Consider the following 51,923-nt stretch of genomic DNA (forward strand, 5'->3'; position numbering starts at 1 on the left):
GACGGCACAAGCGTCTTCGCCGTGCTGTGGCGAGACAGTGAAACAGGCAAACAAACCTCATATCCGGTAGGCAGCCCGGAGGAGGCCAGGAACTTCAAGCGGCTCGTGGAGTCCAACGGGAACTCACTTACGGCGGTAGGGACGCTGCTGGAGAAGGCCAACATGGGCGGGCCGACGCTGGCCGAAGCAATGGCGCGGCATATCGAGATGCTGACCCGTGCCGGCCCGGACCAACTCAGGCGCTACCGGCGGGCGATTGACAACCACTTCAGCGGCAGGCTGGGCAAGCTGCCCGTGGCGGCGGTCGAGCATGAGGACATCGTCATGTGGATCCGCGAGATGCAAGCGAAGGGCATGTCCGCGAAGACGATAGCCAACCATCACGGCACACTCTCAGCGACGATGGAAACTTCGATCCGCAAGAAGTGGCGCGGCGACAATCCGTGCAAGTGGATCGACCTGCCGGACGATAACGCCATTGAGGAGAAGATGAACTTCCTGACTGGGCCGGAATCGTTGCGGGTCGTCGGTGCCATGCCGGAGCGTTACCGCGCTTTCGTGCTGTTCCTATTCGGGACCGGGATGAGGTTTGGCGAGGCGACGGCATTGAAGGGTTCAGACTTCCAGTTGCGGGCGGATCCGCCAGTCGTGCGAGTGGAGAGGGCGTGGAAGCGGAACGACGACAACAGGTTCTACATCGGGCCGCCGAAAACTAAGAAGTCCAGGCGCTCGGTATCGCTTGCGGACTCGGTCGTCCGAACGATCTGGCCGCTGGTGGAGAAGGCCGGGCCGCATGGGTTGGTATTTGTCACGTCCTACGGTGGACCTATTCGCCACTCAACCTTCCATGAGTTCTGGGCCAAAGGGCTGGACAGTCTCGGCTACCCGAAAGGCCGGGGCAATCGGCCGCGGATCCACGACGCGAGACACACTCATGCATCGCTCATGTTGGCGCACGGGATGCAGATCAATGAGCTGTCCCGACGCTTGGGGCATGAGTCCATCACAACGACGGTTGACAGGTACTCGCATCTCATGCCGGACGCCCATTTCAGGGGCGCGGAGATTTCAGAGAAGGCACTGGAGATGCTGCCAGCCGTAGAAGTCGCCTGATTTCGGGCACAAAAATAGCGCCCCCGAACCGTGTTGGTTCGGGGGCGCTTGTGGGTCTAGCGTTCGGGTGTCCGTGCGGGTGGTTCGACGTTGGCGCGGGCGAGTGCGGCGGTGACGAGTACCGCGATGCCGGCGAGGATGCTAACCAGTCGCAGCGCCAGGTCGATGAATGACTGGACATCCTCGAGGGTGAGGAGCCCGAACGTGATGGCCGCGGCGAGAACGACGGCACCGACGACGATGGCGGCCGTGTAAATGTTCTTGCGGGTGACCCAGTCGGACAGTCCGGTTCCTTCGGCTTCGTACTTCCCTGCCATTAGTTGGCCTCGGCTTTCTCGTTGGGGGCGGGGGCGTCTTCTGTGGTGAGTGTGATGCTGAGGCCGGCCAGCGCGTCTCTAACGGACGTTTCCACAGTGTTGGTGATGGCGGCCGGGTCGATGCCTTTTGCTTCGGCCAGCGCGGTCACAGCGGCGGTGAGTCCGGCGTTCTGCGCTTTGATGTCGGCCACGTCTTTGCGTACAGCCTCGATGAGCTTCTTCGCGTCGGTGGCGTTGAGTCCGCCGTCGATGAGGAGCGCGTAGAGGGTGCGGTCGGAGCGTGTTGTGTTGTCGTAGTTGAGGAGGCGCTGGATGCCGGCGTCGATGCGGGTGTCCAGGATTTTGGTGAGGGTCTTCTCGTCCAAGGTGTCGAACCAATCTGTCTGGATTGGGGTGGGCTTGGTTGTGGATGCTGCGGTTGCGCTGGTTTTGCCGAGGAGTTCGGCGATGCGGTTGAGCAGCCGACCGTAGGGGAAGTTGGGGCCGGGGTCGGATCGGCTGCCGGGGTCGATCTGCCGGTGCGTGCAGAATCCTTTGATGTCCCGGTTGCCGGCCATGACCTTGGCAACCTCGGCGTCGGTGAGCCAGCGCAGCGGGATCTTGTTGCCGGCGGCTTCTTCGAGTTTCCAGTAGTAGACCCATTCGTGGGCTAGATTCTCGAGCTGCTTCACGCCCTCGGCGGTGAGCCACTGCGCGGCGGTGAAGTGTGCGTAGCCGGCGCACTCAAGGCCCACGGCGCGGTTGTTGGCGTAGCCCTGAGTCCATGCGCTATTCGGCCATGCAATCTGCCGGACGCGGGCGATGGGGTCCACGAATGAGGGCCAGGACGCCTGCCAGTTGGGGTCGGCGTTGTTGTTGCGGGTGAGTGATTCCGCATAGCCGCCGCGGAGGGGGGTTTCTCCGGAGTGTTGGCAGAACAACTGTGTGTCCAGCCCGGAGATGCCTGAGTGCTTGTCCGAGGGTAGGTTGACGACGGGTGCGACCATTTAGCTCAGCTCGCTTTCGTCGAAGTCCTGTTCCTCGTAGTCCGTTTCGGATTCGTCCGACTCGGCGCGGATGGCTTTGGCGTCGCGCAGCACCCGACCCCACTGTTCATCGGACAGGTAGTGGTCGTGGTGGTCGGGCTCGTCCGGCTCTTCGGGGATCGGCGCCGGTGTCATGCCGGGCAGTCGTGCCATGTTGGGCTCCTAGGGTGTTGGGAGGATGGGGTTGAGGCGGCAGGGTCCGTCACTGGTTTGGATCTGGTTGGTGGAGAAGGTGACAACCCAGTGGGACGAGTCGCCGTTGCCGACGCATTCGACTGAGACGATGCTGATGCCGTCTGCACCGTTGGCTCCGTCTTTGCCTGGTGGGCCGGGGACGGTGGAGTCGGCGCCGTCTTTGCCGGGTGCTCCGTCTTTGCCCGCGGGGCCGGGTGGTCCTTGTGCGCCGGTTGCCCCTGTTGCTCCGGCGGCGCCGTCCTTGCCGTTTGTGCCTGCCATGCCGGCCGCTCCGGTGGCTCCTGCGGCTCCTGCCGGGCCGGCTTGGCCGTCCGTCCCGTCTGTGCCGTCCATTCCGGCGGGTCCGGGGTCGCCGTCGCTGCCGTTGGATCCGTTGCTGCCGTCCGCTCCGTCTGCCCCGTTGACGCCGTCAGCTCCGTCTGTTCCTGCGGGCCCGGGTGGGCCTTGGGGTCCGGGTGGTCCGGCGACGGGTTGGGCTGGTTCAGCGGCTACCTGGTCGGCTTTGGCGCAGAGGTTGCGGTCGTCCACCACTAATTGCCCGGTGGCGCACGCCTGCTTGACCTGCTCGGCCAGCGTCTGCGCGTTGGATGCTGCCTGTTCGGCGCGTTGGGCAGCGAACATGCCCCAACCGAAGGAGCCGAAGATTAGGACTGCGACCGTGATGATGATGCCCACGGTCACGATGGCGCGTTTCCTGTCGAGGGAGATGGCGCGTTTCCTGCGTTCGGGCTCGTCAGTCATGGGTGCTCCTCGGTCGTGGCCTCGGTGAACTTGACGCCGGGGTATTTGCATTCCATGAGCTCGCTGTAGAGCCGCCGGTTTTCGGCCTGCAGTTCCTTGTTCTCCCGTTTGAGGTCGTCGCGCTCGTCGTGCAGCTCAGCAATCTCGGCGTTTTTCCGGTCGAGGTCGCGGGCTTTGCGTGCGATCGCCGTTTCGGTGTCTTGGCGGAGTTCTCGTGACCAGCGCATCCAGAGAAAGATGAGGAGGACGAGGAGCGCGAGGATGCCGCCGAAGACTCCCAGCGAGCCGAGGAGGGAGCCGAAGATTCCGGCCGCTGCTGTTTCCACACGTAGTACCTCCAAGGCGTGCGCGGGTCGGGTGTGTGGGTGTTGTTGGGCCGCGAAAAGTCACGGCACTAATCCGGGTGTTAGTTGCCCTAGAATTGGCCCTGTTGGGTTATTGCTTTCAAGGGGCGTCTTCGTTGGGTTGGTTTAGGCGGTACATGCGGCGGTTCAGTGTGAGCCGCCCGGTTCAGAACATTTGTCTCGCGGTTCTCGCGCTGCTTGTCGCGGGCGCTTTCGTGTATGCGTTCATGACGCAGTCCGATATGGGGATCATGTCCGGGTTGCCTGGAATCCTGTAGGATTCCCGCATGACTCTCGGGGGAAAGCTTTCATCACCTGTCCGCGCCCAAACTTCCCGGATGGGGTGGATGGACCTGCTGCGCGGCCTCGCCATCGTCCTTGTGGTGTTGTTCCACGCGGAAACCGTGATCCGAAACGACACGGTCCCGCCCGGATGGTTGAGCCTATGGAATGAGATCTTTTCCCCGCTGCGGATGCCGGCGATGGTGTTCCTGTCCGGGCTGCTGGTGCCCCGCTCACTGGGCAAGGGTGCGGGCCAGTACCTCACAGGGAAATTGCGTGGCGTTGGCTGGCCCTATCTTGTGTGGTCGATGCTGATGGTCGCCCTGTTCGTCGCGGCGTCACCGGTCACCGGGGACAACTGGAAACCCACAGACATCGTGCGGGCCGCCTATAATCCCATTGAGCATTTGTGGTTCCTGTATTACCTGCTGGGGTTCTACATGGTCGCACTGGTGACCCGGAAGGTTCCGGCGTGGCTGCCCGCGTCCGGTTACCTCGTGTTGGCGTCGGCCGCTTCCCTCGCGGGGTGGACGGACCTGCGGATTTTCGGGTTCCTGGGGTTGTTCTTCACGGCGGGCGTGTGGCTCGCCGATCACCCGCAGGTCCTTGAGGGGCTGCTGTCCTCCCGTGTCGCCCATGTCGCGGCCCTGTTCGGGTTCGCCGCCGTGGTGGTGCTTGCCTTCACGTTCGGACAAATCCGCTATGAGGTGCTGACCATCCCCGCTATCTGCTTGGCGCTGCTGGGTGCGATCACCTTGGCGCGGCGGGTTCCGCCGACACGGTTCAGCGCACCGCTGCGGTTCATTGGGGAGAACTCGCTGGTGTTCTACCTGATGCATTACCCGGTGCTGATCGTCTCCGCAGCCCTCGCGGAACGGTTCACAGACTCCGTGGCCGTTGTCCTGGCGGTCGAGATTGCGGCAGGTTTGGCGGCAGGCTGGGCCGTCGTCGTTGTGACGCAAGCCGTGCCTGCCACCAACCTGCTATTCCGTTTCCCGCGCCGCTAGGTCACCTTCCGCCAGCGGCTGCCGATCCACACAAGGTTCAACTGTGTGTCCGTGCCCAGCACAATATCGGTGAAGCCGGGGAAGTTCGTGCCATAGGTGGGGCCGTGCTTGACGGTCAGGGTTTGCCCGCCGACCGACGCCGTGTAGATCGTGAGCCGCTGCCCGTTGAACTTCCCGGGCGGCAACACTCCCAGCGTCTTAGGTGCGCCATCGTTGATCGTGACCATGAGAAACAACTGCGGGTCCGGGGACCGGAACAGTTCATGCAGTGAACCCTCCAGCGCCGCGTTCGCGTAATCCATGCTGTTGGAGCTGGCGTACGGTGCAGCCCCGGATGCCTCGGCGGTCCACTGCACAACGTTCCCCGGCAACTCCGCAATCGTGCCGGGCATCTTGTTCAGCGCCCGATCCGTGACGATGCGCCGCGCCTGGACATCGGTGAAGGCGTCGGTGACGATGGGGCCGGAACCGAGCCTGCCGCTGAAGTAGGCGTTCGACAGGATACGCAGCCCGTCCACGGTGAACCGGGACCGCTGAGTTGCATCCTTTCCGACCGAGTAGAGGACGCGCTGCTGGGTGGAAGTCGTGCTGGTGACCTTGGAAAAGTCGAGGGTGACATTCTCCAACGTCAGCCACGCATTCGACAGCTCCACAGGTGACTGCGGGGTAGTGGCGGCGAACTCCACAGTAGAGTTGCGGGCCACCACCGTACCGTTGACAGCGTAAACGAACTTCTCCGCGCCGGTCGCGTCCACGCCCTCCAGCACCAGCGACGTTTCCGTGTCCCGCTGATCCAGGTTCGGGTGCGTGCCCTTGCGAATGAACACGCTGGCAACGGTTTTCGTTCCCCGTGTGGTCAGGTCCGTGACGTGTATGCGGCGAGTCTCGCCCGGTGCAGTGTTCGTCGTCTCGGTGAACAGCTCCACGCCCACGTTGCCGCCGTACACCGTGCAGGACTTCACCGCATGCCCGCGCCCCCGCAAAGAGAAGCCGGGACGGTCAGCCGGCATCTGAGCGGTGCAGCCGATGAACTCGACACCCTCGGAGTCGTGGTGGGTGGAGAACCCCACGCCGGTAACATTCACAGCCCGAACACCAATCAGCTTCGTGTTGAACGTGCGCCCGTAGGATCGGGTCTGCACCGAGCCGGGATCAACCTGCCCGGTGCCGTCCGTGTACACGTCCACACTGTTGCGGAACGTGCCGCCGAAAATGATCCCGTAGTTACTGGACGAATCATGCACGCCGTAGCCCAGCGCGTTCGTGCCCGAATTGGACAGCGCCTGCAACACCTCAGGATGCAACACCACGTAGCCGTTGCAGGAGCGGAACTGGAACGCCGGGCCGACGTTCCGCAGCACGCGGGGCCGGTCGATGACCGGGCTAGTCAGGGACTCGAAGATGACGCCTTCGCCGCGAGTCCCAGCCGAGGCCACGCCCGCCGAGATGTCGAAAGTGGGGGCGATCAGCCGCGCCGTGCCAGGCTGCAAACGTGCCACCCTAATATTTGTCGCATAGGCTTCCCGCAGCGGCCCAGTGAGCGTGACCGTCGCCCCCGACACCGTCTTGACCTGAGCGAACTCACCCAACCGGGGAGCAATCGCACCATTGCCGGCGCGTCCGTCCGGGATCGGATCATCGGAAATGACCTTCACAATGTCCAGCGGTGCCAGCCCCACCGCGTCCCCCGTCAACGTGAGAACCGTCTTCGCGCCGTCCACCGATGCCACACTCTGCTGTGCGTCGAAGTTACCCTTGAAGAACAAGGAAGGGTCCGAACCGCCACGAACCAACGTCGCCGCACTGGCATCAATCGTCAGACTCTTGGAGCCGGGGACAACGACAGCGGAGTTGCACAGGTACCGGCCCTTGAGCACGATTACGTCACCCGTGCCCGCACCGTCCACAATGGCCTGCAACTTCGCCGTCGCATCAGTCGCGCCCGTGGTGTCAATCCCAGCCGCCGCACCGAAAGCGTTACGCACCTGCGCTGTCGTGGCATTTAGTGCCGCGGCCGTCTTGCTGTTGGCGCCCTTGATCGCGGCCTCAATGGCGAGGTCGGCGGGGGCGTCCACGAGCGCTGCGGCGTCGGCTGCGGCCTGAGCGGAAGCGGCCACAGCGGCGGCGGCTGCGTCCACGTCGGCCTTCGCGCCGGAGAGCACGGCATCGACGCCAGCCGTGGCGGCTGCCGCGGCTTCAGCCCCGGCGACTTCGGCGGCTTCCTGCGCGGTCATCGCAGCACCCTCCGCTGCCGACCGTGCAGCCACAGCCTCAGAGTGCATCGCCTCGTAGGAGGTGAAGTAGTTGGTCAGCCCGCCGCCTTCCCAGCCCACCCGGTACAGGGTTTCGTGCTGGAACGCCGGGCCCATGCCTCGGCCGTCCACACGGATCGGGTTAGGCAGCACCTGCCCGTCCACGCTCGTCAACGTGATCGGGGTCCCGGCAGGGTCGGCCGGATCGAAAATGGTGATCGTCGCGTTCTGGGCGATGTTGTTGGGGTTGCCCGGATCCTTCGCGAAAATCGGATCAAATGTAGGCATGGGGGAATCCCTTCAGGGTTAGCGGCTCAGGCGGCGGATAGTCCAGTAGGTCAGGTCAGGGTCGGCAGGAACGCGGAGAGTGCTGCCGGAATCCTGCCAGCCCTGCAGAGTGACCTGTGCGCCGGCGTTCAGGTAGAGAGTGCGGGAAATGTTCACGGACCCAGTGGCGCCGTTCAGTACCCCGCGGTAGCGTTGCCCGTCAGCGAAGAACGCGGCGAACTTGTCGGCGTTGATCCCGCCGATGTAACGCACGGATCCTTCGAGGTGGTAGAGCCCGGCGCGGGAGACGGTGACGGTGCCCGCGTTGTAGGAGAGCCCTGTGTCGTCGCCTTGGTCGCCGGGGCCGGTGGTGAAGCCGTGAAGGTTGGTGTACTGCCCACCGCTCTTGATGTCGGTCGCCGTGTATTTCTGGAAGTGCCTGAACGGCTGGTCGGCCTGATCGGTGTAAGCGATGGTCTGCCAGAGCGGGAACCCATTGGCGTCCCAACCGAGGCGCCGGAGCTTCCCGTTCACTTCGACAACGGTGCCGGGCCGGGTGAGGTACTGCTCGACGAGCTCGGACTTCGCCATCAGCCAGCCGTTGTCGCCGCGCCACAGCCGCAGGTCGACGATCGTGGAGACGTTCATCGCGTTCTGCGGGACCATGACGAGCGCGATGGGCCAGTCAGCGCGTTCCCCGGGCTTGCGTACGAAGTCCGGAGAGTTCAGCGGGAGCGCCATGCTCGAATTGGTGGACGGAATGGCGTGGAATGTGCGGGTGAGGGGATCCTGCCAGTCCACCCGGGAGCAGACCATGTGCCAGCGCGCCTGAGTGGACACGGGCAGGCCGAACGGCTGCGGGACGTTCGTGTCGTCGAACGTGGACAGGATCCCATCGGACCAGCCGGTGCCGGGCGCGATCTGGATGCCGCGGACAATGCTGGACTGTGGAGTGACTTTCCAGGCGTCTCCGATCACACCGAACCGGGCGGAAGCGTTCGCCATCCAGTCCGGCAGGTCGTTCGCGGGCACGGGCTGGAGTGGCGCCCCTACGTGGATCGGCTCAGTCGCCATTTATCTGCTCGCTTTCAGGTCGCGCACGCCGGCCGCAAGAGCGGTGATGGCTTGCATGAGGAGGCGGTCGGGGTCGTCCGACCGGCCAATTTGGGAGGTGATTTTCAGCCCGTCGCCGGGGGTGTGGTCGATCTTGACCTCTTGCAGCACGTCGGTGATTTCGACGCCGGGCCCGAAGCGGGCGGTGACGATGTCGCCGACGTTGACGCCTGCGGGGGTTCCGTAACGGAAGTTCCCCGTCTCGGCCAGTTCGATGGCCACGGTGCCTTTTGGTGCGCCCTCCGCGAGGGTGATGGCGGCCCGCTGCTGGTGCGTTTCGCCGTCAGCCGTATCGCGGGCGTCCACATGGGTTTCGATGGTGTCGCCGTAAATGGATTCAAGGACGGCGTCGGTCTGCGCGTAGTACTCGCGGGCTATCCCTTCACCCTGCCCGGCCACCACCACACGGGTAACCTCGGGGCCGGCGTCGTTGAAACTCCATGCGGTGATGACGCGGGAAGCTTCGGTGAGCGCGTTCGGGTACAGCCGCGGCTCGAACACGTCCAGCGTCAGCTTCCCGTCCCGCTGCACCACTTCGAAGCCGAGACCGGAGTTCACCCACGCCGGCAGGATCTGCTCAGCCAGGATGTGCATGCGCGTGTTCACGGTGATGCTGTTGCCGCGGTTCAGAATCGGCGCCATGCCGACCGGGAACACGGCGCGGGCCATCACGTTCCGCCGCCAGAACTCCTTCAGCACCCACTCGGCCGGGCCTTTGAGTTCCAGCCGTTCGCGCACGGCCTGCCCGGTTTTCGTCGCCGTGCCTTCGGGGTTCTGGTAGCCGAGGAAGTTCCACAGCACCCGCTCATCGGACTGCAGCGAGAACGTGAGTTCGCCCTGCCGGCCGGGCCCGGAACCTGAGCGGAGTCGGACGGGCCCGGACATGAGCGGGCGGTCCCGGAACGTCAGCACGAGCCGCGTCCCGGGTTCCGCCAGCTTGTGCGCGTCCTGGTGGGACGACTTCACCGTGACCGACGCTTCCCCGATGGCGTTGAACCGTTTCGTACATGAAAGGTTTTTCCATGCGCCGAGGGGCCGCTGCCACACCATGTTCTTGTCGTAGATGTCAGCCCGCAGCATCAGTTCACCCGGAAGTAGAGCGGGGTGAACTCGGCCTGCACGCTGCCCGTTCCACCCATCGCGAGGGACAACCGGATCGGGTCACCCGGCGGCAGGGCCATGTTCGTGTCGAACCGTTGGATCTGTGGGAACACGTCAACTCCATCCAAGGTCGCTTCGAAGTTCCGGGGGTCTGTGTTGATGACGAGCTTCGAACCGTCCGGAACCTGGAAGTTCGCGATGGCGATGCCGTCACCCACACCGACCTGCACGCTGGTGGTCGGCCCGGTCACTGTCCACTTCACGAACGATTCGACATCGCCCGGGTTCGCGACCGTCGCGTTGCCGATGGTCTGGTACGGGGACACCGTGATCGGCGGCCACACGTCCAGCGGGATCTGCTCGCCGTTGTTCCACGAACGGATGATCGGCGGGCCCTCCCAGAAGGGCTGCTCAACCATGAACTCGATCCCGTACGTCTGCCAGCCACGGAACGCCGGGTCGTTGCTGTTGCCGGGGGTGACGCCGACGAACCGCAGCCTGAGCGTCCGCTGCTCCCGGCTACCCGGCAGTTCCACAGTCCACGTGCCCACCGTGCCCGGGCGCAGCGTCCGCCAGAACGCCCGGTCACGGTTGATCCACGCCTCAGAGGATTCGTCGTGGTAGAGGTAGATCGGCCAGAACACCTTGCGGCCCGTGACCTGATACCCCTCCCACGACGAACCATGAACGACCGCGGACTCATGGGTGTGCTGCACCATGTCCGGCATGTCGATACCCTCGAGCCCCTCGGCCATCAGGAACACGCCGTCACGCGGCTTGGTGAGATCCCAGACAGTTCCGTCCCAGCCCGTCCACGTGTGCCGCATGCCCCGCCACGGCCTCGAGCGAGGCGGCGGCGGGGCCTTCGGTGTCGCGTACGCGAGATTGACCACTTAGAACCCCATTCCTGACGGGCGAAGATTCGCCATCGTCATCTCACGTCGGCGCTTCGTTTCGAGAACGTCCACGATCTGGTGGGCACTCGCACCGAGCACGTCACCCTGCACAACCAGCGACGGACCACCGGCGGCCGGCGTGTTCCTGGACAGGGCCAGCTTGTGGATGTCCGCCCACTGCCGACCGTTCAGGATCGCCTCGGGCTTCCGTGTCTTGTTGAGGATCATCGACAGTCCCGGACGCAGAACCCCGCCGTTGTCGTGCAAGTACGCCATCGGGTCCGTGGGGCGCCCGTTCTTTTCCGTCTGGAAGTGAACGTGGATGCCCGTCGCCAAACCCGTCATGCCCTGCTGGCCGATGGTCTGCCCGGCCTTCACCTGCTGCCCAACCTTGACCTTGGGGCCGCCTACCGGGTTGTGTCCGTAGTAGGTGGTGAAGCCCTTGCCGTGGTTGAGGCGGATGAAGATGCCGCCGACCGGGTCGTTCCCGATCTGCGACACGATGCCGTTCAGGGCTGCGAACGTGGGACCGCCGCCGGCAATGTCGACGCCGGTGTGGTAGTCCCCGAAGCCCGGACGCGGACCAAAGAACGACGTGTATGGTCCGCGGCTTGGGCGGTGGAAGCTGCCCAGCGGCCCATCGAACAAGGCCGCCGTCGAACCCGTGGGCATCGTTTCCTTGTCCTTGCCGCGGATCCAATCGAGCGCCCCGTCAATAACCTGAGACGAAGCACGCTTGGCGAGATCGCCCAGACCCGTGTCGGGCAGGAGTGCACCAAGGCCCTTCTTGATCGGGTTCAGTAGGAACTCCGCAGCGGACGCAAGCCCGCCACGCACCCATTCCGTGGCCTTCCTCGCGCCGGCCTTGATAGCGTCCCAGGCGTCAGCAGCCCAGCCGCCCATCGCAGGCAGACCCTTCGCCGGCCCGTGACCAGCACCGAGCGCCTTCTGCGTTTCGGTGGCCGTGTAGACGCGGCCGGGCTGGCTGAAGTTCACCAGCTCCGGGCCTTCTTCGCCGACGAGCGCCCAGCCAGGGGCAGCGAAACCACCCTTGGCGAAGGCACGCATCGGCCCCTTGGATCCGGAGCCGACAGCCTTCTGGCCCCACGTGACCTTGTCCAACTCGGGCAGCGGGTCACCGCCAACGATCTTCCGAACAGCGTTGATTGCCTTCCGCAGACCCTTGTTGTAAACCGTGTCAATCACGAAGTTGATCGGCTTGGCGGCGAGCTGCTGCAGGCCCGAGAAGATCTTGCCTGCCGCCTCAACGGCCTTCTCGAACGCGTTGGGAATCTTCTCCCGAACGAACGTGATGACCGCGTCGATAACCGGCTTGATCTTGTTGTTCCAGGTGTCACGGATGACGGAACGGATCCCGCCCCAGATGTCGGACACCTTCGACTTCACAGCGCCCCAGCCGAGCGACCAGATCGTCTTGACCCACTCGATCTTCGTGTTGATCCACGAGGCGACCGATGTGAAGACCTCGACGATCTTGGTCTTGATCCCGTTCCAAATCTCGGACACCTTGTTACGGATCAGCGCCCATCCAAGATTCCAGACGGCTTGAACCCAGAGCAGTCGCGCCTGAATCCACTTCGTCACATACGTGAACGCATCAGTCACTGATCTCTTGATGTTCGTCCACGTGTCGGAGAGGAACTTCGAGACCTTGCTGAAGATGTCCAGCGTGACCCGTTTGACCGTGTCCCAGTTGGCGATGATCAAGGCGACCAAGCCGATCACGGCGGCGATCACCCATCCGACCGGGCCGAGGGCGATGAACCATGCCGCCGCCATCTTCGCCGCATGCAACAGCGACTGAACTCCCATGAGGGCCCATCCGGCGACCACTCGGCCAACCTGCAGCCCGAACTGGACAGCGCCGACAACCGCGGACCTGACAACTGAGGCCGTCCAAACCGCGGCGGTCTTCGCCCCAGAAATACCCGCGGCGACCTGCATGGCAACCCAGCCGCCCACGACGCGAGCAGCCTGAGCCACATGCACCGCGGCGGACTTCAGCGCGTCGATCCTGTAGAGCGCCCACACGTAAGCGGTCTGCGCACCCGAGATCACTGCAGCAGCGGCAGTCCGCAACCACTGGGCGCGCAGCACTAACAGAGCACCCTTGACCAAGCCCGCGGCGAAAACCCAGGCGCCCATCATGATCCGCTGCACGTTGCCCGCGGCGGTCAGCGCCGCCGAAGCGGCAGCCGTCCCTGTGAAGCCGGCAATGAGCAGCCCCAGCAGAACCGGGGAACCGGCCAGCAACTCGAGCAGCGGCGAGAACACGCCTAGCACGAACCCGATGGCCTCACTGAAGCCAGTGAAAACCTCAATCAGCGACGGACCCAATCGCTCAACGATGGGGCCCAACTCGGCCAGCAGGTTTCCGAAGGCTCCGGTAAGCCCGGGCAGCAGCGGCGCGATCTTCTCGACGCCCGCCTGCAAGTGCTCCATGAACGTGTTGAGCCCGGCCCCGAAATTCGGATCGGACAACGCCGTGGCGATGCCACCGATGAAGGTGCCGGCGATCTCGCCACCGAGCCGCAGGAACTCCGCCAATGCGGGCGCCCCACGCTCGAAAGCCTTGCCAATCGGCTCCACAGCGGCAAGCAAGCCTTGTGCGCTTGCGGCTGCCCCGCCGAAGATCGTGCCCATGGTCTTCTGGAAGACCTCGCCCTGCATCACGGTCTCGACATTCCGCAGACCATCAGCCAAGGAGCCGAGCGTGATGACGATGCCACCGGCGGCGGCCGCGTCATTCAGGGCCGAGAAGATCCCGACCACCGAGGAGATGATGCTGCCGATGTCCTTGAGGCCCTGAATACCGGCCTCAATCCAAGCGTTCAGGCTCCCATCAGCCGACGCGCCCTGAATGAAGTTGTTGAACTGGGTTGCGAGTTCCGCGATCCACGTCGCCAGCCGCGGCATGTACTCCATGCCGACCACGCCCAGCGTCACAAACGCCTGCACGAGCGGATCAATGGCCTTGTTCAGGATCGTCACCGTCTCGGCGACACCCATCAGCAGGCCCTCAAGAACCCCGCCGGCAAAGGCAGTATTCAGTGAGTTCATGGTCTGCTGGAACCCGGAGCCGAACGCCGATGCGATAGCACCGGCACCCGTCGCCAGCTGCGGCATAACCGTCCCGGCCAGCGACATGAGCGGGCCCACGAACCCAGCAAAGAAGTTCTCCTGCACGATATGCCGGATCCGGCCGAGCTGGTCGTAAACACCCAACAGGGCACGGGTAGCGGCCTGCGCGTTCGGCGACAGTTTGCCCATCGCCTCAGACGACTTCTCCGACGCCTTCGCCGCGGCGTCCGCCTGCTGCAGCTGGACCCGCTCGAGGTTGCGGTGCGCCTGCTCCACCGAACGAGCGGCGTCCGTCTGCGCCTGCTCAGCGTCGCGGGCAGCATCCTTCACTGCCTGCTGTGCGTCCGCGATCTGCCGGGCGCCATCCTTCGCAGCCTTAGCCGTGTCCTGGTGCGCCCGCCGCTGCGCGTCAACCGCGTCCTTCACGTCGCGTTCAGCGTCAGCAACCCGGCGCGCACCATCACGGGCAGCCTTCGCCGCGTCCGCGTGCGCCTTCTTCTGATCCGCAATAGCGTCCGTGACGGCCTGCTGCGCCTTAGCGATCTGCTGAGCGCCCTCCTTCTGTCGGCGCACAGCCTCAGCCTCGGCCTGCTGGCGGTCATAAACACGATCCGCCGCGGTCTGCCTAGCCTTCGCCAGCTTCTCCTCAGCGGCCAGCACAGCAGCGTTGCCAGCCTTAGCCTCAGCCTGAGCAACCTTCTGCTCATCCCGAAGATTCAGGACAGCGGCCTTCGCCTGCTCATCAGCGGCAGCAGCCTTCGCCATGTTGTTCTGCAACTGGGCAAGCTGCATGGCGCCGGCCTTCGGGTCAGCCTTCGCCTTCGCGTAAGCTTCCTGCGCCCGCTGCAACGCCAGCGTCGAATCCGTGGCCTTGAGGTTCGCCGCATCGAGCTTCTTACCAACCTCGGCGACACGGGCGGCAGCCTTCTCGCGGGCCTCCACGAGCGCCTTCTGCGCGGCCACAACCTCCTTGGCGGCCTCCGCTTCCTTGCGCTCCGCAAGCTCCACGGACCGGGCGGCCTTCCGCTGCGCGTCCGCGACGTCGGCGATCGTGTCCTGCAGGGACTGCTTCGCTTCCTTGACGCGGCGGGCAGCCTCAACCTGCACCTGAGCGGCGGCCTTCTCTGCCTCAGCGACAGCCTCCACGGCGTCCTGCACGTTGCGCTTAGCGTCCTGCACGCGCCGGGCAGCCATCTCCTGGGCACGGGCTGCGTTCTCCTCAGCCTCCGCCACAGACTCGATCGTGTCCTGCAGGTTCCGCTTCGCATCGGACACGCGGCGGGCAGCGTTCTCGGTAGCCCGGGCAGCGTTCTCCTCAGCGGTACGGATCGCCGCAGCCGCATCTTCCACAGCCATGGCGGCGAGGCGCGGGTTAGCCGCGGCCTGCCCCGTCTCGTCAAGGAAGGCTTTCATCGCGTCGCCAACACCGTGGAAGGCGGTTGCCAGCACGCCGGCACCTGCGGCGGCGGCCATGAGCCCCGCCGGAGCCAGTGCGGCGAGCCCGCCCAGTTGTGAAAGCGAGGACGCCAGAGCGACCACGGCGCCGGCCGCAGCGACAGCCGAACCGGACAGCGCACCAATGGCGGGCGTGATCGCGGACAGCCCGCCGATGGACAGGATGAACCCCTGCGTGAACGCACGCCCGCCGCGGGTGCCCTGCTGGGATACGTCGTTGGCGAGCTTGTGCAGATCCAGGCGGATCTTGTCACCGTCGCGGCGCATCAGATCAGCGAGCCCGGACAGAGGGCTCGAATGGAACGCATTGGACAGGGTCGTGCCGAGTCGGCGAATCCCGCGATCAGACTTGGCGGACTCTTCCTCGACGCGCTTCATGTGCTTCTCAAGGTCAGCGGATGCCCTAGAAGCATCGGCCTGCGCCTTGCCGAGATTCCTTGTGGTGCCAGCGAGTGAAGCCTCAGCGGCTTCGCGGCGCTCAGTTGCGGCAACCGACCGCACCAGAACGGCTTCAACCTTCTCTTCCGCAGCAGCGATCTGAGACGCCTTCGCGGCCTTGTTGTCCCGAACCTCCTGCAGCTTCATCTCAGCTACACGGAGATCGCCCGTAGCCTTTGCCTCAGCGGCAGACGCAGCCGCAAGCTTCGCCTTCGACGCGGAAACATTCTTCTCCGCATCGGCTACAGACTTGGCGAGCTTGCCAACCTCAGCCTCGAGCCCGGCAGTCTCAGCAGAGAAGGCGTCAGCCATGCCCTTGCCGAGCTTCTGGCCGGCGGCGCGCCCGGCCTTCGGCATGGTCTTATCAAGTTCACGGGAGACCTTCTGCTGAACTCCCTTGAAGGAAGGCTGTACCAATAATTCTGCGATGCCGATTACTGGCACAACCGCCTCCTATGTAAATGTCAAAAATCGCTACGATTGAAACCGAACTTCTCGGCAACATCTGCCGCCCAGTCCTGTTCCATCCGCTCGATGGCCTTCTCGATCGCGGTGCGCGGGCCCGGGATCGGTTTCTCATTGCCGGGCTTCCCGCCGGCGGCAGAGATGGAAACCTGCTTGAGCGCCTTCACTTCATGGATGAGTTCGCGCAACAGATGCGCGGTCAGGTCAAACTCAGAGACACGCGGCGCCCACTCACCCTCCGGCTTCGGCAGGCTGGCAATGTACTCAGCGGTTTCCGGGTCGTTCGCTATAGCCTCGTTGAGCCTGCAAGCGTTGGGCAGCCCGTCAATGAGGTCGATGAGGGCCACCCAACGCCCGGCGGCATACCACTCCGCGAGATCCACGCCATAAACCTGTAACAGGTCGGCGCGGACCTCGCGGCGGTAACGGCCGACTAGCTCGCGGAGGCGCTGCCGTTTCCCGATTCGCCGTAGGCGTCCTCGTAGTACTTCACGGCAGCCTGCACGACCGTCGCCAGTTCGCGCACGGACAGCTTCTCAGCCTTCAGCGCGTTCGCGTCATCTTCCGGAAGCCAGCGGCGCAGGATCGTCCAGTTCGTTGAAGTCTGGTTCAGGCTGGCGAAGATCTCTTCCGCCTCAACGGACTCCATCGCGAACAGGTCCGGGAAGGTCACGATCTTCGAGTTGGACAGCCCGACGCCAAACGGCTCCGGCTTCTCAACTTCCTTGCGGACCTTGGCGAGGGACAGATGAACGGTCGGCTTATCAGCCATGGTGATACCTCCGGGTGTAGGTGTTGGTTGTTACTTGCTGGTCTCGGTGGAAGCCTTGGCCGGCTTGGCCTCAGCTTCGGCAGCCTTCACGGCCGCGGTCTTCGCCTTGGACTCCTTGAAGCCCTGCGAACGCAGTTCGGCGGCCTCGCGGGGAATGGCGGTCTCGACGGCGACGCCGTCCTTCTCGAAACGGGGCATGACGCTCCTAAGTCGTGCGGTCGGGTGTGATTTGTAAGGGTGCGCCGGCCACACCCGGAGGGCCGGCGCACCCAGTCAAAGGGGGCTAAGCGCCCGCGGCCTGAGTGAAGCCCAGGACGTCCGAGGACGCCTTAGCGCCGGTGCCGCCGAAGTAGTGGCGAACCGGGACGCCGATCTCGTCGTCGGTGAACACGTCGAAGGTGTACTGGGTGGACACGGCGCCTTCCTGGCCCCAGGTCTCCTCGCCCGTGCCGGACAGCTTCACGCTGCCGTAGCCCTTGCCGAGGATCCACTGGTTCGCGGCGGGGCCGTCAGCGCCCACCACGATCAGGCGGTACTCGGAACCCACCGGCAGGTCCGGCTCGTCAATGACGATCTCGCCATTGGTGGCCTGCGTGACAGCGGACAGGTCCGTGCCATAGGCCAGCTCCAGCATGTGCTTCTTGCCCTTCTCCAGCGCGGTGAAGGAAACGGTGCGGGGGACACGGGTGATGTCCGAGCGAACCGGGGAGGCGTAGCCGAGGGCATCCACGTCCTCCTTCTCGATCTCACGAGAGAAGGTGTAGCCGTCCGGGGACACGAGGCCCACGGGCAGGAAGCCGGCGGCCTTCAGATCGATGGGCTGCGAGTCCGGGCCGGTCAGCGCTTCGGGGAGCTCCACGCTGGTCGGCGCGATGAACGCAACGGCCTTCTGAATCTTGCGGACGAGGTTGCGGCTGTCGGACTCGGTCTGCAGAGTCTGGAAAGTTGGCATAGCAAATAACCCCTTTCAAGGGCTTCAAGATGGTTGATTCCCCGCGTGGGGCTAGAGGGGCCGCGACGTGACCAGGAGAGTCATCGTGGCCTTGTTCAACGTGTCGGACTGATAGGGGACATCCGAGGGGGTGACGTCGCAGTCGATCCGGTCAAGGTAGCCGCTCGGCGTATCCAAGTCCGTACCAACAATGCTGGCGCGGACGGATTCGAGCACCTGCACCGCCTGCTCGCCCGGGGCATACACTTCCACGACGATCCGCTCAACACGGTCCACGAAACCTTCCGTGCCGACCGGCGGGAAGATATGCGCCAGCGGGAACGGCGGCAACAGGGCGCCGTAGTTGTCGGCCGGCAGATGGTACGCAGCCCGAACATCGAGCAGCTTGCCCGCCGCCGCCGAGTAGTGCCGGCTGTTATGGATCAAGTCGAACACTGCCGAGCGCGTATCAGGGAAGACAAGAGCCTCAATCATCGGCGGCCCCTCACCTTCATCGCCTCAGCAGTGCGCAACAGCACCGCGTCCCGCCAGTCCCGCCAATGCGGTTCCTTCTCGCGAACCACAGCACCGGCACGCTTCTCGTTCGCCCACCCGGCAGTCACCGTCTGATTCGCGGCCTCATAGTCCGCGTCACCGACCGCCTGCGCGTTCCCGGCCAGCTTCCGGGCAACCTCAAGGCTGGCCTTCGCCATCCCCGCAGACTGCCCGATCTGCTTCAGACCAAGCGGTAAAGGCTCATACTTGCTCATGCCCTCACCAGCCCGACCTCGACACCATAAGGCCACTCACCGGGGCGGCCCTCAACGGACCACTCACCGGCCATATGCGCGCCCTGCGGCACCCGGATCCGGTCAGTGGACAGGAACGTGAAGCCGCCGCCGTGATACAGGACAGCCTTGCCGTCCACCACGTCCGAACGGTCCACCGGGTCAGCCGTCGCCCGCGGAGCCACCAGGCAGTTCGGGACCGGGATCTCATACGCCGGCAGCGGGTTTCCCTTCGGATCCCGGCCGCCTCCGCGGATAACCGTCACAGCGACCCGCCACTTACGCGGGAAGCGGGACAACAGGCCGGCCCCCTCGGGTGCGGCAGGAGCGCCGAACACCATGCTCATGGTCAGGCCCCCTCAAAGATGGGTTCCCCGGCGATGTCCACCCCGCAGGAGCAGTACGTCGCGCCGAAGTTCAGCGAACACCACGGCAAATGGTTCGCCGTCGCGGCGCCGCCAACCTGCACACTGTAGGCCTGCTGTGCTCCCGCCCCCAGCGCCTTCTTCTCCTGCTTCGTCAGGTAGAAGTCGGCGGAAGGGTTTGTGACCTTTCCGCCGTACTGGAACGGGCCCGCGCCGACCTGCATGGTGTCGAAGCCAGCAGTGTCCGCAGCGGCGGCCTCCATGGTGCGACGCACCACAGAGCACACGATGCGGCGCCGGGTCCTCGGGTCGGCATTCGCCGCCGTGGGCACCGTGTCCAGGATGAACTGGCTGGCGTCCTCGAGTTGAACCTCGGCGTGCGTGTCAGCGCCGGCGGGGAAGTCAGGCCACCGAGCTTTTAGCTCTGCCAGCGTGGCAAAAGGGAATGGCTCGGCGGCCATGACTTCCTCCTAGTCAGTCCTGCGCGTGCGGCGCGTAGTCTTCGCGTCGGAGTCAGCGGCCTTCGCGCCTCCGGCAGCCGGACCCCACTCGGGGCCCAACTGCTCGGCAGTCGCGTCATCCACGTTCACCACGACGCCCGTCAGGGAGTTCGTGAGACGCGGCATTATGCAGCAGCGTCCTCGACAACGGCGAAGCGGTCCTCGAAGGCGTACCAGCCGTACACGACCTCCAGACGGAGGGCGATCTGGTTGTGACGCTTCAGGTCGCCCTGTCCGTCCGGGTCGCCGAAGCGGATCAGCTCGACGGGCAGTTCACGCTGAACGCCCCAGCGGATGCCGTTCTGGAAGTCGCCCACGATGGCGCGGATCTTCGTGTCGGCGGCCTCCGGGGTGCCGGAAACGGTGTTGCCCTGCGCGGTGTTGACGCCGAGGAAGTTGGTGATCCCGGTGCCGAAACCGAGCTGCGGGTAACGCTGGGTACCCGAGGGGGAACCGTCAGCGTTCTTGGTCTGCAGGTTCGCCAGAGCCCAAGCCAGCTTCGGATCCAGCGCGATACCGTTCACGCCCCAGGACGGGGTGGCCTGCAGCAGCAGACCCACGGCGGCGCGGATGTCAGCGTCAGCCTCGGCGGTGCCGATCTCCACGCGCTTCGTGGTCTTGGTGACGTAGTTGTCCCAGCCGGCGATTGTGGTGCCCGTGAGCGGGTTGATGCGGTGGTACAGGCCCAGGTCCAGTGCGCGGGAAAGCGCGACCTGTCCGGCGCTAGCCAGATCAGACAGGATGCTGAGCTGGTAGTCGTCGGAAGCCCACTGGACTTCCTCGTTGAAGCGCATGGTGACCTGCGCCTTCTTCGGCGCGGACTTCACCGAGTCGTAGCCGCCCGTGGTGGACGACTTCTGCGCGCCTTCAGCAACGAACTCCGCCTTGGGGAAGTCGTTGAAGATGATGTATTCGGTCTCACCGAAGCGCTGCGGCTCGCGGCCGGACAGTGCGGCGACGGTGGACTGGGTGCGGGCTTCAGTGATCATGCCGTCCGCAATGTTGCGGGGCAGGAGAACCTTAGCCTCATTAGTGCCAAAAACGGCCATGATGATGCCTCTCGCTTAGTTGTTGCCGAACAGCTTCTTGACCGTCTGGCGGCCTTCGCTCTCCGGTACTTTGTCTGGGTGCCGTTCCTGCCCCGGAATGATGGGGCCGGAAGGTTTGATGAGCGGCTTCAGAACCTCGGCATGTGCCTCAAGGTCTTCCTTCGTCTCGCCTCGCAGCAGATCCGCGGGAACGCCTGTGGCCTTGGAAACCTCCGCCAGCAGTCCGGCGCGTGCTTCCTTGGCCTCGAAAGCCTGGACCTTCGCGGCAAGCTCGCCATGTTCCGACTCAACAGCCGTAAAACGGCCTGTCAGGTCATCCAGTGCGGTCTTGTTCTCCTTGGCGCGGGCTTCCCATTTGCGGGCTTCCGCTTTCCAGTCCGTCGTCGGCTCCTGTGCAGGAGGTTCCGGCGTAGGTGTCGGATCCGGCGTGGGCTCAGGTGTTGGTTCGCTCATCGTGTTTTCCTCCCGTGCGGGATATAAAGACAGCCCCGTGCGGGGCCGTTGGTCTTAGTGGGGGTGAACGCCGTCTTTGTACTGGTCCGGATAAAGCCGGCGCAGGGAGAAGGCGATAGCTTTCATGTCGCGGTTCTTGTCGTCCGGATCCAGCGAGTCAAGGAAGGCCAGCAAATCCGGGTCGTCCGAGTTCAGGTAGTGCTCGCGGGCCCTGCCATAGCGGTCATACATGGCGTCGGGGTCATAGCCGGCGATATGGTGTGCTTCCCGGTCGAACTCCGCGACCACTTGGCAGTCGCAGTCATCATGGAAGTCATCGCCTACGCCGGTGCCCTCACGGTCACCAGCGGACGCCTCCGTGAAGTAGGCGAACCCGCGGGAAGCCAGCATCTCGCACCAAGCGCACGTGGTCGGCCCCGTTGGGATGCGAGCGAACCGTGGCTGCGCCGGATCCAACCGGACGTTCCTGGCTACCGTCTCCCGGCTCGAATACAGCACATGCCGCTGCAGCGAACCGGACAGGAGCGCGAGAGCCTTGGCAGGATCGGCTGGCTTGTTGATCGTGACGAGCTCGCCCAACTCATCCACCGCCTCGAATGCGCGATCGAAGAGATGCCCGGCAGCGTACCGAACCGAGGAGATCGGCGCCGCTTCCGGAATCGTGCCGGCCAAACGCGCCGCATACGCACCCCCGACCTGCGCCGCCCGGATCTCCTCGTACCACTCGGCAGCCACTACAGCAGCCGCATCACCGTACTCCCGGACCAGAGCCGGCACAGCCTCCAACAGCGCGTCTCGCGCCCGCTCAGGGCGCGACAAGTCCAGACTGGCGAACAGCCGGCGGAGGTCGGCGCGGATCAGGTCAACAATGCGGCCCGTAGACGTGCGCAGGCGCTCAACATCAGCCCGCGTCGTCAACGCTCACCGCCGGAACCTCCGGAGCCTGCCTGAGCGCCGCCAACAGCGACGTCCCAGCCTGCGCCCGCCGCTGATCCTCCGTGATCCGCTCCACCTGGTCATCATCAAAGACCGTCTCGAGCAGCACCGGAGAGTTCTTCAGATCCTCGTTCGCGCCGGCCAGCTTCACGTAAGCGTCAGCGTTCGCCGATGTAGACCGGAATTCAGGATCAGCGAACCGCGCCGACAGCTTCCACGCCTCAGCCGGCGGCTCCGTCAGCCCATCCCGCACCATCACAGCCAGCGTCGCAATGTTCTTCACCGCGGACGCCAGCACAAACTTGTTCTGGTAAGTGACATCAATGAGCAAGTCGTGCTCAGCGGCCCGGATAGCCTCAGCAGACGACGGCTGATCGTGGATGATGCCCAGCGAGTGCGGCGGAATGCCCGTCTCACCAGAGAAAGCCATCGCGACTGTTCGCAGCATGTCACTGTGCGGGGTCATCGTCGCCTGCTGCATCTGCTTGATGGTCGGCTTATCGCCGTCCTCATCCTTCGTCAGCGCAATGAGGCGATCCATCGCCAGCTTGAACTTCTTCTGCTCCGAAGCGTTCTCGAACGCGTCCGGGTCGATGCCCTCAATGGCGATCTGCGGAGAGCTGTAGAACTCAGCGTTGCCCTCCATACGGACGTAACCGCGCACCGCCATGTCCGTCAACGCCATCACAGGCCCGGTGATCCGGGAGCGCCCAAACGCCTTCCCCAACTGGGGGTCGTACGTGATGGGCTCCACCAACGTCCGGCCAATCCGGTTCGGGATCCGCTCAGCAGCCCAACGCCCGCCGGCGTTCTTCGCGCACCACAGCACAACGTCCGGCAGATACACCACAAACTCGGACGGGTTACGGTCACCCATCGCGGAAATGGTCAGCGCCGCAGCGATACGCCGCCGACGCCGATCCCAAATGGCAGCCGAAGACTCCGCCGAATGAGGCTGAATCTGCACAGGGGCCTCACCAGCAGCGCCGGCAGCCACAGTCACGAACGAAACGCCATGCTTGTAAGCCGACGTGACGCCCTGCGACAGTTCCAGGCCGAAGTTGTTGGCCTCCAGCGTCTCGCCGAGCTCGAACGGATCCGGTGAACCCGGCAGACGCAGCCCCTCGAACTGGGACCGCACCGCAGCCTTACGCACAGCCATCGTCGCCCAGCCCAGGAAGAACTTCGCCTGCTTCAACTGCGGCGGAAGCATCAGGCCCAGATCCTTGAAGGCCTGTTCCCCGTCGTAATACAGGGTGCGCTTCAGGTTCTTATCGCGGCGATCCCGCCACACCTTCAGCAGCTTCTTGATCGTGTCAGCCTCGGCCTCCGTGACGTTCGCGAACCGCAGACCGTCAATATCGGCGGCAGACCATTCATTGATCGTCATATGAACGTCGCCTTCCTTCCCGGTCTACGTTTCGTTGTCTTCGCGCCCCAATAGGCCAATGTCGCAGCGTCCAGCAGCGCCACGCTGCCGCCCTCCGGCGCCTGCCAGCCGAAGCCTCCAGTAGTGCCGATCTTCCGCTTCTCAGCGGCCTTCACCTGATCGTCAAGCTCCGTCTGGGCCCGGTGCGACAGTTCGCCCTGATTGATAGCCGTCTCAAACATCGAGTGCGCGGCGATGACGTGTTCAGTCGTCGGCGTGAGTATGACTTTGGCCGGCACCTTCGCGTCCCGAAGCGCCTGCACTAGATACCCGACACCCGACTTGCCCTCGACCACGATCTGCGCGGCCCGCTCATGACGCTCCAGCAGCCAATCCAGCAGCCAGCCCGTGCCCTCAGACATCGGCGCGAACCGGATGCCCTCAACATGCACGCGGCTGCCCTCCTCCGGGCGAATGGCAGCAGCCAAAGCGACAGCCGAACCGTCCACAGCGAAACGCACCGCAAACACGCGGCGCCCATCCTCCGGAACATCAGCCGGCCCAACCTTGCGGGCATCCCACGCCTTCGCGTCAATGCCCTTCTTCGCCAAAGCCTCTTCGTCCCAGATGCCGTAAGCCTCACGCTTGTAGTTGTCATCCGAGCCAAGCAGTTTCCGCATACGCTGAATCGCCGAATCGCTCGTGCGGTGGGGGTACGACGGATTGGCCTTAGCAAGCTGCTTTCGGTCATCCAGGCTCGCATCCTCATCAGCAGAGAACTCCACATAGAGAGTGTCCGGGTCGCCATCGAGGGCAGCCCTGCGGACATTGGTGAACACCTCGCCCGGATCCTTCGGCCGGGGCGGGGTGCCCATCATGAACACCAGGCCATTCGGGGCCGCGTTCGTCGCCGGCACCATATCCGACATCGCATCTTCGGTGAGGATCTGCGCCTCATCCAGCACGAGGATGTCCACCTCATCGAAGCCACGGCCGAAACCAGACTCACGGGCGCCAAACAGGATCCGCGAACCGTTCGTAAAAGAGATCTCTTGCTCGCCGTTCGTCGCCCGAACGTTCGAAACGTACGGGGCGATCTTCGGCTTCCCGGCCATGCCCTGCATCTTCTTGAACGTCTCGTTATGCGTCCGCGTCCGGTGCGCCGTCCAAATCACCGTGAGATTCGGGAACAACGTGCAAAGAGCGAAAACTATCGCAGCGATCAGATATGTTTTGCCCACCTGGCGGGGAATCGACATGACGACTCCGCCGATACCGGCCGCATATAGTCCATTGGCGCGCTTAGCCAACGCCAACCGCCCGACGCCATCCTGCCAGCCATCAAAGGGCAAGCCCATCGCCCGCGCACGATCCCGCACGGGCGGGAAACCAGTCGAAACGATCCCCTCCGGCCGGCAAATATGCCGGGCTACGTCAGATAGCTTCCTCTGCCCACTCTTCGTCGCCTGAGATGGCATCCTGCTCGGCCTCCTCGGACTGCTGACGCTTCAGAGCATCAATCTCCTTGCTGATCTCAATCTGCCGCCGGGACAGCGCGGCAAGATCACGGGGGGAAGTGTTCTCGTTGTCCAGCGCACGGGCGATGATCCGCCTCATGGCCGCAAGCTCGGCAATGCGATCACCTGACTCCGACGCCTCAAGAACCGTCTTCGGCTCCTTCGGCCTCTCCGGGGCCGGCGGCTTCTCATCAGGCCCCACGGCGCGCAACGGCTTCCTGGCCATATCGCACCTCCTCTGGGGTGGTCGTGGAAAAAATGCGGGGAGAGATCGCTAATGCCGGAGGGAGCGCGGGGCCCAACACCCGACCGGATACCCCCTGGGGTCACCAGATCGGGCTGGATTCGAGCTCGGTGGGCTTGACGATGGGCCGTTCGCGCTTTGTGAGTGCGCCTCCCAATCGGCCGTTGCAGAGTCGGCAGATCACACGGGTGTTCTCAATGACGTCGAGGCCGCCTTTGGAGTGCGGCACCACGTGGTCTACCTCGGGGCTGTTGGGCTGCCTGCTCCTGGTCCAGTCGAGTCCGGTTCGGCAGAGCGGGCAGCGTGTGAGCCCGGCATCAAGTGCGTTGGCGAGTGCCTGGTCTCGCACCCGTTTCCACTTGGCTGTTCCGGTTCGACCCATGCACTCACACGTCCTTGTTTCGGTCCCTGCCGCGTTAGCCGGCAGCGGCAGGGACCGACGTTTATATTCCCGGGAACGTGACGTTTGCTCGCCGCTTCCCCGAAAGTATGTTGCTGACCTGAGTCCTGCTGCACTTGAACTTCTCAGCGAGAGCGGCCTGCGTGAAGCGACCCGTCGTATGCAGCGCCCGCATCTGGGCTACCTCGGAGTCTTTGAGTTTATGGTTCGCGGAGCGTTCGCCATTCACGATGCGCTTGCGCTTCAGGGCATCTTGCATGTTGTCCTTCTGCGTCCCTGGGATGAGGTGCTTCGGGTTGATGCATGGCGGATTGTCGCAGGTGTGCCGGAGTAGAAGGCCCTCGGGGATCTCAGCCACTAACTCTTGGTAGGCCACCCGGTGCGCTTGGTACATCTTTCCGCTGGACTTGAGTACGCCGTACCCGCCCTTGTCTCGTGAGCCGCTGTATTCCCAGCATCCGCCGCTAGGTTCGCTCCAGCCGTTGTGCTTCAGGATCTCGAATGGGGTTGCGCCGGGCTGTGTTCGCTTGAGCGCGTTTGGGTCACCCCACACTCGAAAGCGCCTGTAGTGCTTAGGGCAATACCCTCTGGCTCCACGCTTCCCGATGGGCGTATCGCAGTCGGCGATTGTGCATGTACGATCTTGCATAGCGAATCCTCCAGTGATTCGTTCGCAGCCCCGGATTGTTGACGCAATCGCGGGGCATCTTTTATTTGGTCGGGTGTCAGGTGTGGAGTAGGTGCCGTTCGTCTATGACTTCGGTGGCGTATGGCATGAGCGCTTCCTCGTTGGCCGCGTAGTCGTGGCCGCAGAAGTCGAGGGTTAGCCCGGCATCGAGGGTGACGTGGACGTATGCCAGCGCTCCGCATCGGTCACAGTGCATGGCCCCTCCTTGGGTGTGTGGCGTCTCGCTCGCCCAGCAAATCCGTGTGGTGTTTACCCTGGGGTCCGACGCTCGTGGGTCTGGCAGGAGTCGAACCTGCATCTGAACCCTTGTGGGGGTTCACGGCATACCTTTAGCCGCACAGACCCTTCGCACCCGCAACGCTGTGAGACGTGCGGGGCAAGGCAACATTCAGCTCAAGGCCGCCTGTCGCGATCCATCCGTTGGCGGGTAGCGTGCGCCGTGGTGGAAGTGTGGTGCCCCGACCCGCGGCTGCACCTGTTGCCTTGGGTCGGGGCGTCTTGTTGCCTGGCTCGTTGGGGGAGTGGTGGCAACAAGAAAGCCACTCGGAGCTGTGCTCAACGAGTGGCCGGATTAAATGGAAGGGTCGCCGGTGACGCCCTCTTGCCACACTTTACATGAAAGGTTCAACCTCTACAAGGCGGAGTCTGGCCAATCCGAAATGGCCCCACATGGGACGCATTGCGCTTTTACGGGTCCGCTGTCCGGCCACATCCCATAGCCAACACTGCGCTTCGACCCACAATAGGGGCACCGCCAGTCCGCGGCCTGCTGTTGGGTAAGCGTCATGAGGCTTCCTTTCTGTGCCAGGCGGCGATGACTTCGTGGGGGTGGTAGGTGGGTTGTGGGTCGCGTTCGACGGGGCGGAGGTGGCCGCGTCTTGCCCAGTCGCGAATGTGCTGGCTGGTTAGTACGATACCGGCCTTCTCGCGGAGGAACGGGAGTAGTTGGCGGGTGGGCATTGGTGGGGCGATGTTCTCGACTTTCTCGCGGATGGCGGCGTGGTCTACGCCTTCGGGTTCGGGTCCGGACACCATGCGTTCGGCGCGTCTCACGTTGTCTTGAATTTCCCATGCCCAGCCGGCGGCCATCTGGTCCGCGGCGTAGGTGGTGGAGTCATGCATGCGGGTGAGCCAGTCGCGGAGTTCGAGGGCTGCGAGGTCGATGGGTGGCTTGGATCCGGTCACGAGTCCGCCGCCTCCGCCTGTCGGCGCCTGTCTCACGTTGTCGAGGCGGTAGATGGTTGCTGTCATGTCGGGTATGAGCGCTCGGCCTTTGTCGATCCACTGCTGCAGGTCGCTGATGCACTGGCGGCAGAGGTACAAATCGGACTCGTTGCCGCAGTCGATGTTGGTGCACTCGGTCATGATGCCCTCTCTAAGCCGGAGCCATTCAGATCTGAGCGGCTTTCGTGGCTTCCGGGTGTGGTTGGGTGGGTAAAGGTTTCTCCGGCCCGCAAATCGGCTCCTACGGCCTCGCGTCGTGCGGCGTGGTATTCGCGGTGTTCGGCCCTGGTGAGCCCGTCCAGGTGGCCCAAATGCAGGTAGCCGCAGTGCTCGCACCTGAACGGCTTGGCATCGTCGTTGAACTGTTTGGCGACGCGCTTGGCTATGCGGCGGGTGGTGTACTGCGCTTTGCCGGTGGCATCGCAGCGGCCGTGACGGTAACCCGGCGCCGGCGTCATGCGAGGACCGCCGCGATAACACTCACGAGCGCCATCACTCCTCCGAAGATGAGGATGCCGATTGCCCACTTCCCGAGTCGGTTTGCCTTCGTGCGGAAGATCTCGGCTTGCGAGAGGTAGAAGTCCCTCTCGAAGTAGTGGCCGATAACTGTTCCGGGCGCGTAGGGGTTGTTGGCTTGTAGCCACTCCTCCTGTTTGCGTTCGGATAGGCCCTTGGTGGGGAAGGCGCTCATGCGGTCTCCTTGGTGGGTCTTGTGCCGCGCATGTAGGCGGCGTGTGCGGTCTTGCAGTCGGCGCAGGGGTCTTCTTTGTGGTTGTGGTGGGATTGGTAGCCGTTGTTTGTTCCGCAGGGTGGGCGTTGCTGGGGTTTGCGGACGGGGTCGGGGACGTGCGGGAACGGTTTGCCGCGCCAGGTGTAGGGCTTCCACTCGGGCGGCAGGACGAGTCGGGGCTCGAGCCGGCCAACATGGGAGCCGACCGGGTTCACGGGCTGGCGAATCTCAGGCATCGGTCGCTCCGTTCACGATGTGCAGGATCTGCATGAGGGTGGCGTCGCGCTTGTTGTGCAGGGCGCTGAACAGCCGGTAGGTTCCTGCGACTCGGGTGTGCCAGGTGGCGACGATGTGGTGCTTCTCGGTGCGGCCTTCGACGGTGGCAAAAGGCGAGCCGCCGGTGTCCGTGCCGTGCGTGACCGCGAATGCCCACTGGTTGTCGATCAGCGCTTCGATCAGGTCGCGCATCTTGGCGGGTGGCGTGAACTTAGGCATGGTCTACGTCTTCGATTTGCTTGGGTTTGGGCTTGATCTGGCCGCCGTCGATGAGGTCGGCTTCGTAGCGGTAGATCGCGTTCTTGATGGCTTCTCTCGGGGTTAGGCCGGTGGCGCGCATGATGGCGAGCAGCGCACGGTACGCGGGGCCTTTGAGGTTGAGGTGGTAGCCGGGTTTCTTCGGGTCGGGCACGGTTGCTCCTTGGGTATGCGAAAGGCCCGCACGTTTGGCGGGCCTCGATGGTCGGTGGTGCTACTTGGTGCGGGGTCTGGTGCATTCGACGCAGGTTTCGGCGTGGGGTTCGATGCCGCGTGCCCGGAGTTCGGCCCGGTACTGGTCTCTGCCCTGTGCGACGAGGGTGTCCCAGCGTTCGGGGTCGCGGGCTCGGAGGCTGTTCGGGTTCCTCGCTGGCGGGAGGGCTTTCTGTGCGTCGTTCTTGGCGGTGGCGCGTTCGGTTTCTTCGGCGATGATCTTGCGGATGTCAGCGGCGCCAACCGGGGGCCGTTCGCGTCCGGACGGGTGGGGGCGCTCGTAGTAGACGAGGATGGCCGCTTTCACTTCGGCGGCTTCCTTGTGGCCTACGGTGCGGCCCCACAGTTCCGCGTTCGGGTGCGTCATCTGCACCCTGGGGTCGATACCGTTCGCGTACGTGATCGCCGCACGCAGCTCCTCTGGGGTCATGCTCCGATTGCCTTTCTTGTCCAGGGGTCTTCTTCTGGGCCGTGGTAGGAGGCCATGGCGTCGTATCCGGCGCGCATACGGTCGGTTGCCCGGTTCGCGGATTTGGGTGCGTTCTCGCCGGCGCGTCTTATCCAGTTGCGGTACGTGGCGTCCCAGTCCGTTTTGCGGGCTTTGGAGTCGGGCTGTGACTGCCAGTAGTCCTTGAACTTCCTGAGCTCTGCGTGCTGGTCCACGGTTGGGCATTCCGCGTACATGGCATTGGCCAGATCGTCGGATGGCGTCCAGTCGTCCGGGATGCGTGTGGCGCGCTTGCGTGCCCCCACAGAAGCTTTAGCTTCTGTGGACGGGTCGGGACGGGACGGGGCATTGCGGTCGCATTCGTTTGCCATCTCGTTTGCCACGGTTTTGCCATGCGATTTGCTATGGCTATTGCCATGCGATTCGTCCGTTTTGCTATTCCAGCGGGCGGCTGCACCCTTCCTTCCCGCTTCAGACCGGGCTTTCCGCTTCTTTCTCTCCGCTTCGGCGTCCGGTTGGAAGTCGGCCCAGTCGTGGAACTGGTAGCCGCCGTCCACCTCGTCCCATAGCCCTGCCATGACAAGCGCATCGGCGTCGCATGGATTTGCCATAGCGTTTGCCATAGCAATTGCCATATGTGCGGGAATGAAGCCGTCCGTGAGTTGAGCGGAGGACCACGAGCCGGCACGGACCCAGAGGCCCATCGCGGAGTTGCCGGCGGCGACTACTTTGGCGTTGAATGCGAGTTGGTCATCGACCTTGAACCAGGGGATCGGACTCACCTTCTTTCGTTGTTTGGCGTCCAGGGTTCCCAGTCGGATGGGATGCCGTCGTGGACGATGGCGTATCTGATGCCGGTGCGGTCGGCTCTGGCGACGATGGGTAGGGCGCAGGTGATGTGGGCTGCGCGGAGGAATCGGGTGCGGTCGGCGGGTCCGAGGTTCTTGTTGGGGGTGCCGACTTGGATGAGTGCGGCGCCCCATTCCTCGTGCCCCATCAGCAGGTCCGCGGCGCCTTTACTGGCGGCCGCTCGCATCACGAACTCCCAGCCGTGCTTGATGAGGTGGTCGCGGACTCTGTACTCTCGCTGTCGGCCTTGAGTGGCGGTGCTCATGCAGCGTTCTCCTGTCTTTGGTGGGTGGTGAGCATGTGCCGTAGTGCGGCTGCTGCCTGCTGTGGGACGACGCCGTTTCCGGCGGCTTTGAGCATGTCGTTTCGTGATATGCCGGGTACGTCGGTGATCCAGCCGGGATCGACGCCCATCATCCATTCGGCGAATCGGGCGGACAGCCGGTGCTTGCCTTTGTCGGTTAGTTCGGTAGGGGCAGGTGCGGTTCCTCGCACGGCTTCCCATCGACGAATAGCCGGGGCATATGGTCCCCAGTCGACGCCGTGATCATGCGGGCGGCTATGGCCAGGGGCATCCCGAACCCGTTGCCATTCCCCGAAGATTCCTTCACTCGAGCTCGGCGCGCTTCCCACTCGTTGATTTCCTCCGAGTCGTTGAAGTTCCCGGCGGCCGGTGTCGGCAGTAAGGCGGGCGAAGCGCCCTCGGGCGTCCCTTGTCTTGCCGTCGTGTCCTCGCTTGGGTCCAGACCGCAGAGTGTGACGATCTGATTGGTCAGGAAGACCTGCCCGGTGGATTGCCGGCGCGCCACTCCCATGGTGTTGGACGGCTTGGTTCCCTCTGCTGCCACCGGGGTCAGGAGTAGTGCCTCGTCGGGTTGCGAGGAGGAAGACGCGGAATCGTCCGTGCGGGGCTCCCACGTCGGCAGCTCGTAGGCCACGCCATTGGCAGTCATACCCGAGGTCGGAAAGGTCTCCGAGAACACGTCCAAGTGCTCGCAGAAGAGTCCTTCCATCCCGGGGGTCTCCCACACATCCCGGGCAGGGTTCCAAGTCGCTATCGGCTCCGGCACTGTAGGCACCTCTCACGTTCTCCCAGACCACGTAGGTGGGCTTGATGGTTGCTATGGCTTCACGCATCTGAACCCAGAGGTTGGAGCGGGTGCCTTCGGTCATGCCGGCTCGATGTCCGGCGTGGGACAGGTCCTGGCAAGGAGTGCCGCCGGACAGGATGTCCACGGCCTTGACGGCGGACCAGTCGATCTTGGTCATGTCGCCATGGTTGGGTGCGTCGGGCCAGTGGTAAGCCATGATCTGGGACGGCGCCTTGTCGAACTCCGAGTACCAGGCGAGTTCTGCGCTGAAGACTTCTTCGACGGCGAGCCCGAGGCCGCCGTATCCAGCGCATAGCTCGGCGTATTTGAGTGTCACGGTTCCCCCTTTCGGGTATGAAAAAAGCCGCCTCGGTGGGCGGCTGGGGCTGGGTGCGTGGTTATGCGGCCCTGTTGGCCGCTGGTGCTGGTGCGGGTATGCCGTCGTAGATGGCGGCGGCGAGGAGGGTGTGGTTGCGGGAGTTGTCGGCCCAGGTGCGGGGCTCGAGTAGTTGGGCGACGGCTTGGACCTTGCCGGCGAGGCGGTCACGGTCGGCGCGCATCGTGGTCAGTTCGGCTTCGAGGATCTTGTTTCTGGCGTCGGCCGCGGCGAGCTGGGCGGCCTGCTCCGTGATGAACTGGGCCGCAGCGTAGAGCGGGTCCATGGATGAGAACTCGTGCGGGGTGTAGCGGCGCAGGTTGAACTCGTGCTGCTCGGCCGGCGTCTTCGTCAGTCGCATGTCGTCTCCTTGGTCCGGGATGTGCGGGCAAGCTTTCGGCGCAGAATCGCCGCTGCGTGCTCGACACCTTCAGCTAATTCGTCTTCGCCCACGCGTCGCATGGATTCGGCGGCGCGCCCTATCTGCTCGGCCGCGTCCATCAGCGCTTCGATCCGCGCATCCTGAAGTAACGCGTTGATGACGGGGCGGGCGCGGGTGGTGACGCTGATGTCGTCGCCGTTCAACGGGTACTCGATGACGTCGATCATGTGCGCGGCGAGGTGTTCCGGTTCGTCAGGGTGAAACGTCGCCGCCAGCTTCTCATTCGCGCCCATCGGAAGGCTCCCAAATCACGGTGTAGGGCCCGCGAGCAACTAGGTGGCTAGGCAGGAAGGGGATGTCACTGCCGATTGTCAGGAACTCGGCAGCACCCACACACTTGTAGGTTTCTTCTTCCCAGTCCGGGCCTTGCAAGACGGTGCCGGGTTCGAGCATGACTAGCTCGTCAAGGGTGCTTATTACGCGCTTGCTCATTAGATCCTCCAGAGGTGGGTGAAGTAGGCGTCGCGGAGCCGGGCTTTGGCGGGGTTGGGGGTGCGTTCCCATTCGGCGCGGGTCATGTTGTGGTATTCGCGGATGTCGCGGTCGTCCTCGGGCGCGAAGAACGGCGGCAGGGAGTCGGGTTCGGTGCCGTCGTGCCGTCCGACAGCCCACGAGATGACCAGCGCGCCGACAATCAGGGCCGGGATGCCGATAGCGACTAGAAGCTCGTTCACTTGCCGGCCTCCAGTTCGTCTGCACGGGCCCGCAACCACGCGGCGATGTCCACATACTCGGTTTCGGTCGATACATCAGTGAGGGTGCTATTCCCGTCCCACACAGCGACATGGTCCACGGCGTATGCTGCGGCGGCGCGGAGGGCAGCGGCTTGGATGGCCGGGGCTGCAGCCTCCAGCGCAATGCGCGCCATATCCCAGAGGCAGTCATACTCGTCTTCGCATTCGGTGCCGTTCGCCTCACATCCGGAACTGAATGCGTCGGGCAGGTGGCTATCGACGGCGGCGTCTAGTGCCTTTTGTGCCGCTTCGACAGCTTCGTCAGGGATGTTCACTTGGTCTCCTTGGTTTGTTTGGTGAAGCGGTCGCCGTCGCCCGGGACCGCGATGCCCAGCGAATGAATCCACATGATGTCTTTCAGGCTGTGGTCCGGGCGTGCCTGATACTCCTGCTGCGGGGTGTCGGGGGAGCTCATGCGATCCTCTTTCCGGTGCCGTACCGTTCCTGCAGGAGTTGGTTGTACAGCGGGTTTAGCGGGCGTTCCTGGGCGGGCTGGTGGTCGCGGGCGTACTTCCGTGCCGTCGACTTGATGTTCGCTGCGTGCCGGGTCGCCGCGGTCGTGATCTGTTCGGCCTGCTCGTTCGCGTTGGCGATGATCTGCTTAGCCTCGGCCCGCGCATTCGACACAATCGCGTCGGCTGCTTTGGCGCGCTGCTCGGCGTCCAGGATGATCTGCGCCGCACGAGCACGGGCCGCGTTGATGAGTTTCTGCGCGTCCTGTGAGGTTGCGCCGTGAACGTACGTCATGGCTGCGGCTCACGGAACAGCGGCACCACGTTCGCCGGGGCTTCGGTCGGGGTCGCCTTGGCTGCAAACATCTCGTCCAGCGCGAGGACATCATCGGGGCGATGGCAAGCGCAGGTCCGGTTACGTCCGCAGGTGTACGGGGTCCAACAGCACGACTTCTTGCAGCGGTCAGATTTTTCCAAGGTGGGCATGATGTTCTTCTTTCGGGTGCAAAAGGGAAGGTGCCCCGCCTGGTCAAGACGGGACACCTTCGTGGTAAGTGGGTGTTTAGAAAGCCGGGGCGGTGTCGTCGGCGCCGTTGCCCCAGGATGCGGCGGAATCACTGGAGGATCCCCAGTCGTTCCCGCCGCCCTTGGGTGACCAGCTCGAGGACTGCTGAGACTGGCCACCGAAGCCGCCGGCCTGCTGGTTGCGCTTGGGTGGGTAGATGTGAACGCCGTGGGCTTCCACGTCGAGCGAGATCCCGCGGCCGTTCTGGCCCTCGTATTCGCGGGCGTAGAACTCGCCGAAGACGCGGACGCGGGTGCCCTTCACGAGCAGCGGACCGTAGAACTCGGCTGCCTCGCCCCACAGCGAGACGTTCAGCCACTGTTCCTTCAGCTTTTCCCAGCCGCCGTTACCGTCCGGCTTGGACTTGGTATCGGCCACGCGGAAGTTCAGGACCGGGCGGCCCTGCTGCGTATGGCGGAGTTCAGCGTCCGCGCCAAGGTTCCCGGTGAAGTCGATCTGTGCCATTAGTTGTTCTCCTGGTGGTTGTCTTCTCGTACTGTTGCGAGGATCTTTTGCGCGTCCTCAGCACTGATCTGGTTGGGGTGGTCCCATGTGGAGCCGATGACCTGCCCGGCCGTGGCGAGCATGTGCGGCCCGTCGCCCTCATATCCGGCCGCGGTGAGTGCGTTCGTGATTGCCTGCCACTGCGCCCGCCATGGTTCGGTTGACGGTTCGGCCAGCACGTCAACGGTGTGCTGCTTGACCTTCTTCTGGCTGATCCGTACCGGGATGGTGAACGGTGCGGCGATGTGGGACATTGCGACCACTTCGACGCCGCCGACCTTCTCGCCCGCGTAGATAACTTCGGGGTTGTTGACCAGCTTCACGGATCGACCAACCCACGCATCGGACTCGACGCCCCAGCCGTGCGCGACTACCCGCAGCATCCCCTTTGAGGGCTTCCATGGCCGGCCGTCCATGCCGACGAGATCCACAACAACGGGTTTGACCGCATCGCCACGGCGCACGGCTTGGATGGTTGCGACGATGGGTGCCCCGGTCAGGTCCGAGGCGTTTAGCTGGTCTGACTTGGCCACTAGGGCCTTTGAGATGTCCATCAGAACTTGATCTCCAAATCTGCGTAGTGGTCGATACGTTCGGTTGCGGGCAGGCCTGCGGTGCGGGTGCGATAGTTGGCGATCATCTCGGCGGCGTTGTCTTCGAACATCTGCACGGCTTCCACGATTGCGGCCTGCCACTTCGCATCGGGCAGGACGCGCTTGACGAACAACGGCATACCGCCGCAGTAGCTCACGTAATCCAGCCATTCGCGGCCCGACACCAGCAGGCCGGTCTGGCATTGCGCCATGTTCTCCAGCGGCACCTCATCGGCAAGGATCGTCGCAAGGTGCTTCTTCTGCTTGCGGCTTTTGATCTCGATGAGTCCGTCATCGCCGACCAACCCATCAGGGCTGTAGCCAATGCGGAACCCGAAGTCATCGCGGACCATGAAGCCGACCTCAGTGGCCGGCGCAAAGTGCTCGCTGTACAGGTCGCGGGCGTAAGGCTCATCCAGGGTGCCGCGCTCCATGTCCGCGTTCACGTAGACGGGTTCCACATGTCCGGTGATGCGTTCGGCCGCGAGGTGCGCTGTGAGCGCCCGGGAGTAGTCGTTGCTGGCGGGCTTGACGGTCTTCGGGGTGATGAGCTGGCCGACAACCGACGCGGTCACGATGCCGCAGCGTGCAGCCAGCCACTCATCCGAACCCTGCTCGAGATCGTCAAAGGTGTGTAGCGTCATGGTTCCTCCATGGTTTCGGGCAATAAAAAAGACCCTTCGCGGGTCTGTCGGTGGTTTCGGTTGTTGTGGCGTTTGGCCCAGTCTTCGGCCCGCCGTTTGGTGGTGCCGCGGATCCCGTCTTGGCAGGTGTCGCACCAGGCGCCGTGGCTGGATGTGCCGGCGCGGGTCAGGATCGCCGTCATGCGTCGTCGCATCCGCAAGGCTTGGCGAGCCAACAGGCTTGGCAGATAGTCACCGGGCGCGGGTTCACGGTGCTGTCGTCGGCGCATTCGGCGTGCACGAGCTTGTGGTTTACGAACGTGACATCATCGCCGGGTTCGATGGGGTCGAGGCATCCCGCATGACAGTGTCCGTGGTACTTGGCTTCAAAGGTTGCGCTCATGCTGCTACTCCTTGCTGGTTGAGTCGTCGTCGTCGTTCGGTGAGCCAGCCGCGGACGGTCGCCGGGTAGCGTTCCCACAGTTCCGCGTCCGTGTACTCGATGCGCGGCGCGGGTGCGGGCTTCGGCTTCGGGTTCTCGGCGCGCTTCTGACGGGCAACACACGCCTTACAACGTCCGTGCGCCCCATGTACTCGGGTGCCCGGTGCTGTCTCCCGCTTCGTCGTATGCTTCCGCATCCGCCAGCCGCAGTCCTTGCACGTCACAGCCGGGCCCTCGCTTCGTCTTCCAGGTGTGCGGCGGCCGTGTAATCCTCGGCCTCACGTTTCAGGGCGGCCAGTGCGAGGAGGTTCGCCGTCCGGGCCTCGTACGCGACGGCCAGTGTTGCCTCCGTGAACCGCCAATCACCCGCATACTTCTCACTGACGGCGGCGTCGTAGTGTCGGTTGCTCATCGGTTCTCCTTGATCTGCTTGTAGTAGTAGAGGGCGAGGAAGATGGCGGCGGCCAAACCGAGCGCGGTCATGACTTGGCCTTCTCTCGGATCCAGTCGGCGGCCTCTGAAAGCGACTCAGCCCAGACGCCGTAACCGACGCCCCTGGAGTCTCGATAGTCGCCGGCCCAGCCATAACCGGGCATCTGCCACACCCTGCCGCGGCCCGGCTGCAGTGGCCTGTCTTTCAGTCGCTCGCTCACACCCGCACACCCAGCCGTTCCATGTGCGCCTCGTTGCTGGCCTTCGTGAGCCAGTTGGGGACGGTGCCGAGCTGCAACCCGAGGTCGACGGCCAATTCCTTCTCGAGCTGCGCGCCGCGGGACTCACGCCACCCCTGCAGCAGCGCGATACCGTCCGCCTGGACGAGTTGCGCGAGGGCGAGGCGCATCCAGTCCGACCACGACGGGTTCTCGTTCGGCGCCTCGTTCTCCGCCGGATTCAGAACCGTGAAACCAGCCCGGCGCAACTGGGCTGCGGCCACAAAAAATTGAGGGTAGTTCAGATCCGGCATCGAAGTCATAGGGCCCGCTATGTAGAGGGTCGTCATGCTGCTTGCTCCTTGTTGATCTTGAGCGTCCAGACTCTGACCACGCCGAGGCGGCGGGACTTCGATCTGGAGGCCATGTATCCGATGGGGGTGATGAGCCCGGCCTTCCGGGCCGTGCTGAACGCGGCGCCGACCATATTCGGGTGCGGGGCGGGGCGCATCCGGTCCCGCAGGTCATCGCTGCTAAAAGTCCACTGCTCATACGCGATGGACTCGATCACCTCCAGCGCATCCGACTGCCAATCCAAATCCTCAAGCGGCAGTGCTTGCATCGTTCGTCTCCTTCAGGTTGTCGATGTACTCGGTAAGCTCGGGGGCCTCCGTGAACCACTCGCCCGTGTGGCGAAGGTGCGCGAACTTGGCGTGCAGGGCGCGTTCCCGTGGGTAGCCGCCGGTTGCGCTGGTGATGAGTTCTGTTCGCTGGAGGTCGATGCCGTGGGGCGCCAAGACCCCGCCGGCCTTTCGGATCTGCTCGAGGCGATATCGCGGGCTGGTTGAGACGCCGATCTTTATGTAGGCATCGCAGCGCATGAAGTAGACCAAGGTGGCAGCCTTGCGGCGCTCGTTCCTCTGGATGTGCTGCTCCATCTCTTCTTCGATGTACTCCTGCACGGCGCGTTCGGCATCGCAGTGATGTCTTGCCGCCTTCTTGCGTTCCCGCTCCAGCTGTTCGGCAATGGGTTGGGCGATCTGTCGGAACGCGGCCTTGAAGTGCGCGTGGCATAGCGGGACGGTTGCGTCGTGTCGCTCGTTGCTGTCGCGGGTGCAGCGGCGGTAGGTGCCGTCGTACTCCTGGACCGAGGCGACGCATTGGCGGTTGTAGGTGCCGTTCATGCTGCCGCCTGTTCGTTGTGGTTGAAGTCCATCCAGCGTTTGGCGATGCCTTCGCCGACCGGGTCGGAGTAGAGGATGCGCTTGTACTCGTCAGGGTTGATGCAGTCCATGGCGCGGCCGGCAAGGTCTTTCGCTTTGCGGACGCTGAGTTTCTGGCCTGCTTCTTCTGCTTGTGCGAGGAGCCAGGTTTTGGCTCCGACGAATCCGAGGGCTTGGAGGTAGGGGAGAATTTCGGGCATGACAAATCGCTTTCACTCAGCCGGTGTGGCTTGCCGTCAGACAACGGACTTGGTTTTTGGGTGCGCGAAAGTAGGGCGCATGAGGGTAAAGGTTTGACCAGATGAGGTCGAGAGGTGATGCTTTAGGCGGAGCGGAGAAGGCGCTCGATGTTCTTGCGCTGGGCGCGGGGCTTTTGGGGCTTACTAGGGGGCGTAATGATTGCTTGGTATTGTTCCTCGGTGAACCTGTACAGTCTTCCGACTTTGACGGCTTCCCATTTGCCGGCCTTGCACATGCGGCGGACTGTGTCTGGTGTGACGTTTAGCCGGACCGCGATGTCGGCAGTTGTGAGGTTGGCTTCCATTGCTATGCCGCGTTCCCGGTCAGGTGCTTCGGTAGGAACTCAGAGAAGGGAATGCCTGTGGCTAGCGCGATTGCTGCCAGGTCGTTGACTGTCATGGCGGAGATGCCGTTTACCTTGCGGTGGAGTGATACGCCGGGGATGAGCGTGCGGCGGGAAACTTCGGCGACGCTCAGCTTTGCCCGGTGGATGTTTTGCAGGGTTAGGGCTGCTGTCTCCGCTGTGATGTTGGGGGGCGGTTTGCTTTCCATACGGAGAGTCTAGCATTCCAAACGGAAAGTATGCAACGGATAACCCAAACCTTTTCATAGGGTCTGGGTCTAGGCTGTTGTTATCACTGTGGACAGCACGAACAACCAAATGGAATGGCAGGATTCAGATGGCGTACACAGCCGAGGACTACACGCGAGCGATAGCGGCCCAGCTAAGGGCGGAACGTGCCGCGGCGCAGATGACGGTGCGGGAGCTGGCCGACGCTTCCGGCGTTACGGAGCAGTCCTTGCTTCGCTACTTAAATGAGAAACGGGACATCCCTGTCCCGGTTCTCTACCAAATCTGCGAAGGCTTGAAAGTGTCAGTGCATGAGGTTGTCCGCCGTGCTGAGCTTCGACTCGATGACTAGCTCGGACAGCGGCCGGCGCATGGCAATCGCCAGTGCGGCGGCATCCCTCACTGTCCAGGGCTTGAATCCCTCGAGGCGGTCGTAAACTTCCGGCGGCGTGAGGTTGAGGGCGCCGGCAAGGCAATGGGTGCCGTAGGTGCGGGCGGCCTGGTTGAGACAGTGGATCATCGGTACTTCCCCTAAAGCTTGATGCAACGTTTACAGAGTAAGCGGTGCGTCTGACAGTTTCGGACCATCCCCCCAGTTGCCCCCACCGTATAAAGCTTTAAGTGACGCGTCTATCAATTCGGCGGATCCGATGCGAAGTTTACTTCCATTTGGATAGACGGCCGGATCCGAAAATCAATGTTGACGCCGTCAACGCGTAGGCACTACTCAACGTTTATCCACGGGCATAGACGGGCATCAACTTCCGCTAGATTCCGGGGTTTACCGCGTAAATTCAGGGCCAACCTCGGGGGTTCAAATCCCCCATCCTCCGCCAGTGAAGGAGCCCCGCCAAATCGGCGGGGCTCCTTTCTTTTCGCGCTCGGCTCTTTGCGCCCGTTCCGGCCCAGGCGCCGCGTCCTGCACGAACTTCCCGGCATTAACCGCTTCTTTCCAGCTTTAGCCTTCAAGCAAGCCCCTGACCTGCGGTGATGCCGGCGGAGACTTTTAATGCTGGGAGGTTGAGCCGCGGGCGGCCACGCGCCAAGCGAGGGGTGGGGAAGAGGGCGGCGGGCGTGGAGCCGGCTTTTCGGCTGGTGCGCGTGCCGGGGCGGGGCCTCAGCTGGCGTTGCCGCGCGTGCCGGGGCGGGGCCTCAGTTGGCGTTGTCGCGCGTGCCGGGGTGGGGCCTCAGTTGGAGTAGCTGCGCCCGACGGCGTTCAGGGCCGTTTCGTAGGCGGCTTCCCAGTCGGTGCCGGGGAGCCCCGCGCCGGCGAGTTCGAGGCTGACGAGCCCGTGGACCTGGCCCCAGATGGCCGCGGCCACGAGGGGCACGGATTCATCGGACCCTGTGGCGGCGAGGGTGGCTCCGACTGCTTCGTAGAGAGGCTCGATTGCGGATCCGGCAACTTCCGGCGTGGGCTCGCAGGGCACGGGGGAGCCGAGCGGGCTGCTGAACATCAGGGCGTAGAAGGCGCGGTGCTCCAGGGCCCACCGCCGGTATGCCAGGCCGAGCCCGCGCAGGCCTTCGGGCGCGGCGGCCCGCTGGGAGTCGCCGAAGGAGCGGAAGGCATCGTCCAGCACCGCGGTCAACAGCTGGGGCTTGCCGCCGAAGAGCGAGTAGACGGCCGTCGTCGAGGTGCCGGCCGCGGCCGCAATGTCGCGCAGGGCCACTCTTGCCGGACCGTCCGCCGCGACGAGTTCGGCAGTGGTCTCGAGCAGTCGCCGGCGGAGATCGGAATCGTAGACGGGGGGTCTTGCCATAGATACCATCATTCCATAACGTTGTTTTGTAACAGTGTTATGGAATCGGTGGAACGGCAGGTCGGTGCCATTTCATTCGACGGGCCAGGCCCCGGTGCCGATGTCACGGGGCCGGGCAGGGTGCAGACGGACGTGTTGGCCCAAGCGGCGGAAGGAAAGCGGCGATGAGCGAGAAGGCGGCGATGGGACGGAAGGTGGAACCGGGGCGCTTTACGGCGGCTCCGGAGGAAGTGGTGACGGTGTTCTTGATCGGCATGCGGGCCAACCGGTGGTGGAAGGTGCCGGCTGTGATGCGGACGGCGTCGGCGATGCCGAAAATGCTGCGGTACCTGGCGGGGCATCCGGAGGCGGGACTGCTTGGGTTCCACTCGTGGTTCGGGCGGACCACGGTGATGCTGAGTTATTGGAAGAGCCCGGAGCATCTCCAGCAGTTCGCCGCGGATCGCGATGCTCCGCACCTCGAGCCGTGGCGGCGGTTCATGAAGGAGTCGGCCGGTTCGGGCGACGTCGGGGTCTGGCATGAGACCTACCAGGTGGCCGTGCGGGACCAGGAGTCTGTCTACAGCGACATGCCGGCCTTTGGGCTCGCTGCGGCGACCCGGCGGGTGCCGATCGGCCGCGGCAGCAATACCGCGCGGCAGCGGTTGGGTCGCCGCTCCTCGGAGGGAGCGGCTGAGGCTGCGGCCGGGGCCTGACCGGGCGGCAGCCCTGCGGCGCTGCCGGGAGCGGGACCGATGGATGCCCGCGCCCAGTCCTCCCGCACGCAGAGGCGGGACCGTCGTCGTTGGCGGAATTTCCCGCTCAAGTGATTGACAGCTCCTCTGGTGCTGGGCTGCAATGGTGCATGTGAGCCAATCGATCGATTGGCCCTCATGGCTTCGGCAGCGGGAAAGCGTGGTGAGCGTGAACCTCGGCAAGGTCCAGCAGGCGGCGGTGTCCCTCTTTGCCACGCGCGGTTTTGCCGCCACCGGGATCCGGGAGCTGGGGGCGGCGGCCGGCATCAACTCGGCGACGCTTTACCACTATGTGGGCAGCAAGGAAGAGCTGCTGGTCAGCATCATGCGAGACTGCCTCGACGAGATGATCCGTTCGGGTGCCGAGGCCCTGCGCCGCAGCGCGGAACCGGCCATTCAGCTGGCGGGCCTGATCTCCTCGCACGTTGGGTTCACGGCGACCAACCAGCTCACCGCGCGGGTGGCCGAGTACGAGATGCGGGCGCTTTCCGAGGCCCACCGGCCCGCCATGCAGGCACTCCGGGACGAGTACGAGTCGCTCTTCGCGCAGGTGCTGGAACGCGGCGCGCGCGTCGGCGCCTTCAGCACCGAGGACCTGACCATGACGCGCCTGGCCCTGATGGAGATGGGGACGGGTGTTGCGCACTGGTTCCGTGCGGACGGGCGGCTGCGGCTCGAAGAGGTGCAGCAGTATTTCGTGAGCATGGCCTGCCGGATCCTGGCGGTCGGGGACGGTGAGCTCGACGGCGTCGACTTCGTGGTGGCGCCGCGCCGGCTCGCGAGCGAGCCCGACCCTCCCCAGCCGCGTGCCAACGTTTCCTGACCTGAGCCACCGGCCCCGCACACCCGCGACGAAAAGGACAGCATGGACACTCTGACCAGCAGGGTCGACACGACGGACCCCGGTTTCCTCCAGAATGCGAAGCGGCAGTCTGAACTCGTCGACGAGCTGCGGGAGCGCCTGGCGCGGGCGGCGTTGGGCGGACCGGAGAAATCGCGCCAGCGCCACGTGGACCGCGGGAAGCTGCTGCCGCGCCAGCGCGTCGACATGCTGCTGGACGAGGGCTCTCCGTTCCTGGAGATCGCGCCGCTTGCCGCCGAGGACATGTACGGCGGGGAGAGCCCGGGCGCCGGGATCATCGCCGGGATCGGCCTGGTCCACGGGCGCCACGTGCTGGTCATTTCCAACGACGCGACGGTCAAGGGCGGCACCTACTTCCCGATGACGGTGAAGAAGCACCTGCGCGCCCAGGAGATCGCGTTGGAGAACGGGCTGCCCTGCGTCTACCTGGTGGACTCCGGCGGCGCGTTCCTGCCGATGCAGGACGAGGTCTTTCCGGACCGGGACCACTTCGGCCGGATCTTCTACAACCAGGCCAACCTGTCGGCGCGGAAGATCCCGCAGATCGCCGCCGTCCTGGGATCCTGCACGGCGGGCGGCGCCTACGTTCCGGCGATGAGCGACGAGACGGTCATTGTCCGCGAGCAGGGCACGATCTTCCTGGGCGGACCCCCGCTGGTGAAGGCGGCGATCGGGGAGATCGTCACGGCGGAGGAACTGGGCGGCGGCGAGCTGCACGCCAAGACCTCCGGCGTCGTCGACCATCTGGCGGAGAACGACGCGCACGCCCTGTCGATTGTCCGGAACATCATCGAAACGCTGCCGCCCGCCCCGCCGCCGGCGTGGGACATCGAGGCGCAGGTCGCGGAACCCGTGGCGGATCCCGGCGAGCTCTACGGGGCCGTGCCCACGGACGTCAACGCGTCCTACGACGTCCACGAGGTCATCGCCCGGATCACCGACGGCAGCCGCTTCCACGAGTTCAAGGCGGGCTACGGCAGCACGCTGGTCACCGGGTTCGCGCGCATCCACGGCCACAAGGTCGGCATCGTCGCCAACAACGGCGTGCTCTTCTCCGAGTCGGCGCTCAAGGGGGCACACTTCATCGAGCTCTGCGACCAGCGCGGCATCCCCCTGCTGTTCCTGCAGAACATCGCCGGCTTCATGGTGGGCCGCGACTACGAGGCCGACGGCATCGCCAAGCACGGCGCCAAGATGGTCACCGCCGTCGCCACGACCCGCGTGCCCAAGCTGACGGTGGTGATCGGCGGTTCCTTCGGCGCCGGTAACTACTCGATGTGCGGCCGCGCGTATTCGCCGCGTTTCCTCTGGATGTGGCCCGCCGCGCGGATCTCCGTGATGGGCGGCAACCAGGCGTCCTCGGTCCTGGCCACCGTGAAGCGGGACCAGCTCGAGGGTGCCGGGCAGGACTGGAGCGCGGCGGACGAGGAGGCCTTCAAGGCCCCCATCAGGCAGCAGTACGAGGCACAGGGCAACCCCTACTACTCGACGGCACGGCTCTGGGACGACGGCGTCATCGACCCGGCCGACACCCGCCGCGTGCTGGGCATGGCCCTGGACGTCTGCGCCCGCCAACCCCTGCCGGAGACCTCCTTCGGCGTCTTCCGGATGTAGCCGAGAGAACGGACCAATCGTGGACAACCCACTCTTCGACACGGTGCTCGTGGCCAACCGCGGGGAAATCGCCGTCCGCGTCATCCGCACGCTGAGGGCCCTCGGCATCCGCTCCGTCGCCGTGTACTCGGATGCGGACGCGGGCGCGCGCCACGTGGCCGAGGCGGATACCGCGGTGCGGATCGGGCCGGGCCCGGCCGCCGAGAGCTACCTCAGCATCGACGCGATCCTCGAGGCCTGCCGCCGCAGCGGCGCCCAGGCCGTGCACCCGGGCTACGGCTTCCTCTCCGAAAATGCGGACTTCGGCCGCGCGCTCGCCGACGCCGGCATCACGTTCATCGGGCCGGACGTCGCATCGCTCAACGCCATGGGGGACAAGATCCGGGCCAAGAACCATGTGGCCGGCTACGGGGTCCCCGTGGTGCCGGGGATCGCCAAACCTGGGCTGACCGACGCGGACCTGGCCGCCGCGGCGCCGGACGTCGGCTTCCCCTTGCTGATCAAGCCGTCGGCGGGCGGTGGCGGCAAGGGGATGTTCATCGTCGAATCCGCCGCCGAGCTGCCCGATGCCCTCGCCAGCGCCCGCCGCACCGCGCGCAGTGCCTTCGGCGACGACACCCTCTTCCTCGAGCGGCTGGTCCGCCGGCCCCGGCACATCGAGGTGCAGGTCCTGGCCGACCGCCACGGCAACACGGTGCACCTCGGCGAACGCGAGTGCTCGCTGCAGCGGCGGCACCAGAAGGTGATCGAAGAGGCGCCGTCGCCTTTGCTGGAGGGCAATGACGACGGCGAACGGATCCGTTCGGCGATCGGCGCGGCTGCCGTGGCGGCGGCCCGCTCCGTGGACTACGTGGGCGCCGGAACCGTCGAGTTCCTGGTCAGCGACGAGAGTCCGGGCGAGTTCTTCTTCATGGAGATGAACACCCGCCTGCAGGTGGAGCATCCGGTCACCGAGGAGGTAGTACGGGTCCGGGGCCGGCGCGTTGACCTGGTGGAATGGCAGGTCCGCATCGCTGCCGGGCAGGCCCTCGACTTTGCGCAGGAGGACGTGGCGCTGGAGGGGCACGCCGCCGAGGCCCGCGTGTACGCCGAGGACCCGGCCCGCGGCTTCGTGCCGTCCACTGGCACCGTCCTGGCGGTGGCCGAGCCGTCCGGCGGGCACGTCCGCGTGGACAGTTCGCTGCGGGACGGCCTGGAGGTGCCGGCCTTCTACGATCCCATGCTGGCCAAGGTCGTCGCCTGGGGCCGGGACCGGGCAGAGTCCCTGGCCCGCCTCGACCGGGCGCTCGCGGATACGGTCATCCTCGGCGTGCTGACCAACATCGAGTACCTGCGGCTGCTGATCAACGACCCCGAGGTGGCGGCCGGCCGGCTGGACACGGACCTCATCGGCCGCAAGATGCCGGAGATGGAGTTCCACACGCCGTCCCGCGCCGAACTGGCGGTGGCCGTGCACGTCGCCAATGCGGGAGGGGACGACGGCGGTGCCGAGGGGCGGGGGAGCGGGAACGACGGCGGTGCCTGGTGCCTCGACGGTTGGCGCCTCGGGGAGGCGGCCGGCACGCCGCAGCACTTCGAGGCGGGGCAGGATGTCCACGAGGTCACCTACCGCCGCCGTCCCGGAGGCTCGGCCGTGGTCATCGACGGGCAGGAGCTGGCGGTGACCCGGACGGGCGCCGGCCTGGCGGTCGATGGGCTGCGGCAGCGTCTGTACACCGCCGTGGCGGCCGACGGCGCGGTATGGCTGAGCCGCTGCGGCTGGACCGCGGGCATCAGGCGGCTGGACCGGGCGGAGATGCTGGCCCGCGAGCTGGCCGCCATTGACCGGGGCAGCGGGGCGCTTTCCCCCGAGGTCCGTTCCCCCATGCCGGGGACGGTGATCGCGGTGCAGGTCAGCGACGGAGAGCAGGTCGCCGCGGGCCAGGTGCTGGCCTCCGTCGAAGCCATGAAGATGGAGCACCCGCTGCTGTCGCCGGGGGACGGCGTGGTCCGCATGGGCAGCCTCAAGGTCGGGGACTTGGTCAAGGCCAACCAGCTGGTCGCCACGGTCCAGCTCGACCACATCGAGGCCGACGGCGGACATCGGGGAGCCGTCCCGACCGAGCTGGAGCCCAGCGCATGAGCCCCCGGGAGTTCACGATGGGCCCGTCCATCCTGTTCTGCCCGGCGGACCGGTCCGACCGCTACGCCAAGGCGCTGGAACGTGCGGACGCCGTCGTTATTGACCTGGAGGACGCCGTCGCGGCGGACAACCGCGAGGCCGCACGGCGGATGCTCATAGAGAACCCGATGGATCCGGCGCGCACGATCGTGCGGGTCAACCCGGCCGGCAGCGCGGACTTCGCCGCCGACCTGGCCGCGCTGCGGGACACGGACTACCGCACGGTCATGCTCGCGAAGACCGAAACGCCCGGCGACCTGGCCGCGGTGGCCGGCTACGCCGTCGTCGCCCTCTGCGAAACGGCGCTTGGGGTCCTGAACGCGCCGCAGATCGCGGCCGCGCAGAACGTGGTTGCCCTCATGTGGGGCGCCGAGGACCTGGTCGCGTCGCTCGGCGGTTCCTCGTCCCGAAACGGCTCGGGCGGCTACCGGGACGTCGCGCTGCACGCCCGGTCGCAGGTGCTGCTGGCGGCCGGCGCCTTCGGCAAGGTGGCCATCGATTCCGTCTATCTCGACATCGCGGACCACGCGGGCCTGCTGGCCGAGGCCGTCGACGCGCAGGCCTCCGGCTTTGGCGCCAAGGCCTCGATCCACCCGGGCCAGATGGACGTCATCCGGCAGGCCTTCACGCCCACGCCGGAGCAGGTGGAGCGGGCCCGGCAGGTGCTGGCGGCGGCCGAAACCGCCGGCGGGGTCTTCACCTTCGAGGGACAGATGGTGGACGAGCCGCTGCTGCGGCACGCGCGCGCCACGCTCGCGCGGGCTGCCGGGGCCTAGCCCGAAGCCGCGAGGCGGTCGAGCCGCCGGCGGGCGAAGGCTTCGCTCGTCGGCCGGCCGCCGAGCCCGTGCGCGGCGAGGCGCAGGACCAGCCGGGTGGCGGTGCGGACGGGCAGCGGGACTGGACCGAGCGAGGCCTTCCGCAGCCCGAGCAGTTCGCGGTAGCGCACGGGAAGCGTGTCCACCGTGCCGGCGAACAGGATCCGGTAGCCGAGGCGCTGCAGCCCGCGGAACGGCGGGTGCCGGATGAACTCGACGGAGGCCTCCAGCTTGGCGTCGTGCAGCAGTTCCGGGGTGAAGGCCGCGAGCTGCTTGTCCAGCTCGGCGCGGCTGCGCGGCGGATCCGGGACCCGCATCAGCTCACCGGCGATGGCCCATTCGGCGATGTACCGGTCCTCGCCGTCGGGAATCGGGCCGCCGTAGGCCGCGTGGGCGGACAGGAACGCCTCCATGAAGGCCAGATGCACCCACTTGAGCAGCTGCGGGTCGTTGGCCGAGTAGGGCTGCGTGTGGCCGTGGGCATCCGTATAGGTGCCGCGGACCCGCTCGTGCAGCCTGAGGATGCGCTCGCAGGCGGTCCGCGCGGTGGCCGTGTCACCGTAGGTCACGGTCATGATCCAGCGCCCGGTGGCCGCCAGCCTGACGAACGGCTGCGTCTTGAACATCGAGTAATCGTCCACGCCGGCCAGGGCCCCGGGATGCAGCGACTGGATCAGCAGGGCGCCGACGCCGCCGGCGAGGGTGGCGATATTGCCGTGCACGGCCCACACGGCCGAGTGCGGCGCGAAGAAGCCGGGATCCGTTCCCTCGGCCAGCTCCCGCGCCCACTGCGGCACGCCGGGAGAGCCGGAGACGGTCTTCCGGAGGTCCTGCCGGTGAGCTTCGAGGAGGCCCATGGGTTCATTATCGGTCGGCGGCCCCGCCCTGTCATGGGGTGCGGGCCGGACGGACCTGGTCTTGAAAGGGGGAGGGGAGGCCGCCCATGCTCGGGCGGCCTCCCCTCCAGCGGAGTTCCTGCTCAGCAGGGCATCTACTTGGCGAGGAGCTCCGGGTAGTACTTCTCGGTGACGTCCGGGTGCGCGCGGAGGCGGCCCTTGAGCATGTTGGCGCCGAAGCTGGCCAGCATGGGGTTGTTCGGATCGTCGGACAGCCCGCGGGACGCAGCCCTCAGCTCGGGGGAGAGCGGGACCGGATCGATCACGGCGTCGAGCCGGGGCGACCAGAAGAACGGCACGGAGTAGCGGTCCACGCCGGGCGGCGGGGCCTGGACGCGGTGGATGGTCGCGGTGACGTAGCCTTCGGTCGCAACCTCGAGCATCTCGCCGAGGTTGACCACCAGGGCGCCCTCGATCGGTTCGACCGGGAGCCACTCGGTGGTGCCGGGAGGCTGGACCTCGAGGCCGCCGACCATGTCCTGCAGGAGCAGGGTGACGAAGCCGTAGTCGGCGTGGATGCCGACGCCCTGGTCGCCGGCGGCCTCGACGACGCCGCCGACGTAGTGCACCAGCTTGCCCATCCAGTGCGGGGTGCCCTGGAACGGCTCGTCGAAGTAGTCCTCGGGCAGGCCGAGGCCGACGCCGATGCCGGAGAGCAGTTCCTGGCCGACCGTGGACATCAGGTCCGCCCAGGCCATGGCCTTCTCGCGCAGGTCAGGCTGGACCGCGTCGGGCCACTGGTTGGGTCCGCGCAGCAGCCAGTACGGCTGGTCCGCCGGGTAGTCCTCGACCGGCTCGCTCTCCGGCGAGTAGTCCAGCTGCTCGCGCGCGTCGGCGCGGCCCTGGGTACGCTCGGTGCCCATCCGGGTGTAGCCGCGGAAGTGCGGGGAGTTGCGGTTGTCCAGCCTGAGCCGCTCCTCCAGAGGCAGGTCGAAGAAGCGCTTGATGGCGTCGAAGAGCTCGGCAACCTGGTTCTCGCCGGCGCCGTAACCGGTGATCTGGAAGAAGCCGACGCGGTGCGCGGCGTCGCGCAGTTGGTCGATGAAGACGGGGTTGAAAGTGCCGTCTTCAAGCCGCGCGGTGCTGAGGTCTAGAACAGGTATGGTCCCCTGATTGTTTGACATGCAGGCACAGTAGCACCGGGGCAGCGTCACATGCGCGCGTCGATTACGCCCTGTTTCTTCCCCCGTGTTAGGGGCTTGCGCGGGCGGTCGGGAAAGGGCAGTGCAGGGGCCATTAGAGGGTCCGGGCGATGGCGGCCCAAGTCCGTAGGAAGGCGTTTCCGGACTCCTCGTGGATGGCCTTGGGCAGCCCGAGATGCGCGGCGGTGAGGACCGGGTAGGGCTTGAGCGGCACACCGTCGTCGGGCCTTACATCCACGTGCACGACGGCGTGCCCGCTGTGGTGGAGCTTGTCCGCCATTGCGTAGTCGGTGCGCGAGTCGCCCATGGTCCGCCAGGCGTGCGGGATGACGCCTTCGGCGGCGAGCATCTCCAGCGCGCGCTGGGCGCCGAGGTCCTTGCCCAGCCGGACCGATTCGATGTCGGTGGCGATGATGGTGGGGTCCAGCCGGTAGTCCACCCGGTCGTCGCTGTTGGGCACGTGGTGGTCCAGCCGGCTGACGCCCAGGTCGAAGCTGGCCATCAGCTTCAGCGCGTCCGCGTCGAAGGCCTCCCGCTCCTGCAGGTAGTCCGTGTTCTCCACCTCGATGAGCTGTTCCACGGAGACCATGGACCGCTTGGTCTCGTCGAAGAACATGTGGCTGGAGTAGCGCGACTGGACCAGCTTGCGGACCTCGGCCGCGTAGTCCTGCGGGACCGCGAGCGAGCGGTCCACGTGCAGGGTGCCCGGCCCGTCCGCGCCGAAGCTGAACCATACGGCGCCCTTTTCGCAGACGGCATGGAAACGGACGCCGCCCGGAATCCCGGCCGCCAGGAGGGGCTCCATGATCTCTTCGCGGATGAAGGTGTCGGAGCGGCCGGTGTTGAAGACCACCGGCCAGCCGTTGGCCGCCATGGTCAGCAGCGAGTGGATGATGCCGGCCGGCACGGTGCGGGTGACGGGACTGGCGATCGGGCCGTCCACATCCAGCAGGAGGCCGATGGGCGGCTGGACGCGCCGGTGCTCCGGCCCCGGGGTGAGAGTCATGACTCCATTATCACTACCAGCTGGTCCACCTCAGATCCGGGAGCCCCGAGTTTTTCCAAGGTGTTCAGACAAAGGTTGTCTGCACCACCATCCACACGTATTGGGGATACGACGATGATGACAGTAGTTGGGGAACAGACTGTCGCGTCGGACCCGGTTGAATCAGATGAGGTTCCAACCGGGCTCACGCGCAGGGTATTCGGGGTACTAATGGGCGCCGGCGTCGCCGGCATAGTCGGCGGCGGAAGCCTGATCGCGGCCGGACAGCAGGCCAATAACGACGGCGGGGTCTCCCGCGGCGAGGGAGTCTGGACTTCCTTTGGCAGCGTCCGGATCAGCGCGGCGGAACGGCAGGCCCGCAACCCGCAGGGGGCCGGGGCCGGAAGCTCCGCCGCCAATTCGCACGGCGGCCACGGCGGCCATGCGGTAGCCAGCACCACGGCGCAGCCCTTCAACCTGACCTGGGGCGACCACATGATGGTCGAGCTCGAAGTCCACAACGGGCTGGACCGCAAGGTGCTCTTCTCGCCGGGGCAGCTGCGGCTGAAGGTCGGCGCGGATGGACCGACGGTGACCAACCGGGACCCGGGCATCGGCAAGGGCGCGCTGGAGCCGGGCTCCACCTCGCACTTCTGGATCAGCTTCCTGGTCCCGTCCGACGCGCGGGACGTCTCCGCCGAGTTCACCGACCCGTGGTCGGACGGCGGTCCGCTGGCCTTGGCGCTGCCGGAAGTGCTGCAGCGGCCGGGCTGGCTGGAGGCCGACCATGGATGAGCGCAAGGGGAATCCGGACGATAACCTGAACCACGGCCAGAATGCGGGCGCTGCGGCGGATGAAGCGGCCGACGCCGCGGTCAGCCGCTGGGGCTTCGTCAAGTATGGCGCGGTAGCCGGCCTCGGGGCGCTCGCGTTCGCCGGCGGCCAGCAGTCGGCCCACGCCCAGTCTCCGGCGACGCCGGCTCCAGTGCCGGAGGCGGATACCGGGACCGAAACCGGTGATGCCGCCGGAGCCGCGCCGGAAACCGGGGACTCCTCGGGGAACGCGGCAGGGACGGCGACGGAGGCCGGCTCCGAGGCCGAAGCCGGCACGGAGCCCGAAGCCGAAACGGAAACCGAGGCCGAGGCCGAGTCCGAGTCGGAATCCGAGTCGGAATCCGTGTCGGAGCGCGAAGACGATTCGAAGGCCGCCCGCGAAAGTTCGGACGACGCCGTCCTCGACGTCTACATCAACGAGGGCTACCTGAAGATGGTGGACGATTCGCTCGTCTACCACCGCGGTTTCGGCGACCGTCCCACGGAAAAGAACGACGCCGATCCAAGCCTGGCCATCAAACCGCGCGTTTTCCTCAAGGACGGGGACCTGGTGGCGAGTCGGGTCTACCCCGTCGGAGCCCATGAGCCGCCGCACGGCACGCCCGAGCCGCTTCGGTCCGATCCGGCCAACCCCGGGCAGTACCTGATCCGCCGGGCCTACTGGGGCAGCTTCATGCCGGAGCGCGTGATCGTGGCGGAGAAGGGTTCCACCATCCGGCTGCGCGTGCACAACCGCCTGGCCAAGGAGCATGAGCTGGCCATCCACCGGGCCGGGGACGACGGCGAGGACGTCAGCACCGGGAAGATCGCGCCGGGCGAGAACGCGCTCCTGGAACTGGACGCACCGGACCCGGGCGTCTACATCTACAGCGATCCCGGGAACCAGCCGGTGGAACGGACCCTGGGGCTCTACGGCGCGCTGGTGGTCATGGACTCATCGGATCCCTGGTGCATCGCGCCGGGCCTGGCGGAGTTCGAGCGGCAGTGGGTCTGGCTCGCGCACGCGGTGGACCCGGTCTGGGCCAACATCGAGGCCAAGGGCGGCACCGTCAATCCCGCCACCCAGCGTGCCGTGCCGCGCTACTTCACGCTCAACGGGCGCAGCGGCTACGAGTCCATGGGCATGACCCGGGACGAGGCCCTGAACCGGGCATCGGAGGAGGAGACGACCATCTCCGGCTACCCGCGGCAGTTCGAGGTCCGCGAGTTCGGCGAGGGCTCCGAGGCCGGGTCGCTGCGCGGCGGGCAGCTGGTGCGGATGGTCAACTGCGGGATCGTCTTCCACCAGATGCACTTCCACGGCAACCACCTCTGGACGGTCCGCTGCGACAACGCGGACTGGAAGCGCAGCGAAGGCTTCGTCGACGAGAACGGCTACCTCTGCTTCCAGCACTGGGAGGACGTGATCCGGCTCAAGGGCATGGAAGTCAAGGAATCCATCATCCCGATCAAGCGCCCGCCGGACGCCATCGACCAGGTCTGGAACGCGCG

At 65.3% G+C, this 51,923-nt stretch carries 73 protein-coding genes and 1 tRNA gene (2 of these 74 cut by a window edge); 10 read left to right on the forward strand and 64 right to left on the reverse strand.

Translation table 11 applies throughout. The features are described from left to right. A protein-coding gene (locus WFH44_RS17220) for a tyrosine-type recombinase/integrase (RefSeq protein WP_336715309.1) crosses the window boundary here: on the forward strand, window positions 1-1,113 show its 3' portion. It extends 30 nt beyond the left edge of the window; 1,113 of the gene's 1,143 nt are visible here — the last part of the coding sequence; the start codon falls outside the window, past its left edge; it ends in the stop codon at window positions 1,111-1,113. A gap of 56 nt (window positions 1,114-1,169) precedes the next feature. Here WFH44_RS17220 and WFH44_RS17225 read toward each other — a convergent pair whose 3' ends face one another. Genes WFH44_RS17225 through WFH44_RS17245 form a run of 5 tightly spaced genes read right to left on the reverse strand, consistent with a single transcriptional unit; the run spans window position 1,170 to window position 3,717 of the window. Then, window positions 1,170-1,430 (reverse strand): hypothetical protein, encoded by a 261-nt coding sequence (locus WFH44_RS17225; RefSeq protein WP_336715311.1) that lies wholly within the window; start codon window positions 1,428-1,430, stop codon window positions 1,170-1,172. After that, on the reverse strand, window positions 1,430-2,416 hold the full coding sequence (locus WFH44_RS17230; RefSeq protein ID WP_336715313.1) for an N-acetylmuramoyl-L-alanine amidase: 987 nt from the start codon (window positions 2,414-2,416) through the stop codon (window positions 1,430-1,432). The genes WFH44_RS17225 and WFH44_RS17230 overlap by 1 nt, the downstream gene beginning before the upstream one ends. Beyond that, window positions 2,417-2,608: a hypothetical protein gene (locus WFH44_RS17235; protein ID WP_336715315.1), complete on the reverse strand. Its 192-nt coding sequence runs from the start codon at window positions 2,606-2,608 to the stop codon at window positions 2,417-2,419. A 9-nt stretch (window positions 2,609-2,617) separates the two neighbouring features. Next, on the reverse strand, window positions 2,618-3,391 hold the full coding sequence (locus WFH44_RS17240) for a hypothetical protein (RefSeq protein ID WP_336715317.1): 774 nt from the start codon (window positions 3,389-3,391) through the stop codon (window positions 2,618-2,620). Beyond that, complete coding sequence (locus WFH44_RS17245; RefSeq protein ID WP_336715319.1) at window positions 3,388-3,717, reverse strand: bZIP transcription factor; 330 nt, start codon at window positions 3,715-3,717, stop codon at window positions 3,388-3,390. Before WFH44_RS17245 ends, WFH44_RS17240 begins: the two co-directional genes overlap by 4 nt. A 365-nt stretch (window positions 3,718-4,082) precedes the next feature. Here WFH44_RS17245 and WFH44_RS17250 point away from each other — a divergent pair, with 365 nt between their 5' ends. Continuing rightward, window positions 4,083-5,024, forward strand: coding sequence for an acyltransferase (locus WFH44_RS17250; protein WP_336715320.1), 942 nt, complete (start codon window positions 4,083-4,085; stop codon window positions 5,022-5,024). Here the strand turns inward: WFH44_RS17250 and WFH44_RS17255 are convergent. From WFH44_RS17255 to WFH44_RS17510, 54 genes are all read right to left on the reverse strand, one after another. Then, a complete protein-coding gene (locus WFH44_RS17255; protein ID WP_336715322.1) occupies window positions 5,021-7,564 on the reverse strand; it encodes a hypothetical protein in 2,544 nt (847 codons plus the stop codon). The genes WFH44_RS17250 and WFH44_RS17255 overlap by 4 nt on opposite strands. An 18-nt stretch (window positions 7,565-7,582) precedes the next feature. Continuing rightward, window positions 7,583-8,617 (reverse strand): hypothetical protein, encoded by a 1,035-nt coding sequence (locus tag WFH44_RS17260; protein ID WP_336715324.1) that lies wholly within the window; start codon window positions 8,615-8,617, stop codon window positions 7,583-7,585. Continuing rightward, on the reverse strand, window positions 8,618-9,736 hold the full coding sequence (locus WFH44_RS17265) for a Gp37-like protein (RefSeq protein ID WP_336715326.1): 1,119 nt from the start codon (window positions 9,734-9,736) through the stop codon (window positions 8,618-8,620). Then, a complete protein-coding gene (locus tag WFH44_RS17270; RefSeq protein ID WP_336715327.1) occupies window positions 9,736-10,584 on the reverse strand; it encodes a hypothetical protein in 849 nt (282 codons plus the stop codon). The genes WFH44_RS17265 and WFH44_RS17270 overlap by 1 nt, the downstream gene beginning before the upstream one ends. 66 nt (window positions 10,585-10,650) lie before the next feature. Continuing rightward, on the reverse strand, window positions 10,651-16,092 hold the full coding sequence (locus tag WFH44_RS17275) for a peptidoglycan DD-metalloendopeptidase family protein (protein ID WP_336715328.1): 5,442 nt from the start codon (window positions 16,090-16,092) through the stop codon (window positions 10,651-10,653). Between the two features lie 20 nt (window positions 16,093-16,112). Continuing rightward, a complete protein-coding gene (locus WFH44_RS17280) occupies window positions 16,113-16,496 on the reverse strand; it encodes a hypothetical protein (protein WP_336715330.1) in 384 nt (127 codons plus the stop codon). 50 nt (window positions 16,497-16,546) lie between these two features. After that, window positions 16,547-16,885, reverse strand: a complete 339-nt coding sequence (locus WFH44_RS17285; RefSeq protein WP_336715332.1) for a hypothetical protein — start codon at window positions 16,883-16,885, stop codon at window positions 16,547-16,549. 30 nt (window positions 16,886-16,915) lie between these two features. Next, window positions 16,916-17,083 carry a hypothetical protein gene (locus tag WFH44_RS17290; protein ID WP_336715333.1) on the reverse strand — a complete coding sequence of 56 codons (168 nt, stop codon included), beginning with the start codon at window positions 17,081-17,083 and terminating at the stop codon, window positions 16,916-16,918. Window positions 17,084-17,168: 85 nt separating this feature from the next. Next, entirely contained in the window at window positions 17,169-17,837 is a 669-nt protein-coding gene (locus WFH44_RS17295; RefSeq protein WP_336715335.1) for a hypothetical protein, read from the reverse strand. Window positions 17,838-17,888: 51 nt separating this feature from the next. Further along, window positions 17,889-18,311, reverse strand: a complete 423-nt coding sequence (locus tag WFH44_RS17300) for a hypothetical protein (protein WP_336715336.1) — start codon at window positions 18,309-18,311, stop codon at window positions 17,889-17,891. Then, a complete protein-coding gene (locus WFH44_RS17305) occupies window positions 18,308-18,586 on the reverse strand; it encodes a hypothetical protein (protein WP_336715337.1) in 279 nt (92 codons plus the stop codon). The genes WFH44_RS17300 and WFH44_RS17305 overlap by 4 nt, the downstream gene beginning before the upstream one ends. Beyond that, window positions 18,583-18,951 (reverse strand): hypothetical protein, encoded by a 369-nt coding sequence (locus WFH44_RS17310; RefSeq protein WP_336715338.1) that lies wholly within the window; start codon window positions 18,949-18,951, stop codon window positions 18,583-18,585. Before WFH44_RS17310 ends, WFH44_RS17305 begins: the two co-directional genes overlap by 4 nt. Window positions 18,952-18,953: 2 nt before the next feature. Continuing rightward, a complete protein-coding gene (locus WFH44_RS17315) occupies window positions 18,954-19,430 on the reverse strand; it encodes a hypothetical protein (protein ID WP_336715339.1) in 477 nt (158 codons plus the stop codon). 9 nt (window positions 19,431-19,439) lie between these two features. Next, a complete protein-coding gene (locus WFH44_RS17320) occupies window positions 19,440-19,595 on the reverse strand; it encodes a DUF7302 family protein (RefSeq protein ID WP_336715341.1) in 156 nt (51 codons plus the stop codon). Further along, entirely contained in the window at window positions 19,595-20,518 is a 924-nt protein-coding gene (locus tag WFH44_RS17325) for a hypothetical protein (RefSeq protein WP_336715343.1), read from the reverse strand. Before WFH44_RS17325 ends, WFH44_RS17320 begins: the two co-directional genes overlap by 1 nt. A 15-nt stretch (window positions 20,519-20,533) precedes the next feature. Continuing rightward, window positions 20,534-20,971 (reverse strand): hypothetical protein, encoded by a 438-nt coding sequence (locus WFH44_RS17330; RefSeq protein WP_336715344.1) that lies wholly within the window; start codon window positions 20,969-20,971, stop codon window positions 20,534-20,536. A gap of 54 nt (window positions 20,972-21,025) precedes the next feature. Then, complete coding sequence (locus WFH44_RS17335) at window positions 21,026-21,889, reverse strand: VG15 protein (protein ID WP_336715346.1); 864 nt, start codon at window positions 21,887-21,889, stop codon at window positions 21,026-21,028. Continuing rightward, the gene (locus tag WFH44_RS17340) at window positions 21,873-23,297 is read right to left on the reverse strand and encodes a phage portal protein (protein ID WP_336715348.1); all 1,425 of its coding nucleotides are present in this window, start codon (window positions 23,295-23,297) and stop codon (window positions 21,873-21,875) included. The genes WFH44_RS17335 and WFH44_RS17340 overlap by 17 nt, the downstream gene beginning before the upstream one ends. Beyond that, window positions 23,294-24,655: a terminase large subunit domain-containing protein gene (locus WFH44_RS17345; protein WP_336715350.1), complete on the reverse strand. Its 1,362-nt coding sequence runs from the start codon at window positions 24,653-24,655 to the stop codon at window positions 23,294-23,296. Before WFH44_RS17345 ends, WFH44_RS17340 begins: the two co-directional genes overlap by 4 nt. A gap of 55 nt (window positions 24,656-24,710) precedes the next feature. Continuing rightward, window positions 24,711-25,019 carry a hypothetical protein gene (locus WFH44_RS17350; protein ID WP_336715351.1) on the reverse strand — a complete coding sequence of 103 codons (309 nt, stop codon included), beginning with the start codon at window positions 25,017-25,019 and terminating at the stop codon, window positions 24,711-24,713. Between the two features lie 100 nt (window positions 25,020-25,119). After that, window positions 25,120-25,419, reverse strand: coding sequence for an HNH endonuclease (locus WFH44_RS21450; RefSeq protein ID WP_442892929.1), 300 nt, complete (start codon window positions 25,417-25,419; stop codon window positions 25,120-25,122). Between the two features lie 61 nt (window positions 25,420-25,480). Beyond that, on the reverse strand, window positions 25,481-26,086 hold the full coding sequence (locus tag WFH44_RS17355) for an HNH endonuclease (protein ID WP_336715353.1): 606 nt from the start codon (window positions 26,084-26,086) through the stop codon (window positions 25,481-25,483). A gap of 76 nt (window positions 26,087-26,162) precedes the next feature. Next, on the reverse strand, window positions 26,163-26,321 hold the full coding sequence (locus WFH44_RS17360; RefSeq protein ID WP_336715354.1) for a DUF7455 domain-containing protein: 159 nt from the start codon (window positions 26,319-26,321) through the stop codon (window positions 26,163-26,165). 75 nt (window positions 26,322-26,396) lie between these two features. Beyond that, window positions 26,397-26,470: transfer RNA gene (locus tag WFH44_RS17365), tRNA-Val, on the reverse strand. 438 nt (window positions 26,471-26,908) lie between these two features. Next, window positions 26,909-27,490 (reverse strand): hypothetical protein, encoded by a 582-nt coding sequence (locus WFH44_RS17370; RefSeq protein WP_336715356.1) that lies wholly within the window; start codon window positions 27,488-27,490, stop codon window positions 26,909-26,911. After that, the gene (locus WFH44_RS17375) at window positions 27,487-27,807 is read right to left on the reverse strand and encodes a hypothetical protein (RefSeq protein ID WP_336715358.1); all 321 of its coding nucleotides are present in this window, start codon (window positions 27,805-27,807) and stop codon (window positions 27,487-27,489) included. Before WFH44_RS17375 ends, WFH44_RS17370 begins: the two co-directional genes overlap by 4 nt. Then, window positions 27,804-28,040: a hypothetical protein gene (locus WFH44_RS17380; protein WP_336715360.1), complete on the reverse strand. Its 237-nt coding sequence runs from the start codon at window positions 28,038-28,040 to the stop codon at window positions 27,804-27,806. The genes WFH44_RS17375 and WFH44_RS17380 overlap by 4 nt, the downstream gene beginning before the upstream one ends. Continuing rightward, window positions 28,037-28,315 carry a hypothetical protein gene (locus tag WFH44_RS17385; protein WP_336715361.1) on the reverse strand — a complete coding sequence of 93 codons (279 nt, stop codon included), beginning with the start codon at window positions 28,313-28,315 and terminating at the stop codon, window positions 28,037-28,039. The genes WFH44_RS17380 and WFH44_RS17385 overlap by 4 nt, the downstream gene beginning before the upstream one ends. Continuing rightward, window positions 28,308-28,574 carry a hypothetical protein gene (locus tag WFH44_RS17390; RefSeq protein ID WP_336715362.1) on the reverse strand — a complete coding sequence of 89 codons (267 nt, stop codon included), beginning with the start codon at window positions 28,572-28,574 and terminating at the stop codon, window positions 28,308-28,310. The genes WFH44_RS17385 and WFH44_RS17390 overlap by 8 nt, the downstream gene beginning before the upstream one ends. Then, window positions 28,567-28,767 (reverse strand): hypothetical protein, encoded by a 201-nt coding sequence (locus WFH44_RS17395; RefSeq protein ID WP_336715364.1) that lies wholly within the window; start codon window positions 28,765-28,767, stop codon window positions 28,567-28,569. Before WFH44_RS17395 ends, WFH44_RS17390 begins: the two co-directional genes overlap by 8 nt. A gap of 60 nt (window positions 28,768-28,827) precedes the next feature. Further along, complete coding sequence (locus WFH44_RS17400) at window positions 28,828-29,256, reverse strand: hypothetical protein (protein ID WP_336715366.1); 429 nt, start codon at window positions 29,254-29,256, stop codon at window positions 28,828-28,830. After that, window positions 29,253-30,056: a hypothetical protein gene (locus tag WFH44_RS17405; RefSeq protein ID WP_336715368.1), complete on the reverse strand. Its 804-nt coding sequence runs from the start codon at window positions 30,054-30,056 to the stop codon at window positions 29,253-29,255. Before WFH44_RS17405 ends, WFH44_RS17400 begins: the two co-directional genes overlap by 4 nt. Continuing rightward, window positions 30,053-30,388, reverse strand: coding sequence for a hypothetical protein (locus tag WFH44_RS17410; protein ID WP_336715369.1), 336 nt, complete (start codon window positions 30,386-30,388; stop codon window positions 30,053-30,055). Before WFH44_RS17410 ends, WFH44_RS17405 begins: the two co-directional genes overlap by 4 nt. Beyond that, on the reverse strand, window positions 30,385-31,551 hold the full coding sequence (locus WFH44_RS21455; RefSeq protein ID WP_442892930.1) for a DNA cytosine methyltransferase: 1,167 nt from the start codon (window positions 31,549-31,551) through the stop codon (window positions 30,385-30,387). Before WFH44_RS21455 ends, WFH44_RS17410 begins: the two co-directional genes overlap by 4 nt. A 61-nt stretch (window positions 31,552-31,612) precedes the next feature. Next, window positions 31,613-31,951: a hypothetical protein gene (locus tag WFH44_RS17420; RefSeq protein WP_336715373.1), complete on the reverse strand. Its 339-nt coding sequence runs from the start codon at window positions 31,949-31,951 to the stop codon at window positions 31,613-31,615. Continuing rightward, window positions 31,942-32,265, reverse strand: coding sequence for a hypothetical protein (locus WFH44_RS17425; RefSeq protein WP_336715375.1), 324 nt, complete (start codon window positions 32,263-32,265; stop codon window positions 31,942-31,944). The genes WFH44_RS17420 and WFH44_RS17425 overlap by 10 nt, the downstream gene beginning before the upstream one ends. After that, on the reverse strand, window positions 32,252-32,464 hold the full coding sequence (locus WFH44_RS17430) for a hypothetical protein (RefSeq protein WP_336715376.1): 213 nt from the start codon (window positions 32,462-32,464) through the stop codon (window positions 32,252-32,254). Before WFH44_RS17430 ends, WFH44_RS17425 begins: the two co-directional genes overlap by 14 nt. Beyond that, on the reverse strand, window positions 32,464-32,706 hold the full coding sequence (locus tag WFH44_RS17435) for a hypothetical protein (protein ID WP_336715377.1): 243 nt from the start codon (window positions 32,704-32,706) through the stop codon (window positions 32,464-32,466). Before WFH44_RS17435 ends, WFH44_RS17430 begins: the two co-directional genes overlap by 1 nt. Further along, the gene (locus tag WFH44_RS17440; RefSeq protein ID WP_336715378.1) at window positions 32,703-33,041 is read right to left on the reverse strand and encodes a hypothetical protein; all 339 of its coding nucleotides are present in this window, start codon (window positions 33,039-33,041) and stop codon (window positions 32,703-32,705) included. Before WFH44_RS17440 ends, WFH44_RS17435 begins: the two co-directional genes overlap by 4 nt. Beyond that, window positions 33,038-33,181 carry a hypothetical protein gene (locus WFH44_RS17445; protein WP_336715379.1) on the reverse strand — a complete coding sequence of 48 codons (144 nt, stop codon included), beginning with the start codon at window positions 33,179-33,181 and terminating at the stop codon, window positions 33,038-33,040. Before WFH44_RS17445 ends, WFH44_RS17440 begins: the two co-directional genes overlap by 4 nt. Next, a complete protein-coding gene (locus WFH44_RS17450) occupies window positions 33,178-33,513 on the reverse strand; it encodes a hypothetical protein (RefSeq protein WP_336715380.1) in 336 nt (111 codons plus the stop codon). The genes WFH44_RS17445 and WFH44_RS17450 overlap by 4 nt, the downstream gene beginning before the upstream one ends. Continuing rightward, complete coding sequence (locus WFH44_RS17455) at window positions 33,510-33,704, reverse strand: hypothetical protein (RefSeq protein WP_336715381.1); 195 nt, start codon at window positions 33,702-33,704, stop codon at window positions 33,510-33,512. Before WFH44_RS17455 ends, WFH44_RS17450 begins: the two co-directional genes overlap by 4 nt. Before the next feature lie 76 nt (window positions 33,705-33,780). Then, the gene (locus WFH44_RS17460) at window positions 33,781-34,248 is read right to left on the reverse strand and encodes a single-stranded DNA-binding protein (protein ID WP_336715383.1); all 468 of its coding nucleotides are present in this window, start codon (window positions 34,246-34,248) and stop codon (window positions 33,781-33,783) included. Next, window positions 34,248-34,841, reverse strand: coding sequence for a hypothetical protein (locus WFH44_RS17465; RefSeq protein ID WP_336715385.1), 594 nt, complete (start codon window positions 34,839-34,841; stop codon window positions 34,248-34,250). Before WFH44_RS17465 ends, WFH44_RS17460 begins: the two co-directional genes overlap by 1 nt. Next, entirely contained in the window at window positions 34,841-35,524 is a 684-nt protein-coding gene (locus tag WFH44_RS17470; protein WP_336715386.1) for a lambda exonuclease family protein, read from the reverse strand. Before WFH44_RS17470 ends, WFH44_RS17465 begins: the two co-directional genes overlap by 1 nt. Further along, window positions 35,521-35,706, reverse strand: coding sequence for a hypothetical protein (locus WFH44_RS17475; protein WP_336715387.1), 186 nt, complete (start codon window positions 35,704-35,706; stop codon window positions 35,521-35,523). The genes WFH44_RS17470 and WFH44_RS17475 overlap by 4 nt, the downstream gene beginning before the upstream one ends. Then, window positions 35,703-35,906: a hypothetical protein gene (locus WFH44_RS17480; RefSeq protein WP_336715388.1), complete on the reverse strand. Its 204-nt coding sequence runs from the start codon at window positions 35,904-35,906 to the stop codon at window positions 35,703-35,705. The genes WFH44_RS17475 and WFH44_RS17480 overlap by 4 nt, the downstream gene beginning before the upstream one ends. A gap of 259 nt (window positions 35,907-36,165) precedes the next feature. Next, window positions 36,166-36,357, reverse strand: coding sequence for a hypothetical protein (locus WFH44_RS17485; RefSeq protein WP_336715390.1), 192 nt, complete (start codon window positions 36,355-36,357; stop codon window positions 36,166-36,168). A gap of 237 nt (window positions 36,358-36,594) precedes the next feature. Beyond that, on the reverse strand, window positions 36,595-36,945 hold the full coding sequence (locus WFH44_RS17490) for a DUF4406 domain-containing protein (protein WP_336715392.1): 351 nt from the start codon (window positions 36,943-36,945) through the stop codon (window positions 36,595-36,597). Next, entirely contained in the window at window positions 36,942-37,217 is a 276-nt protein-coding gene (locus WFH44_RS17495) for a hypothetical protein (RefSeq protein WP_336715394.1), read from the reverse strand. Before WFH44_RS17495 ends, WFH44_RS17490 begins: the two co-directional genes overlap by 4 nt. Then, window positions 37,198-37,779, reverse strand: a complete 582-nt coding sequence (locus WFH44_RS17500) for a GIY-YIG nuclease family protein (protein ID WP_336715396.1) — start codon at window positions 37,777-37,779, stop codon at window positions 37,198-37,200. Before WFH44_RS17500 ends, WFH44_RS17495 begins: the two co-directional genes overlap by 20 nt. Then, the gene (locus tag WFH44_RS17505; RefSeq protein ID WP_336715398.1) at window positions 37,776-38,018 is read right to left on the reverse strand and encodes a hypothetical protein; all 243 of its coding nucleotides are present in this window, start codon (window positions 38,016-38,018) and stop codon (window positions 37,776-37,778) included. Before WFH44_RS17505 ends, WFH44_RS17500 begins: the two co-directional genes overlap by 4 nt. A 122-nt stretch (window positions 38,019-38,140) precedes the next feature. Beyond that, window positions 38,141-38,362, reverse strand: a complete 222-nt coding sequence (locus WFH44_RS21460) for a helix-turn-helix domain-containing protein (protein WP_442892931.1) — start codon at window positions 38,360-38,362, stop codon at window positions 38,141-38,143. Window positions 38,363-38,364: 2 nt separating this feature from the next. Continuing rightward, complete coding sequence (locus WFH44_RS17510; protein ID WP_336715399.1) at window positions 38,365-38,610, reverse strand: hypothetical protein; 246 nt, start codon at window positions 38,608-38,610, stop codon at window positions 38,365-38,367. Between the two features lie 200 nt (window positions 38,611-38,810). On the opposite strand from WFH44_RS17510, the gene WFH44_RS21465 reads away from it, so the two are divergent. Beyond that, entirely contained in the window at window positions 38,811-38,981 is a 171-nt protein-coding gene (locus WFH44_RS21465; RefSeq protein ID WP_442892934.1) for a helix-turn-helix domain-containing protein, read from the forward strand. On the opposite strand, the gene WFH44_RS17515 is transcribed toward WFH44_RS21465, so the two are convergent. Both WFH44_RS17515 and WFH44_RS17520 read right to left on the reverse strand, forming a co-directional pair. Next, window positions 38,934-39,149, reverse strand: coding sequence for a hypothetical protein (locus WFH44_RS17515; protein WP_336715401.1), 216 nt, complete (start codon window positions 39,147-39,149; stop codon window positions 38,934-38,936). The two genes, WFH44_RS21465 and WFH44_RS17515, sit on opposite strands and share 48 nt — an antisense overlap. Before the next feature lie 667 nt (window positions 39,150-39,816). Further along, window positions 39,817-40,389, reverse strand: coding sequence for a TetR-like C-terminal domain-containing protein (locus WFH44_RS17520; RefSeq protein ID WP_336715402.1), 573 nt, complete (start codon window positions 40,387-40,389; stop codon window positions 39,817-39,819). Window positions 40,390-40,571: 182 nt separating this feature from the next. On the opposite strand from WFH44_RS17520, the gene WFH44_RS17525 reads away from it, so the two are divergent. From WFH44_RS17525 to WFH44_RS17545, 5 genes are all read left to right on the forward strand, one after another. After that, window positions 40,572-41,084, forward strand: a complete 513-nt coding sequence (locus WFH44_RS17525; RefSeq protein WP_336715587.1) for a DUF4188 domain-containing protein — start codon at window positions 40,572-40,574, stop codon at window positions 41,082-41,084. A 202-nt stretch (window positions 41,085-41,286) separates the two neighbouring features. Beyond that, window positions 41,287-41,946 (forward strand): TetR/AcrR family transcriptional regulator, encoded by a 660-nt coding sequence (locus WFH44_RS17530; RefSeq protein WP_336715403.1) that lies wholly within the window; start codon window positions 41,287-41,289, stop codon window positions 41,944-41,946. A gap of 42 nt (window positions 41,947-41,988) precedes the next feature. After that, the gene (locus WFH44_RS17535) at window positions 41,989-43,599 is read left to right on the forward strand and encodes a carboxyl transferase domain-containing protein (RefSeq protein ID WP_336715404.1); all 1,611 of its coding nucleotides are present in this window, start codon (window positions 41,989-41,991) and stop codon (window positions 43,597-43,599) included. Between the two features lie 19 nt (window positions 43,600-43,618). Next, window positions 43,619-45,721, forward strand: a complete 2,103-nt coding sequence (locus WFH44_RS17540) for an acetyl/propionyl/methylcrotonyl-CoA carboxylase subunit alpha (RefSeq protein WP_442892932.1) — start codon at window positions 43,619-43,621, stop codon at window positions 45,719-45,721. Continuing rightward, on the forward strand, window positions 45,718-46,536 hold the full coding sequence (locus tag WFH44_RS17545) for an HpcH/HpaI aldolase/citrate lyase family protein (RefSeq protein WP_336715405.1): 819 nt from the start codon (window positions 45,718-45,720) through the stop codon (window positions 46,534-46,536). Before WFH44_RS17540 ends, WFH44_RS17545 begins: the two co-directional genes overlap by 4 nt. Here the strand turns inward: WFH44_RS17545 and WFH44_RS17550 are convergent. The 3 genes from WFH44_RS17550 to WFH44_RS17560 form a co-directional block, all read right to left on the reverse strand. Continuing rightward, the gene (locus WFH44_RS17550) at window positions 46,533-47,432 is read right to left on the reverse strand and encodes an oxygenase MpaB family protein (protein ID WP_336715406.1); all 900 of its coding nucleotides are present in this window, start codon (window positions 47,430-47,432) and stop codon (window positions 46,533-46,535) included. The genes WFH44_RS17545 and WFH44_RS17550 overlap by 4 nt on opposite strands. A 134-nt stretch (window positions 47,433-47,566) precedes the next feature. Then, window positions 47,567-48,595: an isopenicillin N synthase family dioxygenase gene (locus WFH44_RS17555; RefSeq protein ID WP_336715407.1), complete on the reverse strand. Its 1,029-nt coding sequence runs from the start codon at window positions 48,593-48,595 to the stop codon at window positions 47,567-47,569. A 112-nt stretch (window positions 48,596-48,707) separates the two neighbouring features. Further along, window positions 48,708-49,619 (reverse strand): hypothetical protein, encoded by a 912-nt coding sequence (locus tag WFH44_RS17560; protein WP_336715408.1) that lies wholly within the window; start codon window positions 49,617-49,619, stop codon window positions 48,708-48,710. Between the two features lie 114 nt (window positions 49,620-49,733). On the opposite strand from WFH44_RS17560, the gene WFH44_RS17565 reads away from it, so the two are divergent. Next, the gene (locus tag WFH44_RS17565) at window positions 49,734-50,393 is read left to right on the forward strand and encodes a hypothetical protein (protein ID WP_336715409.1); all 660 of its coding nucleotides are present in this window, start codon (window positions 49,734-49,736) and stop codon (window positions 50,391-50,393) included. Beyond that, a protein-coding gene (locus WFH44_RS17570; protein WP_336715411.1) for a multicopper oxidase domain-containing protein crosses the window boundary here: on the forward strand, window positions 50,386-51,923 show its 5' portion. 130 nt of this gene lie beyond the right edge of the window; only the first 1,538 of its 1,668 coding nucleotides appear in the window; it begins with the start codon at window positions 50,386-50,388; its stop codon lies off the right edge, out of view. Before WFH44_RS17565 ends, WFH44_RS17570 begins: the two co-directional genes overlap by 8 nt.

The organism is Arthrobacter sp. USHLN218 (assembly GCF_037144715.1).
GTDB lineage: Bacteria > Actinomycetota > Actinomycetes > Actinomycetales > Micrococcaceae > Crystallibacter.

Bases quoted from the DNA above. Each gene is read 5' to 3' on its own strand.
- WFH44_RS17525 (WP_336715587.1), top strand. From the start codon at position 40,572: ATGGGACGGAAGGTGGAACCGGGGCGCTTTACGGCGGCTCCGGAGGAA.
- WFH44_RS17515 (WP_336715401.1), bottom strand. From the start codon at position 39,149: ATGATCCACTGTCTCAACCAGGCCGCCCGCACCTACGGCACCCATTGC.
- WFH44_RS17320 (WP_336715341.1), bottom strand. From the start codon at position 19,595: ATGCCGCGTCTCACGAACTCCCTGACGGGCGTCGTGGTGAACGTGGAT.
- WFH44_RS17305 (WP_336715337.1), bottom strand. From the start codon at position 18,586: ATGAGCAAGTATGAGCCTTTACCGCTTGGTCTGAAGCAGATCGGGCAG.
- WFH44_RS17290 (WP_336715333.1), bottom strand. From the start codon at position 17,083: ATGCCCCGTTTCGAGAAGGACGGCGTCGCCGTCGAGACCGCCATTCCC.
- WFH44_RS17255 (WP_336715322.1), bottom strand. From the start codon at position 7,564: ATGCCTACATTTGATCCGATTTTCGCGAAGGATCCGGGCAACCCCAAC.
- WFH44_RS17555 (WP_336715407.1), bottom strand. From the start codon at position 48,595: ATGTCAAACAATCAGGGGACCATACCTGTTCTAGACCTCAGCACCGCG.
- WFH44_RS17310 (WP_336715338.1), bottom strand. From the start codon at position 18,951: ATGAGCATGGTGTTCGGCGCTCCTGCCGCACCCGAGGGGGCCGGCCTG.
- WFH44_RS17470 (WP_336715386.1), bottom strand. From the start codon at position 35,524: ATGACGCTACACACCTTTGACGATCTCGAGCAGGGTTCGGATGAGTGG.
- WFH44_RS17350 (WP_336715351.1), bottom strand. From the start codon at position 25,019: ATGGCCAGGAAGCCGTTGCGCGCCGTGGGGCCTGATGAGAAGCCGCCG.
- WFH44_RS17385 (WP_336715361.1), bottom strand. From the start codon at position 28,315: ATGCCTGAGATTCGCCAGCCCGTGAACCCGGTCGGCTCCCATGTTGGC.
- WFH44_RS17420 (WP_336715373.1), bottom strand. From the start codon at position 31,951: ATGCGACTGACGAAGACGCCGGCCGAGCAGCACGAGTTCAACCTGCGC.
- WFH44_RS17510 (WP_336715399.1), bottom strand. From the start codon at position 38,610: ATGGAAAGCAAACCGCCCCCCAACATCACAGCGGAGACAGCAGCCCTA.
- WFH44_RS17475 (WP_336715387.1), bottom strand. From the start codon at position 35,706: ATGACGGCGATCCTGACCCGCGCCGGCACATCCAGCCACGGCGCCTGG.
- WFH44_RS21450 (WP_442892929.1), bottom strand. From the start codon at position 25,419: ATGGGTCGAACCGGAACAGCCAAGTGGAAACGGGTGCGAGACCAGGCA.
- WFH44_RS17410 (WP_336715369.1), bottom strand. From the start codon at position 30,388: ATGAGCACCGCCACTCAAGGCCGACAGCGAGAGTACAGAGTCCGCGAC.
- WFH44_RS17490 (WP_336715392.1), bottom strand. From the start codon at position 36,945: ATGACGACCCTCTACATAGCGGGCCCTATGACTTCGATGCCGGATCTG.
- WFH44_RS17500 (WP_336715396.1), bottom strand. From the start codon at position 37,779: ATGAACGGCACCTACAACCGCCAATGCGTCGCCTCGGTCCAGGAGTAC.
- WFH44_RS17390 (WP_336715362.1), bottom strand. From the start codon at position 28,574: ATGCCTAAGTTCACGCCACCCGCCAAGATGCGCGACCTGATCGAAGCG.
- WFH44_RS17560 (WP_336715408.1), bottom strand. From the start codon at position 49,619: ATGACTCTCACCCCGGGGCCGGAGCACCGGCGCGTCCAGCCGCCCATC.
- WFH44_RS17295 (WP_336715335.1), bottom strand. From the start codon at position 17,837: ATGCCAACTTTCCAGACTCTGCAGACCGAGTCCGACAGCCGCAACCTC.
- WFH44_RS17370 (WP_336715356.1), bottom strand. From the start codon at position 27,490: ATGACCGAGTGCACCAACATCGACTGCGGCAACGAGTCCGATTTGTAC.
- WFH44_RS17460 (WP_336715383.1), bottom strand. From the start codon at position 34,248: ATGGCACAGATCGACTTCACCGGGAACCTTGGCGCGGACGCTGAACTC.
- WFH44_RS17235 (WP_336715315.1), bottom strand. From the start codon at position 2,608: ATGGCACGACTGCCCGGCATGACACCGGCGCCGATCCCCGAAGAGCCG.
- WFH44_RS17480 (WP_336715388.1), bottom strand. From the start codon at position 35,906: ATGAGCGCAACCTTTGAAGCCAAGTACCACGGACACTGTCATGCGGGA.
- WFH44_RS17380 (WP_336715360.1), bottom strand. From the start codon at position 28,040: ATGAGCGCCTTCCCCACCAAGGGCCTATCCGAACGCAAACAGGAGGAG.
- WFH44_RS17400 (WP_336715366.1), bottom strand. From the start codon at position 29,256: ATGACCCCAGAGGAGCTGCGTGCGGCGATCACGTACGCGAACGGTATC.
- WFH44_RS17300 (WP_336715336.1), bottom strand. From the start codon at position 18,311: ATGATTGAGGCTCTTGTCTTCCCTGATACGCGCTCGGCAGTGTTCGAC.
- WFH44_RS17430 (WP_336715376.1), bottom strand. From the start codon at position 32,464: ATGAGCAAGCGCGTAATAAGCACCCTTGACGAGCTAGTCATGCTCGAA.
- WFH44_RS17230 (WP_336715313.1), bottom strand. From the start codon at position 2,416: ATGGTCGCACCCGTCGTCAACCTACCCTCGGACAAGCACTCAGGCATC.
- WFH44_RS17360 (WP_336715354.1), bottom strand. From the start codon at position 26,321: ATGCACTGTGACCGATGCGGAGCGCTGGCATACGTCCACGTCACCCTC.
- WFH44_RS17545 (WP_336715405.1), top strand. From the start codon at position 45,718: ATGAGCCCCCGGGAGTTCACGATGGGCCCGTCCATCCTGTTCTGCCCG.
- WFH44_RS17425 (WP_336715375.1), bottom strand. From the start codon at position 32,265: ATGGGCGCGAATGAGAAGCTGGCGGCGACGTTTCACCCTGACGAACCG.
- WFH44_RS21460 (WP_442892931.1), bottom strand. From the start codon at position 38,362: ATGGAAGCCAACCTCACAACTGCCGACATCGCGGTCCGGCTAAACGTC.
- WFH44_RS17465 (WP_336715385.1), bottom strand. From the start codon at position 34,841: ATGGACATCTCAAAGGCCCTAGTGGCCAAGTCAGACCAGCTAAACGCC.
- WFH44_RS17285 (WP_336715332.1), bottom strand. From the start codon at position 16,885: ATGGCTGATAAGCCGACCGTTCATCTGTCCCTCGCCAAGGTCCGCAAG.
- WFH44_RS17455 (WP_336715381.1), bottom strand. From the start codon at position 33,704: ATGCCCACCTTGGAAAAATCTGACCGCTGCAAGAAGTCGTGCTGTTGG.
- WFH44_RS17520 (WP_336715402.1), bottom strand. From the start codon at position 40,389: ATGGCAAGACCCCCCGTCTACGATTCCGATCTCCGCCGGCGACTGCTC.
- WFH44_RS17550 (WP_336715406.1), bottom strand. From the start codon at position 47,432: ATGGGCCTCCTCGAAGCTCACCGGCAGGACCTCCGGAAGACCGTCTCC.
- WFH44_RS17260 (WP_336715324.1), bottom strand. From the start codon at position 8,617: ATGGCGACTGAGCCGATCCACGTAGGGGCGCCACTCCAGCCCGTGCCC.
- WFH44_RS17495 (WP_336715394.1), bottom strand. From the start codon at position 37,217: ATGCAAGCACTGCCGCTTGAGGATTTGGATTGGCAGTCGGATGCGCTG.
- WFH44_RS17450 (WP_336715380.1), bottom strand. From the start codon at position 33,513: ATGACGTACGTTCACGGCGCAACCTCACAGGACGCGCAGAAACTCATC.
- WFH44_RS17325 (WP_336715343.1), bottom strand. From the start codon at position 20,518: ATGGCCGTTTTTGGCACTAATGAGGCTAAGGTTCTCCTGCCCCGCAAC.
- WFH44_RS17330 (WP_336715344.1), bottom strand. From the start codon at position 20,971: ATGAGCGAACCAACACCTGAGCCCACGCCGGATCCGACACCTACGCCG.
- WFH44_RS17340 (WP_336715348.1), bottom strand. From the start codon at position 23,297: ATGACGATCAATGAATGGTCTGCCGCCGATATTGACGGTCTGCGGTTC.
- WFH44_RS21465 (WP_442892934.1), top strand. From the start codon at position 38,811: ATGACGGTGCGGGAGCTGGCCGACGCTTCCGGCGTTACGGAGCAGTCC.
- WFH44_RS17565 (WP_336715409.1), top strand. From the start codon at position 49,734: ATGATGACAGTAGTTGGGGAACAGACTGTCGCGTCGGACCCGGTTGAA.
- WFH44_RS17270 (WP_336715327.1), bottom strand. From the start codon at position 10,584: ATGCGGCACACGTGGACGGGCTGGGACGGAACTGTCTGGGATCTCACC.
- WFH44_RS17250 (WP_336715320.1), top strand. From the start codon at position 4,083: ATGGACCTGCTGCGCGGCCTCGCCATCGTCCTTGTGGTGTTGTTCCAC.
- WFH44_RS17315 (WP_336715339.1), bottom strand. From the start codon at position 19,430: ATGGCCGCCGAGCCATTCCCTTTTGCCACGCTGGCAGAGCTAAAAGCT.
- WFH44_RS17535 (WP_336715404.1), top strand. From the start codon at position 41,989: ATGGACACTCTGACCAGCAGGGTCGACACGACGGACCCCGGTTTCCTC.
- WFH44_RS17445 (WP_336715379.1), bottom strand. From the start codon at position 33,181: ATGAGCTCCCCCGACACCCCGCAGCAGGAGTATCAGGCACGCCCGGAC.
- WFH44_RS17240 (WP_336715317.1), bottom strand. From the start codon at position 3,391: ATGACTGACGAGCCCGAACGCAGGAAACGCGCCATCTCCCTCGACAGG.
- WFH44_RS17265 (WP_336715326.1), bottom strand. From the start codon at position 9,736: ATGCTGCGGGCTGACATCTACGACAAGAACATGGTGTGGCAGCGGCCC.
- WFH44_RS17485 (WP_336715390.1), bottom strand. From the start codon at position 36,357: ATGAGCAACCGACACTACGACGCCGCCGTCAGTGAGAAGTATGCGGGT.
- WFH44_RS17355 (WP_336715353.1), bottom strand. From the start codon at position 26,086: ATGCAAGATCGTACATGCACAATCGCCGACTGCGATACGCCCATCGGG.
- WFH44_RS17375 (WP_336715358.1), bottom strand. From the start codon at position 27,807: ATGACGCCGGCGCCGGGTTACCGTCACGGCCGCTGCGATGCCACCGGC.
- WFH44_RS17225 (WP_336715311.1), bottom strand. From the start codon at position 1,430: ATGGCAGGGAAGTACGAAGCCGAAGGAACCGGACTGTCCGACTGGGTC.
- WFH44_RS17505 (WP_336715398.1), bottom strand. From the start codon at position 38,018: ATGCCCGAAATTCTCCCCTACCTCCAAGCCCTCGGATTCGTCGGAGCC.